This window comes from Dyadobacter endophyticus (assembly GCF_014641595.1).
GTDB lineage: Bacteria > Bacteroidota > Bacteroidia > Cytophagales > Spirosomataceae > Dyadobacter > Dyadobacter endophyticus.
In genome coordinates this window covers 115,344-173,014 of record NZ_BMIA01000004.1, presented here as the reverse complement: position 1 = coordinate 173,014, position 57,671 = coordinate 115,344, and the positions used below count along the sequence as shown (strand labels likewise).

35 protein-coding genes (2 of these 35 cut by a window edge) are annotated in these 57,671 nt (G+C 51.9%); 14 read left to right on the top strand and 21 right to left on the bottom strand.

Translation table 11 applies throughout. From position 1 onward, the window contains the following. The 9 genes from IEY24_RS25330 to IEY24_RS25290 form a co-directional block, all read right to left on the bottom strand. Positions 1–313: the 5' end (the start) of a sulfatase family protein gene (locus IEY24_RS25330; protein WP_188937651.1), read on the bottom strand. The gene continues 1,109 nt to the left of window position 1, outside the view; 313 of the gene's 1,422 nt are visible here — the first part of the coding sequence; it begins with the start codon at positions 311–313; its stop codon lies beyond the left edge, outside the window. A 4-nt stretch (positions 314–317) separates the two neighbouring features. After that, complete coding sequence (locus IEY24_RS25325) at positions 318–2,090, bottom strand: arylsulfatase (protein WP_188937648.1); 1,773 nt, start codon at positions 2,088–2,090, stop codon at positions 318–320. After that, on the bottom strand, positions 2,087–3,487 hold the full coding sequence (locus tag IEY24_RS25320) for a sulfatase family protein (RefSeq protein WP_229223127.1): 1,401 nt from the start codon (positions 3,485–3,487) through the stop codon (positions 2,087–2,089). Before IEY24_RS25320 ends, IEY24_RS25325 begins: the two co-directional genes overlap by 4 nt. Before the next feature lie 31 nt (positions 3,488–3,518). Next, positions 3,519–5,051 carry a RagB/SusD family nutrient uptake outer membrane protein gene (locus IEY24_RS25315; RefSeq protein WP_188937645.1) on the bottom strand — a complete coding sequence of 511 codons (1,533 nt, stop codon included), beginning with the start codon at positions 5,049–5,051 and terminating at the stop codon, positions 3,519–3,521. Positions 5,052–5,075: 24 nt separating this feature from the next. Then, positions 5,076–8,123, bottom strand: a complete 3,048-nt coding sequence (locus IEY24_RS25310; protein WP_188937644.1) for a SusC/RagA family TonB-linked outer membrane protein — start codon at positions 8,121–8,123, stop codon at positions 5,076–5,078. 131 nt (positions 8,124–8,254) lie between these two features. Continuing rightward, positions 8,255–8,497, bottom strand: a complete 243-nt coding sequence (locus IEY24_RS25305) for a hypothetical protein (protein ID WP_019940967.1) — start codon at positions 8,495–8,497, stop codon at positions 8,255–8,257. 187 nt (positions 8,498–8,684) lie between these two features. After that, positions 8,685–10,142, bottom strand: a complete 1,458-nt coding sequence (locus IEY24_RS25300) for a RagB/SusD family nutrient uptake outer membrane protein (RefSeq protein WP_188937642.1) — start codon at positions 10,140–10,142, stop codon at positions 8,685–8,687. Between the two features lie 19 nt (positions 10,143–10,161). Beyond that, positions 10,162–13,407 carry a SusC/RagA family TonB-linked outer membrane protein gene (locus IEY24_RS25295; protein WP_188937641.1) on the bottom strand — a complete coding sequence of 1,082 codons (3,246 nt, stop codon included), beginning with the start codon at positions 13,405–13,407 and terminating at the stop codon, positions 10,162–10,164. A 155-nt stretch (positions 13,408–13,562) separates the two neighbouring features. Next, positions 13,563–14,441: a DUF1684 domain-containing protein gene (locus tag IEY24_RS25290; protein WP_188937640.1), complete on the bottom strand. Its 879-nt coding sequence runs from the start codon at positions 14,439–14,441 to the stop codon at positions 13,563–13,565. A gap of 253 nt (positions 14,442–14,694) precedes the next feature. Here IEY24_RS25290 and IEY24_RS25285 point away from each other — a divergent pair, with 253 nt between their 5' ends. From IEY24_RS25285 to IEY24_RS25275, 3 genes are all read left to right on the top strand, one after another. Next, the gene (locus tag IEY24_RS25285; RefSeq protein WP_188937638.1) at positions 14,695–15,543 is read left to right on the top strand and encodes an AraC family transcriptional regulator; all 849 of its coding nucleotides are present in this window, start codon (positions 14,695–14,697) and stop codon (positions 15,541–15,543) included. Positions 15,544–15,625: 82 nt separating this feature from the next. Further along, positions 15,626–16,954: an amidohydrolase family protein gene (locus IEY24_RS25280; RefSeq protein ID WP_188937635.1), complete on the top strand. Its 1,329-nt coding sequence runs from the start codon at positions 15,626–15,628 to the stop codon at positions 16,952–16,954. Between the two features lie 152 nt (positions 16,955–17,106). Then, positions 17,107–18,435, top strand: coding sequence for a DUF6055 domain-containing protein (locus IEY24_RS25275; protein WP_188937632.1), 1,329 nt, complete (start codon positions 17,107–17,109; stop codon positions 18,433–18,435). Between the two features lie 109 nt (positions 18,436–18,544). Here the strand turns inward: IEY24_RS25275 and IEY24_RS25270 are convergent, their stop codons facing one another. From IEY24_RS25270 to IEY24_RS25250, 5 genes are all read right to left on the bottom strand, one after another. After that, positions 18,545–20,008 carry a DUF1501 domain-containing protein gene (locus IEY24_RS25270; protein ID WP_188937630.1) on the bottom strand — a complete coding sequence of 488 codons (1,464 nt, stop codon included), beginning with the start codon at positions 20,006–20,008 and terminating at the stop codon, positions 18,545–18,547. A 7-nt stretch (positions 20,009–20,015) separates the two neighbouring features. Beyond that, positions 20,016–23,297: a DUF1553 domain-containing protein gene (locus IEY24_RS25265; RefSeq protein WP_188937628.1), complete on the bottom strand. Its 3,282-nt coding sequence runs from the start codon at positions 23,295–23,297 to the stop codon at positions 20,016–20,018. 148 nt (positions 23,298–23,445) lie between these two features. Continuing rightward, positions 23,446–24,450 carry a DUF6242 domain-containing protein gene (locus IEY24_RS25260; protein ID WP_188937627.1) on the bottom strand — a complete coding sequence of 335 codons (1,005 nt, stop codon included), beginning with the start codon at positions 24,448–24,450 and terminating at the stop codon, positions 23,446–23,448. A gap of 109 nt (positions 24,451–24,559) precedes the next feature. After that, the gene (locus tag IEY24_RS25255; RefSeq protein ID WP_188937626.1) at positions 24,560–25,150 is read right to left on the bottom strand and encodes an HD domain-containing protein; all 591 of its coding nucleotides are present in this window, start codon (positions 25,148–25,150) and stop codon (positions 24,560–24,562) included. A gap of 115 nt (positions 25,151–25,265) precedes the next feature. Then, complete coding sequence (locus IEY24_RS25250; protein WP_188937624.1) at positions 25,266–25,694, bottom strand: hypothetical protein; 429 nt, start codon at positions 25,692–25,694, stop codon at positions 25,266–25,268. Positions 25,695–25,794: 100 nt separating this feature from the next. On the opposite strand from IEY24_RS25250, the gene IEY24_RS25245 reads away from it, so the two are divergent. The 9 genes from IEY24_RS25245 (at position 25,795) to IEY24_RS25205 (ending at position 43,559) form a co-directional block, all read left to right on the top strand. Next, positions 25,795–27,450 carry a TonB-dependent receptor gene (locus tag IEY24_RS25245; RefSeq protein ID WP_188937622.1) on the top strand — a complete coding sequence of 552 codons (1,656 nt, stop codon included), beginning with the start codon at positions 25,795–25,797 and terminating at the stop codon, positions 27,448–27,450. A 120-nt stretch (positions 27,451–27,570) separates the two neighbouring features. After that, a complete protein-coding gene (locus IEY24_RS25240) occupies positions 27,571–29,517 on the top strand; it encodes an LTA synthase family protein (RefSeq protein WP_188937621.1) in 1,947 nt (648 codons plus the stop codon). Between the two features lie 89 nt (positions 29,518–29,606). After that, positions 29,607–30,185 (top strand): RNA polymerase sigma factor, encoded by a 579-nt coding sequence (locus tag IEY24_RS25235; protein WP_188937620.1) that lies wholly within the window; start codon positions 29,607–29,609, stop codon positions 30,183–30,185. Positions 30,186–30,329: 144 nt separating this feature from the next. Further along, complete coding sequence (locus IEY24_RS25230) at positions 30,330–31,439, top strand: FecR family protein (RefSeq protein ID WP_229223125.1); 1,110 nt, start codon at positions 30,330–30,332, stop codon at positions 31,437–31,439. 164 nt (positions 31,440–31,603) lie between these two features. Then, a complete protein-coding gene (locus IEY24_RS25225; protein WP_188937618.1) occupies positions 31,604–35,089 on the top strand; it encodes a SusC/RagA family TonB-linked outer membrane protein in 3,486 nt (1,161 codons plus the stop codon). 30 nt (positions 35,090–35,119) lie between these two features. Then, positions 35,120–36,715 carry a RagB/SusD family nutrient uptake outer membrane protein gene (locus IEY24_RS25220; RefSeq protein WP_188937617.1) on the top strand — a complete coding sequence of 532 codons (1,596 nt, stop codon included), beginning with the start codon at positions 35,120–35,122 and terminating at the stop codon, positions 36,713–36,715. A gap of 328 nt (positions 36,716–37,043) precedes the next feature. Beyond that, entirely contained in the window at positions 37,044–37,658 is a 615-nt protein-coding gene (locus tag IEY24_RS25215; RefSeq protein WP_188937616.1) for a RhiA family protein, read from the top strand. 61 nt (positions 37,659–37,719) lie between these two features. Further along, positions 37,720–41,256 carry an NHL repeat-containing protein gene (locus IEY24_RS25210; RefSeq protein WP_188937615.1) on the top strand — a complete coding sequence of 1,179 codons (3,537 nt, stop codon included), beginning with the start codon at positions 37,720–37,722 and terminating at the stop codon, positions 41,254–41,256. Between the two features lie 35 nt (positions 41,257–41,291). After that, positions 41,292–43,559 (top strand): pentapeptide repeat-containing protein, encoded by a 2,268-nt coding sequence (locus IEY24_RS25205; protein WP_188937613.1) that lies wholly within the window; start codon positions 41,292–41,294, stop codon positions 43,557–43,559. An 86-nt stretch (positions 43,560–43,645) separates the two neighbouring features. On the opposite strand, the gene IEY24_RS25200 is transcribed toward IEY24_RS25205, so the two are convergent. The 7 genes from IEY24_RS25200 to IEY24_RS25170 form a co-directional block, all read right to left on the bottom strand. Further along, positions 43,646–44,344 carry a DUF4998 domain-containing protein gene (locus IEY24_RS25200; RefSeq protein ID WP_188937611.1) on the bottom strand — a complete coding sequence of 233 codons (699 nt, stop codon included), beginning with the start codon at positions 44,342–44,344 and terminating at the stop codon, positions 43,646–43,648. 14 nt (positions 44,345–44,358) lie between these two features. Continuing rightward, on the bottom strand, positions 44,359–45,549 hold the full coding sequence (locus IEY24_RS25195; protein WP_188937609.1) for a DUF5000 domain-containing lipoprotein: 1,191 nt from the start codon (positions 45,547–45,549) through the stop codon (positions 44,359–44,361). Between the two features lie 12 nt (positions 45,550–45,561). After that, positions 45,562–47,478, bottom strand: coding sequence for a RagB/SusD family nutrient uptake outer membrane protein (locus IEY24_RS25190; protein WP_188937607.1), 1,917 nt, complete (start codon positions 47,476–47,478; stop codon positions 45,562–45,564). A gap of 10 nt (positions 47,479–47,488) precedes the next feature. Beyond that, positions 47,489–51,043 carry a SusC/RagA family TonB-linked outer membrane protein gene (locus IEY24_RS25185; RefSeq protein ID WP_229223123.1) on the bottom strand — a complete coding sequence of 1,185 codons (3,555 nt, stop codon included), beginning with the start codon at positions 51,041–51,043 and terminating at the stop codon, positions 47,489–47,491. 337 nt (positions 51,044–51,380) lie between these two features. Beyond that, complete coding sequence (locus IEY24_RS25180; RefSeq protein ID WP_188937605.1) at positions 51,381–52,469, bottom strand: FecR family protein; 1,089 nt, start codon at positions 52,467–52,469, stop codon at positions 51,381–51,383. Between the two features lie 87 nt (positions 52,470–52,556). Then, on the bottom strand, positions 52,557–53,153 hold the full coding sequence (locus tag IEY24_RS25175; RefSeq protein WP_229223121.1) for an RNA polymerase sigma factor: 597 nt from the start codon (positions 53,151–53,153) through the stop codon (positions 52,557–52,559). A gap of 230 nt (positions 53,154–53,383) precedes the next feature. Beyond that, a complete protein-coding gene (locus IEY24_RS25170; protein ID WP_188937600.1) occupies positions 53,384–55,156 on the bottom strand; it encodes a BspA family leucine-rich repeat surface protein in 1,773 nt (590 codons plus the stop codon). Positions 55,157–55,368: 212 nt separating this feature from the next. Between IEY24_RS25170 and IEY24_RS25165 the strand changes: the two genes are divergently transcribed. Beyond that, positions 55,369–56,832, top strand: coding sequence for a serine hydrolase domain-containing protein (locus IEY24_RS25165; protein WP_188937598.1), 1,464 nt, complete (start codon positions 55,369–55,371; stop codon positions 56,830–56,832). 30 nt (positions 56,833–56,862) lie between these two features. Beyond that, on the top strand, positions 56,863–57,671 hold the beginning of the coding sequence (locus IEY24_RS25160; protein WP_188937594.1) for an ABC transporter permease. The gene runs 1,600 nt beyond the window's last position; only the first 809 of its 2,409 coding nucleotides appear in the window; the start codon lies at positions 56,863–56,865; its stop codon lies beyond the right edge, outside the window.

The window sequence follows — 57,671 nt, the reverse complement described above, 5'->3', positions numbered from 1 at the left end:
CGTCCAGCGGGGCCGAGAAGCGGGTCATCTGCACATCGAGCGTGTTACGCCCGGTCATGATCGCCGCCCTCGAGAGCACGCATTGTGGCGCGGGCGTGTAAGCGCGCGTAAAGCGTATACCCTCCTGCGCGAGCCGGTCGATATTCGGCGTCTTGATCTGCGGGTAGCCATAGCTGCTCAGAAACGGCGCGCTATGGTCGTCGGAAACGATGAGGACAATATTGGGGGGCTGGGGCGCTTTCTTCTTCTGAGCGTGGGTAGGCCCGAATATCATGGTAAGAAGCAAAGAGGCAACGATTACTTTTTTGATCATATTTCTATTTATTTATCGAAACTTCTACATAATACGGCCCCGTCACCCCTCCCTGCCCTTCAAACCACGACTCCACGAGGTAATCCCCTTTTTTTAACCACACTTTATTGATCGGAACAGCATTGCTATGTCCTTTCGCAACGGCGCTCCGCTGCACATGGCCTACCCGCACGAGGCTTCTTGTGCCTTTGGCGATGGGCGCGGTGTGAATGGAGCGAAGGTTGTAATAACCGTCCTGCGCAATGGTGATATTCCAGTAGCCCGTCGCTTTGTCGGAGAGCCAGGCGCCCATATTGGTTCCGTTGGCGTCCTGACGCGTGAGGATGGACACCGGTTCGTGAGGCGAGCCTACGATCACGTGTCTGGGTGTCAGATTGGGACTGTTTGAAATATCGGTAAAGACGCTGTCCAATCCTTTTTTCAATTGCCTGGCCAACGCGGGTTGCGACTGCACGAGGTTGTTTTGCTCAAAAGGATCTTTTTCCAGGTCAAACAATCCGAACGTGTCCAGGTCGTCGCCGTCCGCATTGGATGCTACGAGTTTGTAATTGTTTTGGTAAAAAGCCGCATTGCGGTAGGGTTCCGGCCAACCGCGGTTCCAGGAGTTGTAAAAAGTGCGCGAAGCCGCCGGCTTGCCCTGAATGGTCTTTAACGCAGAGCGACCGTCCGTTTTAATGCTGGCCGGCAAAGGTATTTTCGCGGCTTCCAGCAAAGTGGGTACCACGTCGATATGTGCCAGTAATGCATTTACATCCTTATTCTGCTCAAAAAGTCCTGCACCCGAAATCAGGAACGGCACCCGCGTACCGCCTTCCCAGGTGCTGCCTTTCAATCCGCGGAAGCCGGTATTGAAGCGCAGTTGCTGATTTCCATTGTCAGTCAGGAAGATGACGATCGTGTTTTCTTCGAGACCTTGTTTTTTAAGTTCTGCGAGAATGCGGCCCACATTGTCGTCGATATTGGTCGCCATGCCGTACACTTTGCGGGCTGCTGCCTTGTCGTTGTCGGTCATTTTCGCCCACGCCTTGCCTTCCTGCCGGTCGGTTTCGGTGTCGAATGCCAGGTCCTTGTACATATTCTCATACTTTTTCGGCAATTGGAGCGGGGTATGCGGGGCATTGTAGGAGACGTAGAGAAAGAACGGCGCAGCCTTCTTTTCTTTCAGGAATTCCAAGGCCTGATCGGTGAAAACATCCGTGCAATAACCCTGTCGCTGTACTTTCCGGTTATTTTCCGAAAGGGCCGTATTAAAGTAGCTGCTGTCGGTGCGGATGAAGTTCTCGTAGAAATCGCCGGGCTGCCCCACGCCGCCACCGCCGTGAACGAGGCTGTACTGAAAGCCCTGGTCGGATGGGCGGAACGGATAGTTATCGCCCAAATGCCACTTACCGACAATGCCTGTTTGGTAACCGTTTCTGGAAAGAATTTCGGGCAAAGTGGTCTCCCCGGCAGCCATTATAGCCCCGCCATTGTAGGTATCGTGCACGCCCGTGCGCTGGTGATAGCGCCCCGTAAGCAGGCTCGCACGCGTTGGAGCGCATACGGGTGAGTTGTGGTAATTGGTCAATCGCGTTGAGCGCGCCGCCAGCTGATCGATATTCGGCGTTTTTACGTGCGGATTTCCCGTGAAGCCGAAATCGCCATAACCCTGGTCGTCCGTCATAATGAGGAGGATGTTGGGTGCCTGACGGCCGACGGCACGTTTCTGAGCATAGACGGCCGACCATCGACCGCCGATCGCCATTATTACCAGGATTAGGATCGTGAGCCGCTTCATTTCGCTTCCTGCTTTTTGGGATAAACCCTATCAATGGCAGCGCCTTCGTCACCCTGCTCTTTCATCCAGCCTTCGAGCTTCGTCCTGAGCCCGGCAATGCGTTGCGCATATTGCGGGTCGGCGGCCAGGTTTTTTAGCTCAAACGGATCTTTTTCAGTATCATAAAATTCCACGGCAGGCCGGTTTTGAAAGCGATCGGTAATCTTTTTGGCATTCGGGTCGGTGATATCGTCCACCCACGAAAACCACACGGTATTGCGGTCTTTGCGGTTACGGTCCATCATGAAGCGGTTGTAATACTGCTTGTCTGGTGTGAGGTTGAGGATCAGCTTGTAACGATGATCGCGGATGCTGCGGATCGGGTACGGATCGCCTTCCGGGATATTGTTATGGATGCCAAATGCATAATTACGCGCCTCTTTGCTTTTACCGGTAATCACCGGCAAAAAGCTCCGGCCGTCGAGACCCGCAACAGGCTTTCCGCCCGCAATGTCGATCAAAGTAGGGGTGATGTCTTCATATTGTACCAATGCCCGGGTTTCCGACGACGGTTTCACTTTTCCCGGCCATTTCACAACCATCGAGCTGCGCTGGCCGGTGTCGTACAGGTTCCATTTTGCCCCGGGGAATTGCGCACCCTGCTCGCCGAGGAAGATCAGGATCGTATTCTTGTCCTGCCCGGTTTGTTTCAGCAATGCATTGATCTCCCCTACCTGATCATCCAGCCTCCGCACTTCGGCGAGGTATTTTACAAATTGCCTGCGTGTAACGGGCGTGTCCACCCAGTTGGCTGGCAATTTCAGCTTCGCGGCATCGAATTCGGTCGTGTCGCCTACCGTCCATGGTGCGTGCGGATTAATGCTCATAACGAACAGGCAATAGGGCTTGTCGCTGGCGGTAATATACTTCTTCACGTCGTCGAGGCGGTAATCGTCGGTGGGCGCCACGCAGTTGGGTTCGAAACCTTCGACAATATCGAACGGAAAAATGCTTTTGGGCTTCGTCACATGATCCTTGCCCGTGAGCCCTACCCGGTAACCAAGGCCTGCCAGGTAATGCCCTACGCTTTTCAGGTTGTCGTACACCGGCTTATGGTTCTGAAACGAGCCGTGCCGCACCGGATACAGCCCCGTGAAAAGCGACGCGCGCGTGGGCACGCACATCGCTTCCGAGGCAATCAGGTTCTGAAATTTCAACCCGTCCTTCGCCAGAGCATCGATATGCGTTGTTTTCAGGTTTTGCCCACCATAGCAGCTCAGTTGCCGGCTATCGAGGTCGTCGGCCATGATAATGACGATGTTTGGTTTTGCGTCGGCCGGCTTTCGACGGCCGACCGCCGCTGTCGACAGCAATATGAAAACGTTGAGAATAATGCAGATTTTGAATGATTCAAGCATATGTTTTGGTGATTGTCCTTCTGATAATACCCTACCACCCCGGATTCTGCTTCCCTTGCAACTTCGGATTGTTATCGATCTCCTGCTGGGGGATCGGGTACAGGTAGTGCTTGGGTTGCGCGTTCGTTTTACCGGCGGCGTGCAAGGATTTAATAAGGTAAGAATCAGGCCCTTCTAATGGTTTATAGCGGATCAGGTCGAACCAGCGCGAGTATTCGAATACAAATTCCAGACGGCGGTCTACGCGCAGCGAATCGCGGAAACGTGCCTGCGACAACCCTGAGGTAAGATCGGCCAGGCCCGCCCGCCGGCGTACTTTGTTGTAGGAAGCATATGCCGCGGCAGTAGGTCCATTCTGCTCGTTTTCGGCCTCGGCGTGGATCAGGAGTACATCCGAGAAACGCAATATGGACACGTTCGCCGCCGATTGCGAAAGGTTACCGGCCTGTGCAGGGTCCCACCATTTGTTGAAATGCGGGTTGGGCTTCGTACCACCTGTTGCAGGATCTTTCACAGTCAGTTTATAGGTCTGCCCATTGGCCGGACTTACAATGGAAGTGATAAAACTTACGTCCCGGCGCTTGTCGTTCGCTGAATAAAGTTCGTAAATGCCGGGCAACGGCTGCTCGGCGAAGTTGCCGTTCAGACCCGGGATGCCCGTGGGCGCTTCCCGCATGGCCTGGTTGTTGCCGTGCGAATCTGCATTGGATTCGAACTGGGCCGAGAAAATATGCTCTATACCGTTTTTATGAGCGGGCAAAAAAGCATGCGCATAGTCAGCGAACAACCCGTAGCCGAACGGCCCGTCGATTACTTCTTTCGATTTCTGGATCGCATTGGGATAATCGTAGCGCGTCAGGTACACCTTCGCCAGTAACGACCGCGCCGCGCCGCCGGTAGCACGCCCGGCATCTCCCGCACTGTATTTCGCACCCGATTTGGCGAATGGCTCATTGGGCAGCCCTTCGGCATCCTTCAAATCCTGGATAATCTGCTGATAAACCTGCTCCACAGGTGTGCGCTCCACGTACAGGTCGGCCGGGCTGAGTGAAGTGGTTTCATGCAAAATCAGCGGCACATCGCCATACAGGCGCACAAGGTTGAAGTAAAACAATGCACGCAAGAACTTCGCTTCCAGCACAAGGCGGCTACGCAACGTTTCGTCCATCGCAATTTGGGGGATTTTGTCAATGGCGATGTTCGCACGGTTGACCGCGTCGTAATGCTGCTGCCAGATCTCGCGCACGCGTTGGCCCGTGGACGAATGCGAGAGCACCGATTGTGAGCGCACATCCGCATTGGTCGCGCCCGGGCCCGGCTGCACATCGTCGCTCATCATGTCCATACCTGTCGAAAAAAGGATGTGGTAGGGCGTTTGCCCACTAGAATTGAGGCGGAAATATATCGCGCTGACGCCGGCGAGGGCATCGGCCTGGGTTTTGAAAAACTGGTCGGAAGAAACGAACGATTTCGGTGATTCTTCCAGGTCCACGCAGCCGCCCAGCAATGCAGATAATGCTGCGGCCAGCAGGCTTTTTTGTATTTGATAACTGAATTTTCTCATGGTTGTTTTCCTAAAATCTTCTGATCAGAATGTGAGCGTCAAACCGCCCAGAAAGGTTTTGCTGGCAGGGTAAACCCCGTTGTCGACGCCTTGTGTGAGCGTGGCCTGCTCGTTGCGACTCACTTCGGGATCGTAGCCCGTGTATTTCGTCCAGGTTACCCAGTTTTGCGCGGTGACGTAAAAGCGCAATTGACTGATCCCTAACTTGCCCGTAATCGAAGCCGGCAGCGAATAACCCAGGCTCAGGTTTTTCAGCCGCAAGTACGACCCGTTTTCAATATAGCGGTCGGAGACGGTCACGGCCGGGTTTTCGATGGCCCGGTGGATCACATTGCTCGGGTTAGTGGGCGTCCAGCGGTCGAGCATGGTGGTGGAGCCATTAATGTAGCCTGTACCGAGTTCGAGGTTGGCCTGATTGGCATTGTATACCTTGTTGCCCGACTGCCCTTGCAGCAGCACATTCAGGTCGAAATTTTTGTAGGAGAAATTATTGGTTAATCCAAAAATAAACCTCGGCTGTGCATTGCCTACTATCACACGGTCGTAAGCCTGGGTGATGGTACCGTCGGGCGTCCCGTTCGCGCCGCTCACATCCACATACCGCTGGCTACCGGCCTTGTCGTTCGCATTAAACTTAGGCAGGTTCGCGATATCGTCGCCGGACTGGAATATGCCGTTGGTTTTCAATACTAAAAAAGAACCTAGCGGATAGCCCACCTGCGCGATAGACACGCCGGAAATCACCGAGCTCACACCGGGGCCAAGGCTTAGCACTTTGTTACGGTTGGTAGAAAAAACAAAATCTGTCGTCCAGCCAAGTGCGCCTTCGGAATTCACGGTATTGATCGACAGCTCGATCCCCTTGTTCTCCACGCTTCCGTAATTCTGGAATGCATTGGGATAACCGCTTGTGTAAGGCAGCGGCACGTCGAGCAGCAGGTCGGTCGTTTTCTTGTAATAGGCATCCAGCGTTACATTCACGCGGTTTTTGAATAAACCCAAATCGATACCGGCATCATATTGTGCGGTCTGCTCCCAGCCGAGGTTGGGGTTGGCAATGCCGTTCGGCGCATAACCCGCCACGAGTTTCCGGCCGAACAAATAGCTGTAATACGCTTCCTGTGCGAGCGACGTGTAGGGTGCAATCTCCTGGTTGCCCGTCACACCTCCGCTCACACGAAATTTCAGGTTACTGATTTCCTGCACATTACGCATAAAATCCTCCCGACCCAGGTTCCACGAGAATGCAGCCGAAGGAAAGAAGCCCCATTTTTTGTCCTTACCAAGCCTCGAAGAGCCATCCGCCCGGGCGGTGAGCGTGAGGTTGTATTTGCTACGGAAAGTATAGTTCACCCGGCCCAGGTACGAAAGCAACGTCCATTTGAAATAATTGGACGAGGCATTCTGGAAAGTGGTACCGCCGCCGAGGTTGTGGTAGCTGAAATCGTCGCTCACGAAAGTAGCACCGCGGGCTATGGTGTTTTCGGTGGTGGATGCCTGCTGGGTGATGCCCACCACGGCATCGAGGGCGTGGTCTTCGCTGAAAGCTTTATTGTAGCTCAATGTGTTCTCGTTCAGCCAGCCGATGGTGTTCTTATTCCCTACAATGCCCTGGCCGTTAAGCCCGCTGCCCTCCTGCAAGGTAGATGGCAGGTAGCGGTTTTGTTTATTGAGCAGAATGTCTGTACCGAGCGAAACCTTGGCTTTGAGGCCGTCGGCGATCTGGTACTCGCCATAAGCGTTGCCGAAGCCGCGGAAAATGTGGGTTTCGTTCACTTGCAGGAATAGCGTCGCAATAGGGTTGGCCAGCGGGGTGTCGTAAATGCTTCTTAATGTAAAGCCGTTAGCACTGGTAGGGTCATAAACAGGCATGGTCGGCGGCATTTGCAGCAGGTTGGGCACCACGTTTTCCGGTGCTACCTGGGCCGACGACTTGCTGCCCGTAAAATTGAAACCGATCTTAAAACGCTTCGTCATATCGCGGTCGATATTGATCCGGAAAGAGTAGCGCTCGAAGTCTGTATTGTGCAATATCCCATTCTGTTTAAAATAGTTACCCGACAATGCGAAGCGGGTCTTCTCATCCCCTCCCGAAAACGAAAGGCTGTGGTTCTGGATGGACGCCTGGCGGAATGCCTCGTCCTGCCAGTCGGTACCGACGCCCGGCCTCCCCAGGCTATCGATTTCCGTCTGACTGAACGCGGGTGCCTTTTTGGAGTCGGCCATCGCGTCGTTTTTTAGTAGCGCCCATTGCTGCGCATTCAGCAACGAAAGCCTGTTCAATACTTTCTGAACGCCATAGTAGCCGTCGTAGGTGATCACATTCTTGCCCTGCTTCCCTTTTTTGGTGGTAATAATCACCACGCCGTTCGCACCGCGCGAGCCGTAAATGGCTGTGGCGGAAGCGTCTTTGAGAATGTCGATGGATTCGATATCGCTGGGGTTCAGGGTAGATAATGCGTTGATAGTGGGGCCGTTGGTAACGCCCGCATCGGCATAGCTATTGTTGTTGTAAACCGGGAATCCATCGATGACATACAGCGGTTCGTTCGCGCCGTTGATGGAGTTGCCGCCGCGGATCTTGATGCTCACTGAGCTTCCCGGCTGCCCCGACGATTGCGTGACCTGCACACCCGCCGCACGCCCCTGCAAGGCGCGGTCGAGCGAACTGATGGGTACACCTTTGAGATCGCCCGTAGAAATGGATGATACAGAGCCGGTTAAATCACCCTTTTTCTGCGTTCCGTACCCGATTACAACCACCTGATCGAGCACATTGGCTGTTTTCAGCACCACATCAATGGGCGCGGTCGAGAGTTCATAGACTTCGACGTCCTGTTGCTCGTAGCCGGTAAGGTTAATTTGCAACGTAAAGGGAAACTCTTTGCCAGCTGCGATTTCAAATGTCCCGTCCGGGTCCGTTACGGCATATTTGGAAGTGCCTTTCTGGACGACCGTAGCTCCCGGCAGCGACTGGCCGATATGGTCTTTCACAAGACCCTTCACGGTTTCTTGTGCGGAGGCCAGCGTGGCGGCCAGCATCAGCATTGTAAACAATAAAATTCGCTTCATGTATGACGATCAGGTGAGTAAGAAATGGGTAACGCTTATAGGTAAACGCAAGCTGCTATAACACTCCCCACAGACAGAAGCATTATAGCAGCAGGTCGAAATTAAAATACTATTGGGTGAGAATGCGGCAGTTAAAGCGGAGCGATTTCGGGTTCGTCGAGCAGCACTTCCTGGCGGGAGCGAATGCGTTCAACGAGTGAGTCATAATGCAGCAGGCCCGAAGCTTCCACTACGAGGACCCCCACAAACTCGCGCCCTCGCCCGATGATGTTCAATCGCTGGATTCTGACCCCTTTGACCGATTCTACCAATGAAGTGATATGGTGTACACTGAGCGTCTCCGGATATGTGAGTTTGAGTTGATAGGTTTTCATGCGCCTCGTATTTAGTCGTTTCTGAATTTTATTAATCTATTAATTTTATAGATTTAATATACAAATATAATAAATCAAAAATCATAGCCTGCTTATTTCCCCAAAGATCTGATATGATACCACTAGAACCCCGGACTTAAGTCCGGGGCAATGATCTCCCGGGCAACGGATTAGGGGGCAGAGGATGCTAGTCTAGCAGCAGCTTGTTGGTCACGATCTCCGTGTTGGGTAATGGAAACACATAATTCGCCTGTGCAGATACCACTTCGGGAGCCACTAGTCCGTTGCCGGATTTGGCGGGGAATGGTGCCAGGTTACGCAGGATATCGATCGAGCGGAGCCCTTCGCCCAGCAACTCAATCCGCCGTTCGTTGAGGATCGTCGCGACCAATGCCTGCTGCGTGCCGGTTGCCTCTTTCGGGAACTCGTAGCTCGCGTCGGAACGGTTGCGGACGGCTTTGAGCAATGCAGTGGCCGTAGCGAGGTCGCCGGTGCGGGCTGCGGCTTCGGCGTAGTTCAGCAATATTTCCGAATAGCGCAGAATGGGCAGGTAATCCAGGAATGGTGATGGCTTGGCATATTTCGTGAGAAACTGCACGCCCGAGGCCGTCCGCGCGAAGGTGCGCCGAAGGTCAGTCGTCCGCCACCCGGTATCGCCCCAGATGCCGGCCGGATTGAGGTTGTACTCCGAATTGGCATTGATCACGTAAGGGAAAGACGTCTGTCCGGTCACGTTGTCGAGCTCGGTCATCGGCACGGAAAGGATCGATTCGGTGCTGGTGTAATTGGTCGTAAAAATTTCGACGATACTGCCCAGTTGATGCTTCACGCCCGTTGCTGCCGCGAATGGCGGGGTAATGGAAACAATCTTTTTTGCTTCCTCCACCACTTTCGCATACTTTCCGCTGTTGAGATATACCCTGGTTTTGAGCGCAATGGCCGTATTGCGGTGTGCGCGGGTGGTATTGAGCAATGCGGTGCTGTAATTCAAAGGCAGGTCGGCCTCGGCATGGTCCAGGTCTTTGATGATCTGCGCGTAAACCTCGGCGACGGTACTTCTTTTGAGATCGTTGTTAGCCGTGGTGGTTTCCGCCTGCAACCGGAGCGGCAAGCCTTTCGAAGCGCCCTGATCTTCATTATAAGGTCGCGCATAGGCGGTCACGAGCGCGAAGTAGCTCAGTGCCCGCACGAATTTCGCCTCGGCTACATATTGCTTCGCCACCGCTTCGCTCACCACGCCCGGATGCTCGCCAATGCCCTTGATGAGGATATTGGCGTTGTTAATCGTCTCATAGCCGCTCGCCCAGAAACCCGCAATGAAGTTGGAGCTCGCATTCAGCGTATGGTTCCAGGCCTCAAATGCAGTAAAAGTGTTGCTGGTGCGGTTGATAAACTCTTCGCCCCTTACTTCGGAATAGGTATAATAGTTGCCCCCGTAAAAATTACCGCCTTTGGCCGATTTGTAAACCCCATTGACTAGCCCCAGAACGCGTTCCGGCGTTTCAAACGCATTGGCCCCGGTGATAGAAGTTTCGGGAACCGGATTGAGCAACTTGTCGGAATCGCACGAGGGCAATAGCAATGCAAATGCGACAGAAAAGCCCCAACCTATTGATCTATGGCCTATTTGAGTGAATATTTTCATATTGATAATACCTGATAAGTTAGAAACTAAGATTAACCCCGAGTGTAAAAGTCCGCGCCTGCCCTACCGAGTTTTTCTCGATACCGGGCGTGGTGTTGGAATTGCCGTTCACCGACGATTCGGGATCGGTGCCGTTGTACTTCGTAAGCAGGAACAGGTTCGATCCCTGCGCGTAAATGCGCACCGGCCCTATGCCCGAGTTGCCGAACGCCGAAGCAGGCAGCCGGTAACCCAGCGAGAGGTTCTGCAGACGGAGGAAATCGGCCTTTTCCGCATTGGTAGAAACCGGAAACGAAGACCCACTCGACAGCTGGTCGTTGTAAACGAGCCTTGGAATGTCGGTCACGTCGCCGGGTTTTTGCCAGCGTTTCAGGATTTCGGTGGAGTTATTGTAAGCGCGCTGGTCGAGCAAAGTGGCACGGGTGCCGTTCATGACGTAGTTACCCCCCGCGAATGTCAGGTTCACCGAAGCATCGAATGCACCATATTTGAATGTGTTGGAAAAACCGCCGTACCATTTCGGCAGCGCGTCGCCGATCAGGTAGTAGTCGGCACCGGTAATGGCGGCTGCTTTGGAACCGTCCAGGTACGTCCAGTTACTTTCGCCCGGGCCTACAATCTGGCTGTATTGCACCTTCTCGCCTTTGGCATTGATGAAAATCCGCCGGCCATTCTCCGGGTTCACACCCGCCGTTCGGGCACCGTACAGGCTACCTACGGAATGCCCTACGCGGGTCACGTTTGTCGTTTCGTAAGCGACATGCGTGGTACCCACAATGTCGGTATTACCATCCGAGAGCGCCGTCACCTTGTTTTTCAACTTCGTGAAGTTGACCGACGCATTCCACGAAAATTCGCCCGAGCGAACGATATTGGCCGAAATACCGAGTTCCACGCCCCTATTGAACATCGTGCCTACGTTGCGAAGGATCGAATTGCCGGGAATGCCTTTCGATACAGCCTGTGGTGCGCTCAGGATCAGGCCGTCGACATTGTTGTCAAAATAGGTAAGGTCGATCTGGATGCGATCGTCGAACAGGCCCAGGTCGGTACCGATGTTGGTTTGCCGGCTGGTTTCCCACCCCAGGTCGGAGTTACCCGCCTGCGAGATCGCCCAGGTGGGCGAGCTTCCGTACAGACCGCCGTTGTACAATTCCAGCGAACCGAATGCATTGCTGATATTGCCATTTCCGACCCGGCCCCAACTTGCCCGCAACTTCACCGAACTCAGTACCGAAGCCAGGCCCAGGTTTTTGTAAAATGCCTCCTCCGACAATGCCCAGCCCCCCGAAATGCCGCCGAAGTTTCCGTACTTTTTGTCCAAACCCAAGGCGGAATTACCATCGCGACGGAAGTTGACCGTTACAAAATACTTCTTGCCCAGGTCATAACTCACGCGTGAAAAATACGAAAGGTACGCCCGCTGGTCGAGCTCGTTGCCGGAACTGGTAATGGATCCCCAGTTGCCCTGGTAGTTTTCAAAAAACGGATCGGCCCCTTGCGAACGTGATGCGCCCCAGGCTGAATTATTGAATTTCTGCACATCATATCCCGCCAGTACCGACACCGAATGCTTGCCGAATGTGGGCGTGAACGTCAATGTATTCGTCCAGTTCCAGTTGTCGCGCAGGGCCGATACGTTCACGGCATTGCCTTTGGTGGAATAACCGTTGCCCTGCAAAGCGCTATCGAAGGTTTTGGTCTCCGTACGGAGGCGATCGATTGCGTAGCTCGTGCGGAATTGCAGGTTTTTCAGGATTTGCGCCGTCGCGGCGAAGCTGCCGATGATGCGATCGTTGGACGACGTGTAATGGTTTTTGTCCAGCTGCGCCACCGGGTTACCCCAGTTGCTCACCACCAGGTTATTGCCCATTCCGATCGTGTTCGGGCTGGCGGTGCTGATGTTATAGGAACCATCCGGGTTGTAGGCCGGCACGTTTGGCGGCAATGCGGTAGCGAGCCGCGCCAGGCCGACCAGGAAAAAGTTCGAACCCGGCAAAGAACCGGCGTAGGGCGATGCATTGTTGGTAGTATTGTAGGAAACGCTTCCGTTCAGTTTCAGCCATCGGTTCACCTCCTGATCAATATTGAAACGGGCCGATTTGCGGTCGAACTCATTGGCACGGAGGAAGCCGTTCTGCTTGCTGTAATTGGCTGAAAAGTAATAGCTGGTGCTTTGCGTACCGCCCGAAACGCTCAGGTTGTGGTTCTGGGAAACGCCGGTGCGGTAAATGTAATCATACCAGCGCGTGTCGACCGGCGTGCCATCGGGATTATTATTGGGAAAAAACAATGCGGAAGGTACTTTATCATTGTTTTCATTTCCTCCTAAAATCTTGGCATTCAGCACCGCCTCGTTCTTGATAGCAATGTATTGACCGGCATTCAGGAGCTCGGGAAGCCGCGTTACTTCCGATACGCCCGCCCAGGATTCGACGTTGATCCTCGGCTTACCCGTTTTGCCTCTTTTGGTAGTAATTAAAAGTACGCCCGCAGCCGCCCGTGAACCGTAAATGGATGTCGAAGCGGCGTCTTTCAGCACGTCAATCGACTCGATATCTGCCGGGTTAATATCCCCCAGCGGGTTGTTTGGCACCGCAGTGCTCGTCGAGACATTACCGGTGTTGATCGGAATACCATCCACTACCACCAGCGGGTAAGAGCTCAGTGAAATAGAGTTAACACCCCGGATACGGATCACCGGCGGGTTATTGAGCACACCGTTTGGCTGAGAAATGCTTACCCCCGCCGCGCGTCCCGCAAGTGCCTGATCGAAGCTCTGGATCGGCTGTTCCTTAATGGCTTCGCCCTTCAAGCGGACGGCCGAACCGGTGAATTCCGCCTTGCTTTGCGTGCCATACCCCACCACCACGAGCTCGCTGAGCTGGCGTGTATCGGGGCTCAGTTCCACGGCGATCTGCGTTTGTCCGCCAACAGGCTTTTCCACGGACGCATAACCGATAAAAGAGATGACCAGCGTCGCGTTTTCCGGCGCAATAAGCTGGTATTTACCGTCCTGATCAGTTATCGTGCCATTGGAAGAACCCTTGACAATCACCGATACGCCCGGCAGCGGCTGGCCGGAGTCCTTGTCGCGTATCACACCGGTGACGGGCTTGTCTGCCTTCACAACTGCCGGCGCCAATGGCCGCGAAGCATAAGTCTGCTGTGGCGTGGACAACCCGAGCAACAGTGCCGCCAGCGCGACCCTGCCTGTATTACCGTACTGCTCTATACGCAAATTTATAAAGTAAGGTTTTGTCATGTTAAAATGGGTTTTAATATGTTCTGGGAGTGAAAAAGCAATGGAAAGGACAACGAGCCCCATGCGGGCGCCCAGCCAAATGTTGGACGCCCGGTTAAAGGTCAATGCGAGGAATGTGAATAGTAAATCGGAGAAATCCGGAATGCTAACGCGGATCAGTGATCTCCGTAACGTCTCTCGCCCGCCGAAACGGCCAGCGCCAGCTTGTTCTGCTTCGGTGGCAGCGGACAAGTCGCATAAGGAGAGAACGCACAGGGTGGGTTGATGGCTTTGTTGAAATCCAGCCAGGCCGTACCGTCTGCCTCGACGGACGAGTACAGGAACCGGCCCGAGCCGTAAGTCTCGTGTTTGTTGGTCTGGTCTGCGAAGATGATGAACAGGCTCTCGGGCTTACCCACGGCGTCGAGGTTGTACTCCTTGCCGTCGACAGTGAAAACGAGTTTGCCAGGCGACACCTGGTCGTCGGTGCGGCCTGTGATGTCGGTAATCGACACCGTGCGGCCCTGGGTTGGTACAAAGCGCGCCTTCACCCTCCATTTTTCCTGTACGGGGTATCTTTCGATGCCCGTAAACCCTTTCAGGTACTCGCCTTCCAGGTCACGCAGGCGGATCGCGTACTTATCGCCGCGCTTAATCACAAACCAACGCAGCGGACCGTGTTTCAGCGTCACCGGCTTTCCGCCGGGGAAAATATCCAGCTCGGTCACAGGCTGATCGCCGTTAAGGATCTCCGCGTCGGGCTTTGCTTTGAGCGTGACTTTGTCATTTTGCAGCACAAACTCGCCCAGAAAGGGACGGCTTTTGCCCTCCGGAAACAAAATATCGTTCTCTTCCGCACTGCCGAACGTGTTTTTGCCTTCCTTCAACCAAAACAGCCCGGCCAAATTCAGCCAGCCCGATTCCGCTTTCAGGCTCTCGACTCGCTTTTGGTGCCAGTCACGGATCTGCTCTTCGTAAGTATTGTCGGTTACAGCAAATGCGGACAGCACCCACGCCGCCGCCAGCCCCAGTAGATGATAAACAGGCCTTTTCATATTCAGGTGTTAGTTAAAGTGATACATAAGCCCTGCTCCGCAGACGGCTCGTCGACGGATAGGAAATCGTAAAATGGTGGTGGCTGGTGCACAAAATTAATTAAACTATTTAGTCTACCAATTTAATAGTTTAATATTTTAAGGAATTTTATTTTTAGTCAGCTGGCTGGTATTCCATACCTGCAAAAACCACCCCTTGACCTTACAATAAGAACCGGGAACCCCCTAGCGGCATTTTTCGTAATTTCAGCTTATGAATACTAAAACGGCGTTTCCAACACTTGGCATCGATGCTTTCGACTCTTCTGCGGAGTCGGGTTACAAGCTTTTACGCCATGAGGTGGACGGTAAAAGCCGGATCGAGAAGCCGCATAAGCACGATTTCTTCATGCTTTTTGTGGTGCGGAAAGGCGGAGGCACACATTCCATTGACTTCGTCGATTATGCCGTCGCGGAGGGCCAGGTGCATCTGCTGTTCCCCGGTCAGGTACACCGCTGGGAGCTTGACGAAGATACGTCGGGTTTCCAACTGATGGTTGGGCGACGGGCTTTTGAGACTTCTTCCAACTTCCTGCGGCTGTCGTTTATAGCTTACCGGAGCCACCAGGTGATTGATTTGCCGCACGCTGTCTTCGGCGCATTGTGCTACGAGCTCGAAGCGCTTGAAGGAGAACTGGGTACGGCTGCGGTGGACTGGGACATGGTACAACTTCGCAGCCGGGTGGCGTTACAGTTGGTGAGCCGTGAGGCCGAGCGCATTTACGAGGATATCGGCACTTACCGCGCCAACCCGATCCTTTTCAAATACCACGCATTGGTGGATACACATTTCAAAGCACACAAAACCGTGGCATTCTATGCCGATCAGCTAAATATCTCACCCAACTATCTTAACATACTCTGTAAAAGGCACTTGCACGTACCGGCCACTTTCCTGATCCACAACCGCGTGGGCCTGGAAGCGAAACGTCTGCTGCTGGTTTCAGGGCAGTCGGCGAAAGAGATCGCATTTGATTTAGGTTTTAGCGACCTTCCTCATTTTTCCAACTTTTTCAAGGCCCAGACAGGTCTCTCGCCCCGGGCATTTCGGAATGCGTTATAAATTCTACAAGTTATAGCATAAATAGCGCATCGTTTCGAAGCGTTATCGGGGTTAATTTTGCAAAAACCTTAATCCCAGCCACATGGAATCCATTTCCCGCAAAACGTTCATTCAAAGTTCCGGTTTATTGCTGGCAAGCGAAATACTGGTCAAAAAGCCCGATGCGTTCGCTTCCGGCGCGGTGCTGCGAGCGAATAAATCCGCTAAGAAATGGACGCTGAAAAATGTGCGGCTGGAAACGGGTTTCATGTATGAAGACGGTGAGGTGATTGCCACTGAAACCGGCCTCTTCCGCGTCGAGATCGAGGACGGTAAAATCAAGGCGGTGCTACCCAATGACCCGAAAGCAGACGCTACTGATGCAAAAGGCCAACTAATGCTGCCGGCGTTCAGGGATATGCATATCCATTTAGACAAAACTTTTTACGGAGGTCCATGGAAGGCGCGGTTGGCGAAAAACCGGTCGGTAAAGGACATGATCGTGTTCGAGCAGAAAACTTTGCCCGAACTCCTGAAAACTTCCACTTACCGCGCGGAAAAAATCATCGAACTCCTGCAATCGAAAGGGACCAACTTTGCCAGAAGCCACGTAAACATCGAACCGACCTCAAAGCTGGATTCGCTAAAAAATCTGCAAAAAGCGATTGAAAATAAGAAAGATACATTCGGAACGGAGCTCGTCGCATTTCCGCAGCACGGGGTTTTCTATTCGCATTCCGAACAATTGATGAAAGAGGCTGCCGCAATGGATATCGATTTCATCGGTGGACTCGACCCTAATGCGATCGACGGAAGCGTGGAGAAACAAATCGATTTTATAGTCCAACTCGCGCTCGATCACAGCAAGGGTATAGACATTCACCTGCATGAAGGCGGGGAGCCGGGCTTGCGGACGGTCGAATACCTGACCCAAAAAGTATTGGAAAATCCGGCCCTGGCAGGCAAAACGTTCCTCAGCCACTGCTTCGTGCTGGCGCGCCTTGAAAAACCAAAACTGGAAGAAACCGCTGAAAAGCTCGCACATGCACGCGTAGGCGTGATTTCGACCGTGCCTTTTGGTAACACCATCATGCCAATCCCGACCCTTTACCGCTATGGCGTGAACGTGATGACTGGTAATGACAGCATTGTAGACCATTGGAATACATTCGGCACGGGCAGTGTGTTGCAGAAGGCCAACATGATGGCGCAGCTTTACGGGCAGTCGACCGAGCTGGACCTCTCGCGCTGCCTGAAACTCGCCACCTGCAACATCCTGCCGCTCGACGAGAAAGGAAAACAGCAATGGCCGAAGGCGGGTGACGAAGCGAGCGTGGTGCTGGTGGATGCGAGCTGCTCGGCCGAGGCTGTTGCGCGTGTTTCGCCCGTTAAGGCGCTCGTGCACCACGGGAACCTGGTTTACCGGAATTGAAAAACGGTCAGGGGCAAGTGATTATCAGCCCTTAACTTGGTGGATATTAACCACTTCATTACCTATTTTAGCACACCGGGTGCAAGATCGGGCAAGTGTATTTGAAACGATATACTTTGCAACTTCAATCCTGAATCCCAAGCTAACCGGTCATGAAACGCCACCACCTCCTGACATTTGTCCTTATTGGAATACTCCAATTCCTTACCCATGCGCGCAGCTCTGCGCAAACCAAAGAACTGTACATTCCTGCCAAAGCCATGCGGGTGCCCGACGGCAACGATTACAACAGCGAAGAAAGTGAGTTTAGTTACAAACGTATGGTGCAATCGGACAATATCGCGATCTTTTGGCATAAGGAGTTCGGGAAAGATCCGATGGCGAACCCGGACTCCACCCGGCGGTTCGATGTACAAAATGCATTACGCGAATGTGAGCGGTTTTATGATTATTACGTTAATGATCTAAAAATTGTTCAAAAAGGAAAGTCACTTACCGATCAATATAAAATGATCCTGTACGTGATCGGCGGCACCGAACAAACGGCTTTCGGCGGTGGGGTGGAGAACAAGATCGGCATACTCTGGACACCGGCGGTGCGCATGTCGAAAGCCCCATATGGCGCCCTCGCGCACGAGCTCGGGCACGCGTTCCAGTACATGTCGCGCTCGGACGCGAAAGCGGGCCCGCGCGGACCTGTGATGGAAATGTCGGCACAATACATGCTCTGGCAGGTCTATCCCGAATGGATGACTTTCGAAAACTACCACTATGTCAGCTATCTTAAAAAGACGCATTTCGCGTTCCTGCATCCGCAGAACATGTACCACTCGCCTTACGTGCTGGAATACTGGTCGGAGAAGCACGGCAAGGAGTTTTTCGGCACATTATGTCGCTCCACGCAGGAGGGCGAAGACCCCGTAATGACCTACAAAAGGCTTAATAATCTCAGCCAGGAGATATTTAATGACGAGATGTTCGAAGCAGCGAGCAAGTTCATAACCTGGGATTTGAAAAGGGTTGAAAAAGTAGCGGCGCCTTATGCCAACAAACATGCTACCAAACTCACGGCAACCGAAAACGGCTGGTACCAGGTTGATTCCCTGAATGCTCCGCAAAATTATGGCTATAATGGCATCCCTCTCTCGATTCCTGCTGCCGGCAAGTCGGTAACCGTCGACTTCGAGGGCATTGCAGGCGCAAAAGGTTACAGCGACGTGAAGACCGACAAGGCCGGCTGGCGCTATGGTTTTGTGGCACATACCAAAGACGGTAAGCGCGTTTACGGAAAAGTCGCACGGGAAGCGAAGGGCAAAGCTACATTCAAACTCCCCAAAGACACGCAGCATCTCTGGCTCGTCGTAAGCGGAGCGCCTGCCGAGCATTGGCCCGTCGCTTTTGGCAGGCAAGCTGCGCAGCAGAAAGAAGAGCAATGGCCCTACCGCATTAAACTGACCGGAGCGTCTCTGGCTGAAAAGTAGCTCCGTGCAACGTTGCAGGCTGTTCGATGCCGCCACTGCCGGTCATTGAGCCGGGTCGCGCTCGAATCCGCGGCGCGGATGTGCAGGACATGCAGAAGGCACCTGCCTGCTAGGCGATCAACCCCTTAATAACCTTACCATGCACGTCGGTAAGCCGGTAACGCCGGCCCTGATGCTTGAATATCAGCTTCTCATGATCGAGCCCGAAAAGGTGCAGCAATGTCGCCTGGAAATCGTGCACATGTACGCCGTCTTTCACAACATTATAGCTAAACTCGTCGGTTTCGCCATAAACCTGCCCCGTTTTAATGCCACCTCCCGTCATCCACATCGAAAAGCAGCCGGGGTGATGATCGCGGCCGTAATTGTCTGCCGTAAGCTTGCCCTGCGAAAAGCTCGTGCGGCCAAATTCCCCACCCCAAACCACGAGCGTGTCTTCCAGCAGGCCCCGCTGTTTCAGGTCCTTCACCAATGCAGCCGACGCCTGATCGACATCCCTGGCTTGTTTGGCAATGTTTTTGGGCAGATCACCGTGCTGGTCCCAACCCATATGATAAAGCTGGATAAACTTCACGTCGCGCTCAGCCATACGCCGGGCGAGGAGGCAATTTGCAGCGAAAGTTCCTGGCTTGCGTGCGTCTTCTCCATACATTTTGTAGATATAATCGGGTTCCCCGGAGGTATCCACCGCGTCGGGCACCGAAGTCTGCATTTTGTACGCCATTTCATATTGGCTGATCTTCGACTGAATTTCCGGATCGCCCCAAAGCGTATATTGGTGTTCATTCAGCTCTTTAATGCGGTCCAATGCACGGCGGCGGTCTTCCTTATGCACGCCGTACGGATTTTGCAGGTAAAGCACCGGATCCTTGCCGGCCCTGAGCTGCACCCCCTGATGGTGCGACGCCAGGAAACCGTTCGCCCAGGCTGCCGTGCTCAACGGCTGATCACCAGTTACACCTTTGGAAATCAACACCATAAAGTGCGGCAGGTTCTGATTATCTGACCCAAGCCCGTAACTAAGCCAGGAACCCATCGATGGCCGGCCGCTTTGCTGTGAGCCGGTTTGTACAAACATCACCGCCGGCTCGTGATTGATCGCCTCCGTAAATACCGATTTCACAATGCATAACTCATCCACAATGCCGGCCGTGTAAGGTAAAAGCTCGCTCACCCACGCGCCCGACTGCCCGTACTGTTTGAAATCATAGATCGATTTGACCAGCGGAAAAGTCGACTGGCCGGCCACCATGCCGGAATTCCGCTGCGTCGACTTGATAGACGCCGGAATTTCCTGGCCATGCCATTTGGCCAATGCAGGCTTATAATCAAATGTTTCCAGCTGCGACGGACCGCCGCTTTGGAACAAGTAAATGATCCGCTTGGCTTTCGGGGAAAAATGCGGGCCCATTACGAACGGCGACTCTGCCCCCTTGTCCTCCTGCCTGCGTGCGCCGGGCGAGGTACCCGCCTGCAAAATGCTCGAAAGCGCGATGGAGCCGAAACCAAGGCCTGCCTTCGTGAGGAAATCCCGACGGTTGAGTTGCGTTAATACCTTTCTCAGATCTTCCATAACAATATCATTTGCGGGTATGCCCCTCGTCGGTGTTCATGATCGAATTGGAGACTGTCGCCAGGGCGGCGATTTCCTCCGGTTGCAACGTCGTGTCCCACTGGCGCTCGCCCGTGCGCAGATATTCGAGCGCCTGCGCGGGCTGGGCGCGAAAGCGTTTGAGTTCGTCCGCGTAGAAATCGGCGAGTATCTTTTGCTCGGTACGGTCGGGTTTTCGCCCTGTTATCATTCTGAACGCAAGACTGGTTGCCTCCAATCCGCTGGTTTTGCATGCGTGTAGAACCTTCTCCGCCAATGCTCTCGCCGCTTCCACATATTGGGGGTCGTTGAGCAGCACCAACGCCTGCAAAGGCGTGCTCGTGGAGCGGCGCTTCGCGACACATTCACCACGTTCGGGCGCGTCGAAGATCAACATCGACGGTGGTGGTGAAGTACGTTTCCAGATCGTGTACAGGCTTCTACGGTAAAGGCCATCGCCGGGTTCCTGCTGGTATTTGTAACGCCACACCTTATCGCTCAGCTCGTCCCAGAGGCCCACCGGCTGATAAGGGTAAACGCTCTTTCCTCCAATTTTATCCACCAACAAGCCACTGATAAACAATGAGTTGTCCCGTATCATCTCCGCAGTAAACCTGAACCGCGCACCTCTTGCCAGCAATGCATTACCCGGGTCTTTTTCAAGAAGCTGCGGCGTTGCTTTGGATGTTTGCCGGTAAGTTGCCGAGAGCATGATCAGCTTGTGCAGCCTTTTAATATTCCAGCCGGATTCCATAAAATCGACGGCCAGCCAGTCGAGGAGTGCGGGATGCGACGGCAGGTTACCCTGGTTGCCAAAATCGGCCGAAGAACGCACGATGCCATTCCCAAAATGCATTTGCCAGATCCGGTTGACAAACACCCGCGCCGTAAGCGGATTGTTCCGGTCGAAAAGCCAGCGCGCGAGGCCCAGCCGGTTCTGCGGAAATTTTCCTTCGAAAGGCATTACCGCATCCAGCGCACCTGGCGTCACCCGCTTGCCGGGCGCATTATAGGCACCGCGTGTGAGCAGGTAGGTTGGGCGGGGTTTGGGGAGATCGCCCATCACCATCAGTTCAGGAATACTGTTGATCAGCTTGTTCTGCTCGTCCATTCGGGCTTTCAGGCTGTCGCGCAGCATTTGTGCTTTTGCATTGAAACGGGCATTATAAAACTCCTTTACCATCAACTGTTGGTCTGCGGAAACCTGCGTTTTAAGCATTCCTGCCGCCTTTTTTGGGTTATGGTTAAATAAAACTTCAAGGGCAGTGAGCGCCGTGTCGTAAATCCTTAGCTCATCGATCCCGCCGTCCTTAAATGGAATGAGCAAGTTTCGCTGCCCAACCATAAATCCCTGAAAACCATAGGTATGAATATCTTTTTCGTATAAAATACCCTTGTAGAGGTTGTCAAAGTCGATCGCCGTTTTCGCCGCCTCCCCATTGACGTAAATTTTGGCCCCGGCCGCTTTGCTCGAACCATCGTAAGTGACGGTAACCTTCGTCCATTGCTTTACGGGCACAGGAGCGAGTGTACTTATTTGGATAGCGTTCTGCGGGTAGGAATGAGCGATAATAAACTGTAACTTATTGTCGGCCAGTCGCAATGAGTACCCTTTATAGCCGAGGCGCAGGTCTTCGCAATGGTAGAATATGCCCGCGTCGGGATAGACGGTGTTGGGGTTAATCCACAATTCAACCGAAAAAGGCTCTGTCCTTTCGTGCCAGCCGATATTGTTGCCAAGCTTGATGGAGTTGTAATCCGACACAAAATAAGCATTACCCCTTACCCCGGGTTTCAGAATGATTTCGTTGCATTGCGCCAACTGTTTTGGGTCAAGTGCATTGGGCATAACCGCCTTGCCATCGGCTGTTTTTGTAGCTTTTTCGAAAGGATACCACGCGACCAATCCCTCCCGGATCTTTTGATTGAGCAGCTTTTCGGATAATGCCCCTGTATTCAGCCACTTTTTCAGGTCGTCTTGCGAATTGTCGTTGCCAGCCGCGAGTTGGTTGGTCAGCCCCGTGATCTTTCGGTCGAAAAAGCGGAGCAATGCTTCGTTTTCCCTGCCGGTAAGCAGCAATGCAGGGCCGGGTGTCTGGTCGGGGCCGTACACCGGACTGCCGGTTTCGTTCGTGCTGTTGAAAAGCCCGAACATTTTGTAATATGCTTCCTGGCTGATCGGGTCATATTTGTGGTCGTGGCAGCGGGCGCATTGTACCGAGAGGCCCATAATCCCTTGTCCCAATGTCTGCACGCGGTCGGCATTGTATTCCACCCGGTATTCTTCAAAAACGATCCCTGCCTCGGAGCTCTTCTTGTGCAGGCGGTTGAATGCAGTAGCGAGAATGGTTTCTTTGGTTTTATCAGGTAAAAGGTCACCCGCAAGCTGCATGGTAACGAACCGGTTGTAAGGAAGGTTGCGGTTGAATGCGCTGATCACCCAGTCGCGCCAGGGCGAAAAGTCGCGGTGCTTGTCGTCGAGGTAACCATCACTATCGGCGTAGCGCGAAACGTCCATCCATTCGCTGGCCATCCGCTCCCCGTAAGCGGGCGATTGCAGAAGGCGATCGATCACCCGGGAATAGGCTTCGGGCGATTTATCGGCCACGAATGCGTCTATTTCGGCCAATGTCGGCGGTAAGCCAGTAAGGTCGAAGCTCGCCCGGCGGATCAGGTCTTCGCGGTTTGCTTCCGGAGAAGGAGCCAGTTTCTCCTTTTCCAGCTTTTCGAGAATAAAATGATCGATCGGCGTCCGCGCCCACCCAGCCAGTTCCGGTTCCGGTAGCTCAGGCTTCTCGGGTTTGATGAACGACCAATGCGGTTTGTATTTCGCCCCTAGCTCGATCCACCGTGTGAGTACCGCTATTTCTTTGACAGACAATGCAAGATTAGATTCCGGCGGCGGCATTTTCATGTCCGGGTCCTGCGAAATGAGCCGCGTATAAACTTCGCTGGCTGCCAGGTCACCGGGGACGATCGCGTGGCGCTTTGGGGCTTTTTTCAGTGCTCTATAAGCGCCCTCCTCGGTATCGAGCCGGAGCCCGCCCTTCTGCTTTTTGGCATCCGGGCCATGGCAGGCGAAGCATTTGTCAGAAAGGATCGGCTTTACGTCGTAGTTGAAATCCGGTTCCGCGGGTATTTCTCTCAATGCCTGTTCCACTTCTTCCGGCTTTTCCACGCCGCAACCGGCCATGAACAGCATGCACATTCCTACCGCTGCCACAAGGTTCCCGCACTTCCAAAATGCAAATTTCTTTACCCTCGACTTCATGGATTTTTTGTCTTAAATCAATCCTCGGAAGTTAAAAGCGGGAACGCCTTATTTTTTAGTCACTTATTGCAATTAAAGTTTTTAATTTAATTTTTCCAATATCACCACAAGTCGACAATTACACATTCCAGACGCCTAATCCACTCATTTACCGTCTTTGCAGCGCCCACACATCTCCTTTCCAAACCGGATTGGCGCCGGTGTGTTTGCCGCTGAAAATCCACATCTGATCGTGGAATACGACGCTGTTGCCGCCGCTGCGGACGCTCCAAGGAGCGTGTTCGGCGTAGCGGTACCAGTCGGTACCATTAGCGGAAAACCATATGTCGTTCAGGGCGCCTTTGTGATGGTCGGTATTGAGGTCGCGCCCCCCGAATAGCCACAGCCTGCTGTCGTACACGTGCACGCCCGCGTCGTAGCGCTTTTTCCAACCGGCTTCGGCGGTGAGTTGTGTCCAGTTTTTGCCGTCGGCGGAGCGCCAGACGTCCGCCATCCCCTGCGCACCGACCATATAAAGCGTATCGCGCATTACCACCATTTGCGGCGAGTCTCGGGGCGACCAGGGCGCCTTAGCTACTTCCCGGGTCCATTTCAGGCCGTCGGGTGACGACCATACGTCGTTTTTCATTTCGAGCGATTCGAAATCCCGCGCTATTCTGGTGGTACCTCCGAATAGCCACATTTTATTTTTGAATACGACCAGTGCCTGGCCTTTCCGGGGTTCCCATTCCGCATTCACAGCCTTTTTCCATTCGGAACCGTCCTTGGAGTTCCATATTTCGTTCGTCAGTTCCCTTTCCTGGTAGCGCATACCGCCGGTGAGCCAGAGTTTACCGGCGAAATAAACGCCGGTCAGGTAGATGCGTTCACCCCAGTCGTTCTTCGCGTGGCGCGTCCAGGAAATGCCGTCTGCCGACGACCACGATGCTTTTTGTCCTATCATCCAGAGGTTACCTCCGAATGCAACATGCGGCACGAGGCCCATGGGGAAAGTGCCTTGTTTCCACTCGTACTGGTGCGAACCGCTTCCAGCCGGGAGCATTTCCTTCCACGTGTAAACGGGTTTAAGCGGCGCGGGTCCCCGATCGCGGGTAAAGCAGGCCAGTATCGAAACCAGAAAGGTGATAATGAGCCAATTTCTAAGCGTTTTCATAGCGAGGCATTTGATGATATGTAAAGGAAGTAAAATGCCTGCGCCGTGAAAAATAATGTAGACGAACCGCTGAAAATGTAGACCAGCGAAGCTGCTCCGGACCGGTGGACTACTTTTCCAGTATCCCCTTTTCGACGCTTTCGTTAATCAGCCCTTCGGCATATGCCCACAATGCCTCCGATCCTTCTTTGATGACTTTCTTTTTCTCGTACACCTTCTCATATTTCACCCCAAACTCTTTCCAGGTCCCGCCGCTATTGGAGCTGTTTTGAAGGAGCGGTTCCAGGCGGTCCATCGACCGGGCAAATTTGGCTTCGCCGGTCTGCCCTGCTTCGAATTCCTCCCAGATGGCGATCAGTTCGCTGGCCTGCTCAGCGGGTAGCATCCCGAAAATCCGGTTCGCTGCAAGCCGCTCATCATCGGTATTGGTGTGGTTCTTTTGGGTGTCGTAAATAAAGGTATCACCCGCGTCGATCTCGACAATATCATGTATCAGCACCATTTTGACGACTTTGAGAACATCGACCGGCACATTGGAATGCCCGGCCAGGACAATGGCCATCACCGCCAGGTGCCAGCTGTGTTCGGCGTCGTTTTCATTCCTTTCGCTGTTGAAAAGCCTGGTTTTCCTTTGAATATATTTGAGTTTGTCAATCTCTTTGATAAACTCGATCTGCTGTAAAATGCTGCCTATGTCCATGACCTTGCTGATTGGTTATTTCAAAAAGTGAAATTACAAGGCATTTCCGGCTATGACAAAAAGCGCTCGGTAAGTTCGAGTGCCTCTGTGAAATGAAACAGTTGATTTTACCAGGTTATTTTTCCCGGACAAGAATGCTCAAACTACCTTCGCATGTTTCCATGACCAGGCTATCCGGGGCAGTTTGCGTCAGTTTCATTTCAGGACAGCCCCGGCACAATGCATACGAACAGATCGGGTCCAGTTCAACCGGCTTAGCAGGCTTCGGGACAAAAGCCGTTCCGTTCAGGGAATAGCTCGATGGAATGCAGCAGGGCACATATCCGTTCCCATTCAAAAGTACCCCATCATACCGGATTTCATACACGTGCGAACTGGCTTGCGCTACCGGCTGCGTAACGGTCGAATCGCCGTATATTTGCTTATATTCAACCACGCGCCATTTGCCAACGATCGAGATCACTTCAGGTGCCGGATCGCGGTTTTCCTTCTTGCATTGGGCAAATACGAACAGGGCTAAGATAAAAAGTGAAAGTGTTTTCATAACGATGTGTTTTATCAGGTAGACTCTCCCGGCCCATTATCAGTTGTAACCTAAGTTTATTATTTACAACGGAATATTACTATGCTTGAAACAGTGAACTATGTTTTATAGCCGACTTCGTCAATCTTTCTGTGCGTCGGCAGGCGGCGCCTGCGGCAGGCTATTGCACTGTTTTTGCGTGCTTTTGCTCTTTCTGGCCAGCCCATGCCGTTCGCAGGACCAGAACTGGCAGATAGCGGGCACCGTTTATGACGAGGCCGGGAAGGCGCTGCCATCGGTCACCGTTTATCTTAACAATACTTCCTTAGGCACCTCGACCGACAAAGCCGGCAACTTCCGCATTAACGTTCCTGCGCGCTATAAAAAAGCGGAATTGGTCGCCTCTTTCGTTGGATATAAGCCGGAAGTAAAACTATTGCAGGCAACGCCCGACCGCACGGCGAATGTGGTCTTCAAGCTTGATCTGAACAATACCATACGCGAAGTCATCATTAAGGGAAAGCGCGACAAGCATTGGCGCCGCAAATGGAGAATCTTCAATAACGGCCTGCTGGGGGATTCCCCATTTGCCAGGCAATGCACCATTTTAAACCCCGAATCCATCACCCTCGGCCTCGATGAAGCGACCGGGCGTGTGACGGCAACGAGTACTGAGCCTGTACTCATCGAGAATTTGGCACTCGGCTATCGGATCCGTTTCCATATGAACAAATTTGAGTCAGATGGGAAGAAGACGTTCCTTTCCGGGTATAAATTCTTTGAGTCTTTACTTGCAGACAATCCTGAAAAACAGCAAAAACAACTCCGTAATAGGGATATTGCTTTTAAGGACTCCTTCCGCAATTTTTTGGTCGCACTCTCCAAAAACAATCTGGAAGCCAACGGCATTGAAATGTTTACCATGAAAACAACAAGGGAATTCTATCTGACGAAAATCCCTTTGGAACGCGAGGTGATCAACGGCAATTTCACTCCCGTCACTGCCGACTCGGTCTGTGTGTTCGATAAAACCAGAGGCAACTTTATTTTGCATTCCAGATATCCGCTGCTTGTGTTCCAACGAAGGCTCTACAATAGCGCTTCGGTTTTCTCTGACTACCCGTTCAAATATTCCCAGATCGTCCTGCCGAATGCGTACTGCTTATTTACAGACAATGGATGGCTGGTAACGCCCAACGGCATCACTATTCACGACGCCTGGGCCCGGGAAGGCTTTGCCGAAATGCTCCCGATCGACCATCCACTCCCCGGAGACGATACGCCTCAGACACCGGTTGCCTCCATTCAAAATACAAGGCAGGTCAAAGAAACCGCAGATTTAAAACTACCCACCATTGAAAGCCAGCAAACCCTTTTGGATAAAGAGGGACTGCTACAACCTGCGGCGAAACAGGATGATGGCCTGGTCAAGCCGGATTACGTCCTGTCGGTCAGTGAAAGTGACAATTCCGGCTCCGTTTTTGACCTGCTGAAAAGGATACCAGGCCTACGCGTAACCTTCGACGGAGCATCCAATACCTACAAGGTCCATTTTACAGAGAATAATACGAACATTAACGCGAGCGGCAGCTTTGACAATACGGTGGCGCTAATGCTCGACAAAGTCTTTTACAGCGGCGCAGAAACCGTTGTCCCCATACTCAATTCCCTGACCGTCCGCGACATCAAATCCATCTCCGCCGTCAGGTATGGAAATTCCGCAGCATTTGGAGCCCGGGGCAGCAATGGGATATTGGTTATCACCACGAATAAATAGCAAGGCATCTCCTCAATGCATACTCGCTTCAAAAATTCAAAAAGAATTCAGAATTCAAAGGTATGTTTAGCGGCAAAAGAAGTATTTAAGCCCGACTGACACCACCAAATACCGGAAGAAATGATTACTGCCACTCAGGGAGTTGGAGCAAAGAGCATACCCTATTCAAAATCAGATTTTTTAACGCGTGCTATAATTTTAGCCGCATTACTTACCGGGATCTCGACGCTGACCAGGATTACCCTGATGCTGAAAGCCGGCAACGGCGTAGATTACAGCGTCACCAATGTCCTCGGCATTTTCGGCATCGGCCTTTTCTACGATCTGATCAATTCCCTGTATTTCGTTCTCCCTGTGATGCTGCTCGGCTGGGTGACGCCCAGCAGGTTCGCGGGCAAAAGGGGATTCAAAATCATCGCCTTCATTTTGCAGTTTATCCTGGTGTTCCTGCTTTTGCTGAACGCCGTTTCCGAATGGGTCTTCTGGGACGAATTTAGCTCCCGATTCAATTTCATCGCCGTCGATTATCTGGTCTACACGCAGGAAGTGGTAGGCAACATCCGCCAGTCATACCCGGTAGAGGCAATTATAGGCGTGCTGCTGGTGCTTACGGTGTTATTGACCGTGCTCGTATCCCGCATGGCCACGCGATGGACCTTTCGTCCAATGCGCTTCGGTAGGCGATCACTGGTTCTGGGTGTGTATTTACTCGTTGTTGCAGCGGCTTTTGCGATGGTCGACAATAAGTTAAGGCAATTTAGCGGCAACGTCTACGTCAATGAGCTTGCCGGTAACGGAATGTACGAGCTATTTGCGGCCTACCGCAACAATGAATTGGATTATAACCAGTTCTACGCAAAGCTGGATGAGCAGCAAGCATCGTCGCTGATACGCTCGATGGTCCAGACACCGGAAAGCCATTTCACTGACGGCAAGCGCTTCTCAATCGAAAGGGACATTGTCAATACGGGCACCGAACTACACAAAAATATTGTATTGATCAGTGTAGAAAGCCTGAGTGCCGACTTCCTGGGAAGCTTCGGGAATACGCAGGGGATCACGCCTTTCCTCGATTCCCTCGCCGGCCAGAGCCTTCTTTTCACCAATCTTTACGCGACGGGCACCCGTACGGTCCGCGGCTTGGAAGCATTGTCGATATGCGCCCCGCCCACGCCCGGCCAATCCATCGTACGGCGGCCGCATAATGAAGATCTTTTCTCCATGGGTAGCGTGTTAGGCAGCAAAGGGTATCAGGCCCGTTTCATTTATGGCGGTTACGGCTATTTCGATAATATGGGTTATTTCTTCGGCCACAACAGCTACGGGGTGATAGACCGGACGGCACTTTCGAAAAAAGAGATCGACTACGAAAACATCTGGGGGGTAGCCGATGAAAATCTTTTTGAGCTGGCCAGCCGGGAGATCAGCGCGGCGACGCAGACGGGCAAACCCGTCTTCGCGCACATCATGACGACTTCCAATCACCGTCCTTACACCTACCCGGAAGGGAGGATCGATATCCCTTCGCACACCGGGCGGGATGGCGCTGTCAAATACACCGATTACGCGATCGGTCAATTCATTCGCCTCGCGCGAAACAAGCCATGGTTCAACAACACATTATTTGTCATCGTTGCCGACCATTGTGCATCCAGTGCGGGTAAAACCGACCTTCCGGTCAACCGGTACAAGATCCCGCTGCTAATCTACTCGCCAGGGTTTGTCAAGGCAGGGACCATGCCAAGGCTTATGAGCCAGATTGACATCGGGCCTACTATTTTGGGACTTCTCAATTTTTCTTATCGCAGCAAGTTCTTTGGATATGATATTTTTAAGCTCGAACCGGGCCGGGAACGGGCATTTGTAAGCACATATCAAAGCCTTGGGTATGTCAAGAATGATTCGCTGGTAATATTGAAACCCCAAAAAGTAACCGAAACATTCACCCCGGACTTTAAAGATGGCTCTGCGCGCCAGACTTCCCCGAACAGGCATTTAGTGGACGAGGCCGTGGCGTGGTACCAGGCTGCAAGCTTTCAGTTTAAACACGGGCTCATGAAAAGATAGTCGCCACTAATGTATGGCACATGAATGTAAATATTAATCTAAAAAATATAACTTTGGCAAAAATGTAAACTTGACACCTATTCACTGCAATGCCGGATAGCCAGCCAGTTTCGGACCAGCAATTGCTGGAAGCTTTGTGCTCCGGGCACGAATGGGCCTTTACGGCTATTTATGACCAGTATTGGTATCCGCTGTACCGGGCAGCATTTCACAAACTCGGGCAAAAGCACATTGCCGAAGAGATCGTACAGGACATTTTCACCCGCCTTTGGAACGAGCGCCGCAACCTGCGGACTACTGCATTGAATTACTATCTTTTTTCGGCCGTGCGGTTCGAGGTCATCGATTATATCCGGAAAGCCGGGCCAAGAAGCCGGTATCTTGCCTATTATCAGGCTTTTGCACGCCAGCACGAGCATTATACCGAAGATGAGGTTGCTTATAACGAGCTGCTCCACAACATTGACGAAGGTCTCAAACCCTTTCCTGAAAAGACCCGTGAGATATTCAAACTCAGCCGGATAGAGAGCTGGACGGTGGCGCAGATCGCCGAACTCATGAACTTGTCGGACAAAACGGTTGAATACCATCTGGGCAAAGCCTCCAAGGCTGTCCGTGAATATCTGAACGAAACCTTTCTCCTGTTACTCCTCAGCATCTTCTCCTGACCTTCATTTCAAATCAAGTAGCACCCAGGTTGCCCGCATTGCATTTTTAGAAGAAGTTTATCCCTAAACTTCGCATTTCTTATAAACTTTTCAAGTTATTTTAAAAACATTCAGGGACAATACCCGACTAATACGGTTTAGAGGTTGAATCAGACAAAAGGTAGTCTGAGCCAGCCAACCCCTGAACCTGTGAATTACGACGAAATTGAAAACCTGCTTTTGAAATACCGGGCAGGAAAATGCACTCCCGCGGAAAAGGACCGCATCCATCAATGGTATGAACAGGTACAAAGCGATGTACCGCAAACCGAGCTTTCGGACACTGAAAAATCTGTGCTGAAAGCCCGGATGTGGACGGCCATTCAGCACGACAGGAACGCGCCAAAAAAGCCGATTAGATTTTTACCGCGCTTATCCGGCACAGCAGTACGCCTGTTTTCGTCGGTGGCTGCGGTACTCATTGTGTCGCTGTCGCTGTTTTATTTTTATTCGGGCAAGTCCTCTTCTGCGAGGTCCGCGAACGTTGCATTGCTACTGGAAGCCAGTCGTGAAAGCCTGGTTTCCAGGGCTAACAAAACCACCCAGCCTATGCGCATCAAACTGAGCGATAGCAGCGAAGTGACCCTTGCTCCCGGTGCCGGGCTTACCTATCCGCGCCAGTTTTCGGCCGGTAAACGGGAGGTCCAGCTTAAAGGCGACGCGTTTTTTAACATTACCAAAGACAGCCGCCGACCCTTTTTTGTGTATAGCGGAAAGCTTGTAACGCGTGTCCTCGGGACCAGTTTCTGGGTGAAAGAAGGCGGTGAAGAGCATCAGATGCAGGTTGAAGTCGTTTGCGGAAAAGTTTCTGTATTCGAAAATGAAAGCATCGGAGCAGAAGAACCAACGTCCCAAAACAAGCACCAGTTCAACAAGGGCGTGATCCTGACCCCAAACCAACGTGTGACCTATTTTGAAGAAAGCGGACACCTGATGACCAGCCTCGTCGACCAGCCTGTGTTACTTACCGCCCCCGCCGAACTACCGGCAGCGATTTACAAGAACATTGCATTGCCCGACATTTTTCAACGCATGGAAGATGCTTACGGGGTAGATATTGTGGTATCGGGGGAAGCGGTGAATGAATGTACGTTTACCGGCGATCTTACAAATATGTCGCTTTTCGACCAGCTCGACCTGATTTGCCAGTCCAACGACGGCTCTTACCAGGTTCAGGGAACGCGCATCCTGGTTTCGGCCACGGGCTGCAAGTAATTTTTGTTTAACCTAAATAGAACACTATGCGATAAACCCGTCCAAAAAGCCCAAAAAAGAAACCGGCAGAAAGCTATCCTGCCGGTCAGTACTTTCCTACTGCCGGAAATCCGCCAAGATGCGGCAGCGGGACATTCATTAGTTATAAAAAACCTTTCTAAACTATGAAAAAAAACCGATACCGAAAAAACCGGGCATCGCTTTGCTTGCTCATGAGAATTTCTTTGGCCCAGCTTATCTTTTCAATCGTCTTTTCCAGCCTCACCTACGCGGCGCACGTCAGCAAGGCGCAGGAGGTATTGGAACGGAACGTGACGCTCCACGCCGACAGGGTGGAACTGGCGAATGTGCTTGACCAGTTGGAGCAGAAAGCGAATGTAAAATTTGTGTACAGCAATAAGGCAATCCGCGCCGAGCGTCCGGTTGCGCTCCATGTCGTCAATCAGAAACTGTCGGCGGCATTACAAACACTGCTCGCACCGCTCCAAATTTCCTACCAGGTTACACCATCGGGACGCATTCTGTTGAAAGCCAACAAGGAACTGCAAACCAAAACCGCGGGGCAACTTCCCATTCAGATGAGGGATATGCTCGCGCAGTTACTGAAAGGCAGGGTAAGCGACGAGAACGGCGAAGGCCTCCCGGGCGTGAGCGTGCGTCTGAAAGGCACCCAGCTGGGTACATTGACGGACGCCTCCGGCAATTTCGAGCTCGAAGTGAGTAATGTGGAAGCCGTGCTGGTATTCAGCTTCGTAGGCTACAAAACGCAGGAAATCGCTGCGGGTGACCGGGCGGTAATTAATGTATCGATGGCTCCCGACTTCAAATCACTCAACGAAGTGGTGGTGATCGGGTACGGTAGTTCGCGGAAGCAGGACGTAGTCGGCTCGGTGGATATTGTATCTTCGAAAGACGCCGGCGCTACCACCGCCACTAATCCTTCGCAGTTGTTGATCGGGAAATCGGCCGGTGTGCAGGTATTGCAATCGAACGGCACGCCGGGTTCCGACGCCCAGATCCTCATCCGCGGTACCGGCTCTTTTACCGGCGTCGATCCGCTTTACGTAATCGACGGTATCCAGGGCAGCAAAACGATGTTCAACACGCTGGCGACCCAGGATATCGAAAACATCACGATCCTTAAAGACGCTTCATCCACGGCGATTTACGGTTCGGCAGCGGCCAACGGCGTCGTGATCATCACTACCAAAAAAGGAAAATCGGGCGCGCCCCGCATCAATTTCAATACCCAATGGGGCGTCGCCAAGGCATGGAAAACGCTGGATTTGCTCAATGCGTCGCAATATGTGGACTTGCTGCAAGATTTTGCCGCTACGACCAATTCCGCATTGCCTGAAAAGTTCAAAACGGCTGATGTTCGCACAGATCGGACCGACTGGCAGAAAGAAATATTCCGCTCGGGCCTGGTTTCGCAGAATGACCTGAACATCAGTGGTGGAAGCGAGAAAGTGGCTTATAACTTTTCATTGGGTTACATCAAACAGCAGGCCATTGTTAAGAATTTCACCAACAGCAGGCTGAATGCCCGGTTTGCCCTGGACGAAACCCTGGGGCGCTTTCATTTGGGACAAAGCCTGAATGTCCGCTATACCAAGGACGACGGACAGCTAGCGAGCATTTCCGACGCGGTGTATTATGCACCCTACAAGCCCATTTTTGACGCTACGGTTCCGGGCGGCTACTCCAATACCACCAATGTCGATGATTTCAGCAACGGTAACAACCCGCTTGCGGCTATTAACCTGAACCACCCTGTCAATACCGGCTTCGTGTTCTTCCCGCAGGTATTTGCCGAAGTGGATATCATCGGCGGATTGCGGTTCCGTACGCAGCTTTCGGCTGAGATCGGCGGCGGCAAGACCCGGAGCTACCAGTATGGCTACACGGGGGGTAACAACCTGACCAACCCGCAACAGGCTACCCTGGGGTTCAACAACTACTCGTTTTACACGCTTGAAAACTACTTTTCCTATAATAAGGTTTTTGGCAAACACAGTGTTTCTGCAACGCTCGGTAACAGCTATCTCGACCCGGGAAATTCGTCGGGCCTCAATGCGACCGGTACGAAAATCCCGAATGATGCCATTCAGAATATCAGCGTAGCGCAATCACAGGCGGTCACCGGTTCCAATTATGGCTATGCACGCTCATCGGTTATCTCCTATTTCGCACGTTTGGGCTATACTTTCGACGACAAATACATCCTTACGGGAAGTTTCCGCCGCGACGGCGCTTCGAACTTCGGTGCCAACAACCGGTTTGGGAATTTCTACGGATTGGGCGTTGCATGGCGCTTTATCGACGAAGAGTTTATCAAGAACAACCTGAACTTCCTCAGCGATGGCAAGTTACGGCTCGGACTTGGCAGAACGGGTAACAACACGATCCCGACCACAGGCGTGACGTCGGTACTTACTTACAGCGGTAGCCCTAATGGTAACCTGGTCTATTCACTGGGCACCAATGAAGGATTTAATCCAGGCACAACCATCAACACGTTATCCAACCCGAACATCCGCTGGGAGTCGACCGACCAGACCGACATTGGCCTCGACCTCGGGTTCCTCAGCAACCGCGTGAGCGTTACCGTTGACTGGTATAACCGCAAAAGCTCCGGCTTGCTGGTGAGTGTGCCGGTTTCCGGAAGCACGGGAGCATCGGGCAGCGGCGGGCAACCGAGCAAGTATGCCAATGCGGCCAGCGCGCAAAACAAAGGGGTGGAGTTCTCGGTAGGCTACCGCGACCAGGCACAGGGAGGTTTCCAATATAATGTAAGCGCCAATCTTGCCTACAACAAAAACATCGTCAATTCCCTGGGAAGCGAATTTGCCGCTCCTATTCAGGCAGGCGCATTCAGTAACCTTCCTACGTTCACCTACACGGCTGCCGGTTCGGCCATCGGGTCGTTCTTTGGTTATGAGGTAGCGCATGTGGCCAAAGACCAGGCGGAAATCGATGCATTGAATGCAAAAGCAGCAGAGCAGGCAGGCGATGCCACTACCAAATACCAGGCTGGCCTTTTACCCGGAGATTTTATTTTTAAAGACCTCGACGGCGATGGCAAGGTTACTTCCACCGACCAGAAAATCCTGGGTAATCCTATCCCTAAGATTGTGTACGGTTTCAACGCCGGTGCGAGCTACAAAGGCTTCGATCTGAATGTGGTCATCTCGGGTGTTTCCGGTTTGAAGATTCTGAATGCGTTCAAGTTCGTGACCGATAATGAATCGACGGGGCACAATGCTTCTACCGAGATCCTGAAAAGATGGCGCCAACCCGGCGATGTGGCCGAGCTCCCGCGCGCAGGGCAGAGCGCAACGGGTGATGGTAACCTCCGCCCTTCCGACTGGTGGCTTGAAAACGGCTCCTATCTGCGCCTTCGTAACGTCACTTTGGGCTATACCCTGCCCCAGAGCCTGATCAGCGGCATCAACGGCGGCAAGGTCTTCAAAAGCATCCGGGTGTATGTGGCGGCACAAAACCTTCTGACCGTCACCAAATACAAAGGTTACGATCCTGAGGTAAGCACCCAGAACGGCGGCAGCTACATCTTCTCTCGCGGTATCGACGACCGCCAGCAGTTGCCGCAGCCGAGAACTTTGCTTTGCGGCTTGCAGCTTGGGTTTTAATGGTTAGAAGAAAACTTACTTGAAGTGAACATGAAAAAGATCATATATTTTCTGACAGGACTAATAGCTGTCTTCCAGCTTGCCGGATGTGATGAATCCAAACTGGAACTGGAAAGCCAGAGTGCCTACGATTACAAAACCTATTTTACATCATCCGAAGGGCTAAATCAGGCAGTAATTGCGACTTACGCCACTTTGCTGCACAACGGGCTGTGGTCACGCGAGTATTACTTTATTTTCGACCTGCTCGGTTATGAAGCCAAGAAAACGACCAACCTGCAGGGCGACATGGCGCAGCTGGCCGACTACTCATTCGGTACCAGTCAGGCGCAGATCGGGCAGCTTTGGAACAGCCTGTACCGGCTTATCCTTCGGTCCAATGTTGTTATCGACCGGGCGGGCGTCTGGAATCCCACAGCAGCGGCCGATCAGCAGGCCGCGAAGCAGTACATTGCCGAAGCACGTTTTTTGCGGTCGTATGCCTATTTCAACATTGTAAACCTATGGGGGAAAGCGCCGCTGATTACTGCTTACGACAGCACCGTGGCGAATAATTATCCTTCGCGTGCATCGGCGGAAGCGATCTGGGCGACGATCGAAAGCGACCTAAAACTGGCGGCAGCCGACCTGCCTGTATCCTACGACGCCGCAACCGGACTCGGCAGGGCAACCAGAGGCGCAGCAGTGGCATTGCTCGGAAAATCCTATTTGTACCAGAAAAAGTGGGCCCAGGCAGAAACAACGCTCGCTCAACTGACGACAGCGCCTTTCACCTATGCGCTCGACCCGTCGTACGAGAACCTGTTCAGCTCGACAAACCAGAGCAGTCCTGAAAACATTTTCCAGATCATGAATGCCAAATGGACCGACTGGGGGATTGGTAACCAGTACTACGTTTTCGGTGGGCAGGAAACATGGGGCGGCAAAGCAACCCATTCCGACCGTGCGCAGGAATATGGTTTTAAAGACTGGTTTAATGTTTACGTGCCGACTACTACCGTCAAATCGTTTCAATATCCCAATCCTGCCACCAGCGCCAATTACGTAGACCCGCGCGCGAAGTTTACTTTTTATGGCAGCAAGGAAAGCGGCGGCGACACCCAGTATTGCCAGAAATGCGCAGGCGGCCCGATCGACTTCCCATTCAAAGCCGATGATCCTCAGGGATATTATGTCTGGAAAAAATATCAGTATTACACTGAAGTCGCCTCATACGGAGGACCGCAAAGCTCGATCAACGGGCAGGTAATCCGCTATGCCGACGTGCTGCTGATGCTTGCCGAAGCGCAAATCCAGCAGGGCAAAACCGGCGCCGACCCATTGGCATTGATCAACCAGGTACGGAAACGCTCAGGCGCGGTTGCCTACACCACGCTGGGCGCACAGGCCGACGCGCTTAAAATCCTCATGCGCGAGCGTCAGGTAGAACTTTGCGGCGAACAAAGCCGGTATTTCGACCTGATCCGTTGGGGGATTGCGAAACAGACGATCAACGCGCAGCGTGCAGCCGAGCCAGGAGACGGGAAGCAACCTTTCCAGGATAAAAACGTCTTGCTCCCGATCCCCGACGTGGAAAAGAATTACAATCCGAATGTTGCCAAAGACGTAGCGAACGCCTGGAATTAATCAGCGGACGCTTTGAATTGAATTGAAAACGGGCTGTCCCCAGGGTTTGAAACCTGGGCCAGCCCGTTTCGTCATTTTGCCCCTTTCCCCAATGCATTCCCCGCGCTAACCCGATGAAATTTTTTCGTCAAATTACTATCAATAAGTAATAGAAGTAGATTGACAAGCGAATCGCTTTATAAACATTGGGTCACAACTTTTAGGTAATAGATAACACATTTTTTTTCAACTGTCCGGCAGAGCAACGCGCTTGCTTTGAAGCGACTACTATGTGCATTCTTATTTTTTTAACCATAAATCAATTTCGTAAATCTAAAACCTATCAGTTATGGCAACCTTCACAATCAATTTTGTTAACAATTCGAATTCGTCGGGTGATTTTTGCGTATTCCAGCAAATTCACAACAGTCCAAACCCCGACGTTTTTCCTTTGGCATGGCGTGTAGAATTTGCGCAGCCGGGAACGCGGTTAGCCATATCATGGAATACCGATCTCTATTTTTTCTGGGCTAAAACCGGCGAATTATTGCCTGGGGTAGTTTTTAATCCCGGAGCAAATGCGCCCACCGATCTGACCCGGGGAAACCAAATAACACTCACGAAGAGGGACCGTGATTACCAATTCATCGATCAGCAGGATTCTTATCAGCAAGGGTCATTACGCATCATGTCCGATGCCAGCACGGCCATCCGTAACGCCAGCATAGGCTATGGTATGTCTGGTGTACCGCAGTTCGCCGTGCAGGCACAGCCCAATATGACTTTTCAATTTACGCCCCGTTTCGAATTCTGGGTGACGTTCGGAAATCTCACGCAAGGACAGGTATTGGATCCCGACCAGATCAATAATCCGGTAAAGATTGATTTTCCGCATGGTATTTTTTCGATGAATGCTACGCTTAATGCGAACAACACCTGGACGATCACACAGGGCCTGGATTAAGAATGACCGATTCTTAAAAATGACCATACCTTTAAATTCCTCTATCTAAAGATTTATTCCTTTGAGAACACTTCACTTTAATCTCTCCCACCTGGAAGCCCAGGAAGGGTTGATGCTCCATGCCAATTTCCAGGATTATCCGTTGCAGGCGCATACCTCGCTTACCCGGCAGCATGCAGCACAAAACAATCCGCTTTTTCAGCACCTGCATGCCGGGCAGTTAACGCATTTTGTAACGGGTGTCGATACTCCCCCATCGCGGCCGTCGCTGATACAGATTTCGGTTCCCATGGTAATTAACGGGCAAACTATACAGCATATCATAGGCATGCAAATAGCTTTGCCGGCAGAGGGTGTGGCACGGGCCCTGAAAATGATCAGCCAAAATCCCGAACCGGAAGACCAGCTGCCTCATCCCAAACTGGCGATGATTGCCGCCAAATCGTCGGGCCTGTTGCAAGCATTGCCTTCGTTGACGAGCGCTAATGGATTGGGCCAATACGTTGACCATTTCGACACTGCCGTAGCATTGCTGTTCCAGCATCCCTCGCTCATTAACCTCAATGAATCGGAACACGGCAAGATCCCTTCGTATATTATCGAACGTGCCATTACAAGGGCCATCGGGCGGGACAACGGACTTCCCAACATCCTCGAAGAACTGGGCACAAACTGGTCGACGGAAGTACCCGTTTACGAAGAAAATGCCGACGGCTCCAAAACGCACATGCAGGACCCCGACAGCCCGGGCACTTTCCTCTATACCCCGCAAATGCACCCACGGGTGATAGCGGAGATTGAAGGTGCATTGAAGTATGCTTTAACACGCGTACAGCAGGATAACGAACTCCGGGGCCAGCAATGGAATGTCCAATACGGGATTGGCGCCGATGCCAAATCCGCGCTGGCTGTCGCACCCGGCCAGCAATTGAAGGCCAACCTGAGCAAATGGATACTTTCGAACAAAACGCCGGGCAACGGGCTTACCGTTTCTCCTAATGTGCGGATTGAACCCAGCAACCCGGAAAAAGGAAGTTATGAGGGCATGGGTTTGTGGTCCGACGATCCGAAACATGAAAAAAGGGACCCGCTCAATACAGAAATGGTGGCACTGTTGCTCGCCGAAAAGGTTTATCTTAAAATCAATACACCCGATATACCGGCACTGGCATTTGTCCCCATCAAGCTCAACCAGATGGGTAACGGTGGTCCCTATATCGGCTCGATAGACCAGGGTTTGGGGACGGGGAACGTCAAGGCAAATTTTACGCTCAACTCTTCCAAATCGGGATTAGATTATACCTTAAAGTGCACCAAACTCGACCCGAATGCCAGCGCCGAATTCGCTGTGCTGGACGGAGACACGAAAAGGGTAGTGAAGCAACTCGAATGGGTCAATACCGAGGGGTCGTCCTGGCGAAATTACATTACGGTAGATTGTACCAACCACTGGCTCCGGCATTTGGGCGCCTATGTACAGTTTATCGACATGGCCGGAAATCCGATCGCGGTAGATTCGTCGTGGCCCGAGCAGCTTCCCGGATTTTTACGCCCGGGTTTTCAAAAGGATTCGACCAAGAAATACCTCGAGATGCTCGGACCGATCAGCACGGCATTTGGCATTCCCGTATCCGACGAATCCGCTACGATGCGTTTTCCCGTTCACAAAGATGCCCATACGGTGAGGTTGCTTTTAGGAGGCCTCGGGACCGGCGAATTCGACTCGGGTGTTTGTATGCCGGGGCTGACCATGACCGTGGCGCTTGAATTGGCCCTGCCCGTTTTTATGCTTACCGCCGGCGCGGCCATCACCAATTCCAAATGGGTAACCGATTTGATGAAAGACAAACGAGTACTTTTTGGTGTAATCGCATTAGGCCTCACGCTCACCGGCCTGGATACCCTCCGCACGGGCGATTCGAGCAAACCGCTGCTCCGATTGGCTAATGCGGCCGGCCCGCTGCTGCTGAAAACGGGCCTCAAAACAGTCATCACTTCGGTTGTCGCTTCGGCCACCGCAACTAAAATGCTCCCTATCGTGGGTACTGCATTTCAGGTAATGAGCGCATGTGTGTCGCTTGCCCAGCTGGGCCAGACCATCGCGGCTGTCACGCAGGCCCCTTTTGTATATCAATGCGATATTGTGGCTTCCATGGACGTGGAGGTAACACTCGTTCCCGACACTACTTTTAAATACTTCCCGCACCTGGCCGTAAGCTATAAAGTACAACTCGTGTACGATAAGAGCGCGACGACATTGGTTTATAATGGCGCCCTCAGCGGCACTGTATTGAGCGATCCAATCAATGTACGCTTCAACGACGCGCCATCAGGGGGGAATGTGAAGGTATATGTATTCTTCTACGCCCGGAACGGATGGCAGGCAGGACAGGGAGAATCGGCCTGGTATGCCGCCGAGGGAAATGATGGCACCACACTTCGCATCCGGAACGTCGAAGTAGTGAACAATATCGTGCCATTAACTAAAAAATCCATTTACAGCCATAAGGTAAAAATTGCCATTGAAAATGATGTACACGTCTGGAAGGAAAGTCCTGCTCCAACTACCACCAGAAAAACGGCAGCGCCGGACCTGAATCACGAACTGCGTAGTTTAAGCAGCATTTCCCTGGCCCAGCGCCCGACCTCATTAGGTTACAGCTGGCAGGCAACCGGGCTGAATATCGCCCGTGACACCAACCCCGACGGGCCGCCGGTTAACGATTCGCTGTACATTACCCAGAATATCTCGATCCTTCAACATCCCGAGGCCGGGTATGCGGCTACCAGGGTGGGGTTTGACTATGACCCGGGCGTTGCCTACGATATTGCCACCAAAGACGATGGTACGGGACATAATTTTATCATCACCCGTGGTACGGATGACAATTACCATTTGCGAAAGGTGAAACTGGCCTTCGATACCGGGAAGCGCCAGCCTATCCCTCCTGAATTCAATCCCCGGGATAAAGAAAGCTGGGGCAGGTTCTCCGCCACATTGCTTCGCTATGTCGTTCACCCACAAGGCTATGTATTTGGAATCAGTGCGAACAATTCGAAGATCTACAAACTAAAACTCCCGGCCAAATCTACGACCGATGATCAGGCTATTTTCGCGAGTATGGCTTCCGGATTAGGTAAACGCGACGGATTGATCGACGGGCCCGTGGCTATTGCCGTCGGAATAGACGGAGTGCTGCTGGTATTGGAAAAGAACAATAACCGCATCCAGGCATTCGACATCAACTGCAACCCCGTGGCAACCTATTTCACCAACAACGGGACCAAATCATGTTTCCTTAATCTTCCCGCCAAACCCGGCGTGGAATACCTCGATCTGTCGGTCGAGGGCAAGGGCTATTTGTATGTGCTTACGGAGGAAAACGGCGGGCGAGATCCGAATGACTATGTTTTAACCATTTATACCCCCGATGGCCAGCAACTGGTTACCACAAGTGGCGTAGCCGCAGCAAAACTGGCACTGGGCCTCGACCGTAGCCTGTATACGCTCAATTATGAATGGATTTTCGGCAAAGGCCGACGCACCGAACCATCCATAAGTCTTTGGGTCCCGCCGGCACCGGAAGCCCAGTTTTAACACCAGTATTCCCTCACAAAAACCAACCATTCAAGATGAACAATCTGAACGAACCCAACGAAAGCAGTGAATCAAATGACATGGAGAATCCCGGCCAGTTCGTGGCGGCATTTTTCATGTGTGTGAAGGCCGGAGACCCGTCGAGCCGGCACCGCGACGATAAGTACATAAGGGAAACACGCATGTCTCCGGCAGGCAGGCATCTTGGATTCATCAACTGGCAATACCTTGGCCCTGATGTTCCCTCGTTCATTACCGTACTTTACCAGAGTCCGGGATCGAGCGATTTTAATGTTCAGCTAATGGCCATGCCCATGTCGGGATACCATGACTATACCGGCGCATTGGCAGAGCAAATCTGGGAAGAGGTGGACGGTATGCGCAGAAAAACCACCCGGCATTTGTGGGGCATGTTTCCCGGCCGCAGCAGGTCAGGGCTGTCTTTTAATGTCGATATGAATGGCAACAGGGTCGATATTGGGTTACGGGGCCGCAACGGCGAACGCGCGGTAGCCAGCTCAAACGGGCCGGGAGAGCACCAGTCCGCTTTGTGGAAATTCAACGGCGATGAACGTAAGCTGGATATCACGATGACCAAACTCGGTCCATTCGATTATACCCTGAACATCCCCAACAAAGAAGAAATCCTTTCCGGTGACGAGCATGCCGACGCGGATTTTTTGAATATCAAGTTCTACGACATGAACCTGAGGGGCAGTAACCTGCCACGGGCCAATTTTTCAAAAGCTTCGCTGGTAAATACCAAATTCGACCTGGGCGTGCTAACGGGTTGTAATTTTTCCTGGGAACATGATTCGTACCCAATGGAGGCCCTCATGAAGAAGGTTTCATTTACGAGGGCCGATTTAACCGATGCACGGTTTGACAAGCGCCCATTGGAGGATTGTAACTTCGACAAAGCTATTCTGGTCAATACGAGTTTTAAAAGGACCTATTTTAGAAACGTCAGCATTAAAGGCGCAGATTTGGCCAAAACCGATTTTTCGGAGGTAGATTTTAATGGCATTGTCATGGATGGGACCGAGAAACTGGGCCGCACCGCCGCCACTGGGACGATCTTCCGAAAAGCGACCATACCCTATTCTATGATTGGAAAAGACTGGCAGTACCTGGATTTAAGCGAAACCCGGTTCACCGGAACGATAGGCGCCGCAAAACTTCAGGCCACCGGCGTAAAACTGGTGGGCACGCAACTACCCGGGGTTAACTTCGCAGAGGCTGTTTTTATTAATGCCGATCTTTCCGGGGCAAATCTGACAGGGGCCGATCTGACAGGGGCCGATTTTACAGGAGCCAATCTCACAGGTACGATCCTAACCGATGCCAAGCTCAATAATGCCATTTTTACAAGAACGACGCTGGCCTCGACGGTGTTGAACAATGCTGATTTGACAGGTGCCAGGTTTACCGAACCACCCTTGTTTGGCCGCACGGTAGATAACCGTACGCGTTTACAGCGGGCTACTGTCCCCCTATCGTTTCTGGGCGCAAATTGGAGCTTTCTTGACCTTACAAAGGCTAATTTGCTCAACAAAGAACAGCTTCCGAAAGATTTGAATGCAGCTTATGTGATCCTGGACGAAGTGAACCTGAACGGGGCCGATTTGACCGGCGCCAATCTGGATCACGCACAGCTGAAAGGGACGCAATTGCCCAACAGTATCCTGACCGGGGCCAAAATGAATAACGGCATATTGATCGGAACGATCTTTACCAATTCCTACATGTGGCAGGCCGAAATGCAGAATGCCGATATTACCAATGCCGAATTTTCGGGCGCCGAACTTTGGGGGTCGAAGGCAAACCTGACGGGCGCTACGGCGGTAAATGTATCCTTTAATCACGCCTATCTGGCCAATATGGATTTTTCCAATATCAAGGATAAGGCGTTCCAGGGTTGCAATTTTGCGGATGCCTGCCTGGTCAACGCCAAGTTTATGAATACGGTACTGGGTACTTTTAATGGTAAACAGACCTCCCTGGCCAATACGTGCCTGCAAGGTGCCCAGTTCGAAGGCGCTAACCTGACGGAAGTAAACCTCACCAACGCAGCCATTGCCACGGCGGAAGGCACTTTCGAGGCTACCATCAAGAGCAAGACCAGCGTCCAGCGCCTAACTTTTGATCCGACTGGCATTCCTAGTGCTACCACCTCCCCAAGGACAGTTTGCCCGAGCGGGGAAAGCGGCCCCTGCAATGCACAAAAATGGACGCCCAAAAGTCCAAGCCCAAGGCCAAATTCCTGGAGTTACAAGGGATTTCAGAAAAAAATCGAAGAGTAGTTTTTTGGAGGGATAGCCAATGAGGGGGATGCGTATCAGCGTCCCCCTTTTTCGTTACTACCCGATCATCCGTTGCTTGTTCCCTATTATTCCGGCTTCCGCACCGACATGGTGTCGTAGCGCGTGACCGTAAAGACATCGATGGCTTTGCGGTCCGGTTTGAAAGAAGACCGATAGTTCAGGATAGTACCGGGTTTCCAATCGGTTATTTTACTTTCCTGGACGTCGGGACCCACGAGTACCGATTTGGATTTCGAATCGGTTGCTATGTATTTCAGCTCGGTATGGATGTTCACGGTGTCGGGCGTATTCCAGCTCACCTGCAATACCTTCCGGGTCGAATCGTAGGAGGCGTTACTAATGGTACGGTTGAGCAGGCCGTTTTCATAATTTGCTCCGAATGTCCTGCCATTGAACCGCAGCGGCACCGACCGGTTACCCTTGGCATCCAGTGAATACATTTCAAAATTGTACGATCCTTCCTGCAACGGATTGATCATGATCCTGACCGTATCGCCGATAAGGTCCGAGGGAACGGCGGCTTCCAGGGAATCGGCCCTATTGTTCCAGTAAAGCTTATAACCGGTCACGCGCGGATCGGCGCTGAGGACCCACAGTAGCTCCGTTCTGTTTCTACCCGATGCCACCAGCACAGTATCGCCACGCCCGGGGTAAACAATCTCCCCGCCTGCCTGGTATTTTTTGAAATCGTCCCAATCCGTACAGGATACCGACGCGAAAAGAAGCACCAGCAATCCTGTAATTTTATGTTTGATAGCCATCATAGCTCAGTTTTAAATTATTTGGTATCTCCCCAGAAGGTGAGTTCGGTAAAATGGACAAACTTGGTATCGGACCAGTTCTGGTGGATCTGCATCCGGATATAGCGCACTTTGGGTGCCGAAAGCGGGAACACAAACTCTTCCCCGGCCGACATATAAGCAATATCGTCACCGGTATTCACGCCGTAAGGGCTCCCCGACGGCTTGATCGACTCACAATCCATGAGCTTAGTCCAGCCATTGAAACTTCCGTCTGGGTTGGGTGCTTTTTCACTGCCCCACATCGTCCATTTTCGGGGGTTACCGTGTTTATAAAACCAGTCGCCCTGCCGTTGCCACAACCGGAACCGGCTCAGCTTGGCCGCCGTCCCGAGGTCGAATGTGAAATGGATCGGCATGTCGCGGTCCGAAAGCGGGATGGTGTGGAAGCCAGGTTCCGTCATCTTCTCATCCCACAGATAGGGTATCTGCCACCCGTAACCGCTCTCTTCGTCGGTTGGCAGCACATATTCCCGGAAGCGGGTTTTATCCAGTTTCTTTTCAAAGAATGGTTTCACCTCCTTGAAAACCGTATCGGAGTAATTGTTCCAGCGGTCGCGCACATACACCCCGAACTTCCTGCTGAGAGTATCAAATCCCCGGGCAGCAAAGGAGCCGCCTTTCATTTGCGTGTACAGGGTTTCCACCGGAACATAATCGCCATTATTATCTGCTGTAATCACCACGATCGCCAGCTTGGCCTCGGAAGCATTACTAAAAGCAACATTCACCCCGCCGAAGTCTACACCCAGTTGCAGGGAGTTGAATACAGTTTGGACGGGCGGGGCCTCCGGGGCGATTTTCACCGTGACGGGCTCCGATTTATTGTCGCTTTTATCGACGGAATACAAGGTTACCTCGTAATCACCGCCAGCGGAAAACCCTTCTACCGTCACTTTGTTGGTGTAATGCGATGCCTTCGCCTCACTCACTACACCGGTGCTTTTATTGATCGCATATTCGGCCACTACATATTGCAGGTCTTCATCTTTCGGCAGCGAATAGGTGATGGTAGCCCCGCCGGCGAAGTTGACGACCGAGGTATTCGTCACCACGCCGGGCTTCACAGCATCTGCACCCAGGGGTTTACGGATGTCATCGGTGTCCGCACAGGAGCATAGCAATGCGAGCACCCACACGATTGAAACTAATATCGATATCTTTTTCATAGAGCGCGGTGTTTACCAGCCAGGGTTTTGAACAAGGTTCGGGTTGACAATCAGTGAGTTTTCTGAAATAGGCCAGAAATAGTCTTTGAGGCTGAAACTACTCGTATAAATCGGCTTGACCCGGTAATAGTTAACCGCCTCGCGTTGGGCGATATCCCAGCCATTCACGGACCTTTGCAGGTAATTTTCCGCTACTTTCCATCTGCGCAGGTCCCAGAACCTTTTCCCTTCGAAAACCAGCTCGATCAGCCGCTCCCGCTGGATAATTTCGCGCAAGCCTTCCTTACTACTGAATTTCGAGGATTTGTTAGAGAATTTCGTCCACGACTCCACTACCCCTTTCAATCCGGCCCGGGCCCGGACCTTGTCTATCCAGCCATATACTTCGGCGGATGGTCCCTGCGATTCGTTCAATGCTTCGGCATATAGCAGGTACAGGTCTGCAAGGCGCATAATCGGGAAGGGGTAGCCCTCCACGTTGTATTGCTGTGCCGGGTCATTAATCGTGTTGTTATAATTGGCCAGTTTTTTGGGCCAGTAGCCTGTCACCGAATACAGGGAAGCCCCCTGCCTGCCACCGGTTTGGCCGAGTTTTCCTTCCAGCACCCAGGTATTGTCGTCGTCGTTTTTCCCCTGCCCGAACCAGATTCCCCCGTCAAAACCGAGATCAGCGTAGAAACGGGGCTCCCGATCGAAGTTGAGCTGTACCGTAGTATAGCCCTCCCGGATGTAATAGCGTTCGCTTTTCAATGCCTTTCGCAATGCGGTGAAACGGGTACCATATTTGTAGCTCTTGTCCTCCTCTATCGGCACTCCGTTGTTGCTGTAAAACATTTCGGCGATATGGAGCGGGGGCGCGAGCATGGAACCGATGTTTTCATTGGGAATAGTGCCGGTAAACGGGCTCAGCCGGGCTTGTGACAACGACTGAAAGCCCCGGCTGCCACCACCCGTTGAATTGGAAGCACCCCATATGAGCTCGACGTTCCACTTGTCGGTGACGGCCGCTCGGATCGACATCAACCGTTGGGTAGAATCCGAAACCTTGGTGGTTACCGAACGGGGAACAAATTCGTAAAGCCTGTTACCATTTGCCTCGCAGGCGGTGATCGCCTCGCGGCAGGCTTGTGCGGCCCGCTGCCATTTTTCGGGGCTGGCGGTGTTGCTGAACAGCGGCTCATTATCCTTGTTCCTGAAATTGGCATAATTCTGGTTACCATTGTAAAGCGGGCTGGCGGCCGTGGTGAGTATCTCTGCCTTGATAGCCAGCGCAATAGGCTTGGTAATCCGGCCGAGTTCCGAAAACTCATTGGGTAAAATTACCGGAAGATCCACTGCGGCTTCGTCGATCAGGCTCACGGTGTAGTTGAAAACCGAATCGACATGCTGCCGCTTTACCTTCACCTCCTCCACCGACGCCGAAATAGGAAGATTCTTTTTGATGATCGGGATCGGGCCGTACATCCGTACCAGGTAATAATGGTAATAGGCTTTCAGGAATTTCACTTCTGCCACCCATCGTTTCTTCTCAAAATCGGTGAGGTCGCGGACTTTGTCGACGTTTTCCAGAAATATATTGCATTCGCGTAGCGCCTGGAAATATTTGCTGTCCCAATAGTTGGCAATAGGTGAAACGATGTTCTGCTCACCTCTTGCAATCCGGTAAAGGTTACCATTGATATTCCCCAGCACCGGGTACACGGTCGCAAATTCGTCGCCCGTCATAAAACCGGGATCGGCCCCTTCGTTACCGAATTGCGGAAGATTATTATAGCAGGTGTAGAGGTACTTTTCCGCATCCGCACGCATTTTGAATGCATTATCGATCGTCGCGACGTTATCCGGGACAATATCGAGGTATTTCCGGCAGCCCGCGGTGGTCAGCACGAGCAAGGCGGCAAGGCAAAGACTGTTGTACAGTAATTTCATAGTAGGTTGCTTAGAAATTCATATTCAAACCGATATTGAAAACCTTCTGGACCGGGTAACCCAAGCCATTTCCTCCCATTTCGGGATCCCACAGCTTGAACTTACTGAATGTCAGCAAATTCGTCCCGTTGAAATAGACCCGAAAATTGGTCAGTTTCAGCTTTTCCAGAAAACGCCCCTTGACGGTATATCCTGCTTCCAGCGTTTTCAGGCGGATGAATGACCCGTCGCGCATGAACCAGGTGCTCCGCTGCGAATTGTTTTGGTTTTCTACGGTCGACATTCTGGGCCAAATCGCATAAATGTTACGGTTCTCTTCCGACCAGTGGCTGTCCGCAAATGCTTTCAGCAAAGCATTTTCACCGATGAGGTTGGCCGGAAAAAGCGCGTTTCCATTGTTGTCGCTGCTGTAATTGATAAAGGGAGCGGAAGCGACGGGATTGATAAAAAACGATTCCCGTCCCAGGCCTTGAAAAAAGAGCGAAAGATCAAATTGTCCGCGCCCGGCCGAAAGGCCAAACCCATAGGTAATTTCAGGTGTTTCGGGGTGGCCTATTGCCACAAAATCCGCATTGGTAATCTGCCCGTCCCGGTTAATATCCCGGTATTTGATATCCCCGGCCCCATACACCCCGAAGTTCTGGCGGGGCGAGTTCTTTACATCGTTTTCATCGATAAAGAGCCGCTCGGCAATCAATCCTCTGGGCTGATTGATCGATTGCCCTATCCTTGACAGATAACGGTCTTTATAGTCCGGCTCTTCAAAAATAGAGAACACTGTCCGGGCCATTGTCAGGTTTCCCCTTGCTACCAGCCAGGCCCCGTTTTTGAAATTCTGGTTAAAATCCACCGCAAGGTCAAATCCTTTTGATTTCGCCTCTCCCACATTCGCCGACGGAATAACCGATAGCCCCATTGTGCTGGGGATCGAAGCCCTTTCCATGAGGATATTGGAACGCCGCTGTTTGTAGATCTCGGCAATGACATTCAGTTTCTGAAGAATGGAGAATTCCAATCCGAGGTTGGTCTGATGGGAGGTTTCCCAGGTAATATCCTTGTTTTCATACCGGCTGATCGACACGCCATTACGGGTAATTCCTGAATTGTACCCGAAAGACGCCCCCCTGTTCTGATTGTTCAGGTCAACCTCCGAAAGGAAAAAGAAACGCTGATCGGGCCTTCCGATGGCATCGTTACCCACTAGGCCGTAAGAACTGCGTATTTTCAATTTGTTGATGAAGTGTTCCATTGGTTTCCAGAAACCCTCGTTCGATATCACCCAGGCCCCGCCGATAGTCGGGAAAAAGCCGAACTGCTTGCTCCTGTGAAAGCGCTCCGAGCCGTTATAACCGAAGTTGAATTCCGCAAAATACCGGTTATCGAACGAATAGGACAAACGCCCTGAAACACCCGTGTTCCTGCTCGGTAGCGATTGTTGCAGGGATTGCACTTGCCCCGCGCTCGAATTGTCTTTCAGGCTCTGCTGCAAGGTCGTCACCACTGTGGCATTCAGTGAATGTACCTCGCGGAAAACCCTTGAATAATCCAGTGTACCTTGCAGGTAAAGAAAGCTTTCCAGGTTTTTCGCACCGGGTTTGTAGTTCAGGTATTCCGTGGCGGGCTCATTGAAGAACTCATTGCTAGTCTGCTGGTTAAGCCAGTTGAGCGTGTAGGTGTCCGTTTGCTTGTCGTACGAGCCGGCGTTGTAAAAATAGGGGTTGTAGGCCCTGGTAACATCGAAATACGACGACCGATTGATATTCGCCAAACCTCTGACGCTAAGCCCTTTGGTAACGAAATCGAGCTTTTGGGTCAGTTCCAGCTGCGTCAGCATTTTGGACCTTGAATATTGCTTATACCCTTTCACCATATCCGCGTAAGGATTCAGGTATTGTCCGAGGTCAAAGTTCCCGAAGAGAATATGGTCGGTGGCCTCGTTGGCTTTGTCGGGTGCATAGTAGGCCGGATAGGATGTGGGACTGGTTTTCAACGCTTTCTGGTAAATGCCCGAGCCTCCGTCGATCGGGCCGTTGTAATCATCGAAATTCCCGTACAATCGCACGATCAGCTGTGTTTGCGGGCTTAGGTTGATATTGACGTTGGAGCGGACCGAGTAGCTGTTGAGCTTGACGTTATTGTTGAAATTATTCATCTTGTCCACTTTCAGCATACCATTGTCGTTGCTGAATGAGGTCGCCACGTAATACTGGGCCACTTCTCCCCCACCCGATACGCTAAGGTTCGCGCGGCGGTTCTGGGTGTACTTTTTAAAAAGCACATCGCGCCAGTCGGTCGAAGGATATACGTATGGATTCTTGCCCTTGCCGGTATTTTCGATCTGGTTTTGCGGATATTTGATCGCCGCGAGCGGGTCGCGCGTGAGCTGGGCCTCATTATACAATTTCATGTAAGTGATCGGATCGGCCAGTTCCACATTCTGGGTCGGCATGGAAACCGAATTTTCGATACGGAAGTTGATCTTCGCCTTCCCCGCTTTCCCCTGCTTGGTGGTCACATACACGACCCCGTTCGCACCCCGTGCCCCGTACAAGGCTGTGGCACTGGCGTCTTTCAGGATAGAAAAGCTTTCAATATCGTCGGGTTGCAGCCTGGCCAGGTCCGTTACGGTCAGCTCCACGTTGTCGACCAGTATCAGCGGTGAATTGTTGTATCCGAATGTAGTAATCCCGCGGATAAAAAACGTCGCATTGTCAACACCCGGTTCGCCGCTCCGCTGGTAGCCGATCACTCCGGAGAGACGGCCCGCGATGGCTGTCGTGAGGTTACTCGCAGGGATTTTCAGTTCGCCCGGACGGATCGTCGTCACCGCGCCCACCACCGCTTCCTTGCGCTGTTTCTGTCCGTAAGCCGTCACCACCACTTCTTCCAGCGCCTTGTTATCGACTTTAAGTACCACATTCATAATCGATTGTGCCCCTACCTGCCGCTCGTCGGAAATGTAACCCACGAAAGAGAAGATCAGGACCGCATCGTTGTCCGGAATGGCGAGGCGGTAAGTGCCGTCGGCCTCCGAGGTCGTTCCTTTTTGCGTCCCTTTCAATACGACGCTTACCCCGGGCAGTCCTTCCCCTTTTTCATCGGTAATCTTTCCGGCTATTTGCTTTTCCATGAGCGGCTCGCCCACATTAACAGGCAGCATCCCGGTTGGCCCTTTTCCTTCATCCGGCGTCCTGGAAAGGATGATCTGATTGCTCTTCACAACCTGGTAAATGATGTTTCTCGGTGAAAGCACCCGTTTCAGAAGATCTTCCAGCAATTCGTTCTTCGCTTCCAGGCTGATCTTCTCCTCGGTGGCGATCACCTGCTTTTGATAGGAGAAGGAAAGATCGCCCTGTTGTTCGATATTTTTCAGGACGGTTTTCAGTGAAGCATTCTTAACGCTTATAGATATACGTTGTTTGAGCAGCTCCTGCGAATACGTTGGAGACGCATAGCTTAGCCCGGCTGCGAACATGGCAATGAAGAGTTGTTTCATCATCATGCAAAGGAATTGAAAAACTTTTTTTTCACTCGTAAAAATGCCCATACCTGTTTTGGTTTTCATTTTTGAATAAACATCCGGGTCCGCCGGGTACGGCAAACCGTCGTCAATGGCGCATTTCTCCTCAGGTAGACAATCTGTTTTCCATAGTTGGATTAGGTTAGGTGACGTTCGCAATGAGGCCATTGCGAAAAAAAGACATAGCTATCCGGTGCCGGATGACCGGTATGGGCAACGAAAACATGTTTTGCAATGGGTAGCGCCGGAAACGTCCGGCCGCTCTATTTATACAGGTACAGACCCTGGAAAAAACTAACCCTTGTGACGAAATTATTTTTTGTTTTTTTATCAATTATCGAAGAAAGCCCCTACCTGAGCGGAAACCGGGACCTTTCCGCCATCAGAAACAACCTTTTGCATCGATCACAATCTGCGCGTCGATTTCCTTGTAGGTACCGCCTATCGTGCGGCAGATCACATCCAGGTTATCGTACAGCGATTCGTTGCGGATAGAGGTCGAGATAATGCATTTGGATAATAGCTCATGGTCGCAGAGGATCTGCACCCCATATACCTTCTCCATTTCAGCAAAAACTTCGGTTGCCGGCACCTCATCGAACCGGATCTTTTTCGTCTCAGCAATCGGAGTGATCGGCAATGGTTCTTCCACCAGGTTTTTGACCAGCATTTCACTGTCGCGGTTAAACGTCCCTTTCTGATTAGGCAACAATACCAACCCGGTTGTTTCCGGATCGCCCGTCTGAATCCGGCTCTGCTTGTACACCGAAACCCGCCCGGTCCTGACATGCACGGTCACATCCTTGCTGTTCTCAAATGCCCTGATCTCGAAGCTCGTTCCCAGCACCTTCGTCACCGTCTCGTTGGCGTAAACCAGGAATGGACGGAAAGGATCTTTGGTCACATTAAAAAATGCCTCTCCGCTAAGGAAAACCTCGCGCTTCTGTTTTTGGAAATGTGTGGGATAGCTCAGTTTACTATTTTTACCTAACGTAATGACGGTTCCGTCTTCCAGGCGTACTTCCATTGCCTCATTGCCCTGGTTTTGCTTTTCAACAAGCTGGTTTTCCACTTTTGCGTGGGTAAGCAGTTCTTTGTAGGTAACCCGTTTCCGGTCTGTCCGCATGGTTTGAAAAACACCAAATGCAGCGATGAGCAACACGCAAGCCGCGATCAGGAACGTTTTGAACAGTTTCTTCCCCGGAGTTGCCGGCACGAACGGCTCCTCCCGGCTCTCTGCCGTGGATTCAATCCTTGCCCAAAGTTTCTGCTCATCTATAGAAGGTACCGCTTCCCGCTCGGCCCGGTGCAGGTCCAGCACGATTTTCGAAGCCTTCTCCAACAGTTCTTTTTTGTCGGGATTAGCGCGGACAAATTCTTCCCACAACAATGCATCATCATCTTGCAGCACCCAGGTTATGAAAGAATCATTACTTAACAGATCCTCAATATTTAAACTTTCATCATTCATGGTCAGGGATAAATGGTACGCGCACAATTAACAGGTGCAACAATGGTTGAAAACTAACCTATCTTCCAGCATTTTTCTCAAAATCATTTACACGATCCATGCTTGCATTTCGCCCATGGGCACCAGCAGCGAGAGGATGGTCAATTCGCCGAGCCTTGTGCGCAGCACAGCATAGGCTTTATAGAGCAGGTTGCTTACGCCTTGTTTGGACAAACCCATCAGCTCCGATATTTCGTCGAGGCTCATTCCGTGATAAAAACGCAGGTTAATGACCTCTTTTTGCCGGTCGGAAAGGCTCCCGACCGCGTGGCGCACGCGTTGCGTACGAACATCCGCGCCCTCAGAATCGATGTGCTGTTGCTCACTGGAAAGCGCCACCAGATAATCCAGGAACCCGTCGATATCTTCGGCTTGCTCAAAAATATTGTTTCTCCCATTGCGTGAAAGCCGGTTACGCAATGCGCGGAAGAGGTAAAACCGGATGTTGTCCGCATCGTTGAGATGCTCTTTTCTACGCCAAAGGTCGATGAAAAGGTCGTGTATTGCATCTTCGAGCAACTGCCTGTCGGGCGTAAGCCGGTGGCCGTAGCTGGTCAGACTCTTAACATGGCGTTGGTACAGCGACTGAAAAGCCTGCATATCCCCTTGCCTGAAACGATGCCAGATATGCAGTTCAGCACTCAAATCTGATTCAGCTCTCGTAAAAGTAGACATCCCGGTCGATCTCCGTTGGATAAATGATGTGAAGTTTTTTGACAAAGAAAAGGATTTCAATCAAACACGCTTTATTTAATTGCAAAAAATATTGAAAATATACAAAGAAAATCCATCAGGTTGTGCGCAATGGCTTTCGCCTCCACGCAACCCGATGGACATGCAAGGGGGATAGCGTACACATTGGATCCGGGGACCCGCTATTTCGTGATGATCACCTTGCTCGTTTTTGTTGAACCGTCCGCGAAAACCAGCTTGATAGTGTGGAGCCCGGGTTCTGCCGTACCGATGTCAATCCCTTGCGCAGTCATCTTTTTGCTTTCCAGCAATTTAAACCCCGCCACATTGTACAAAACAACAGATTCGACGGCCGCGTAGTTGTCAAGAAATAGCCTGCCGCTGGCTGGGTTAGGATAGATGCGCACTTGAAAAGTATCGCCAAAATCGACGCGCTGGATACGGCTGTATGCAAACGAGCCGTCCCTGCCCTCCACCGCGCGGTCGACCATTTTCAACCGGTAATAGTTCAGGCCCCTCCCCGGTGCCCTATCTTCAAAAATATAAGTTCTAAGCACTGTGCTTTCTCCGCTTGAAGCCTGCACTCCGATCTGGCGCCAGCCCTGACCGTCGCCGCTACGCTGAATTTCAAAGCGGTCGCTGTTGGTTTCTTCGGTCGTTGCCCACGTGAGCACCGACGACGATTCCCGCCTGCTTGCATCGAAAGAAACCAGTGTGACAGGCAAACTGACGCAGGTTACGTCGAAATTGTCGCCGGAGATAGTCCAGTTCTTACTGGTAACGAGGAACTCCCTTGCCGCTGATGCATCTGACCCATAGGTTAAACCAGTTGCCGTTAACGTCAGGCCGGCAGGGGTTGCCGCATTGGTTCCCCAGCCGATAAGGGTACTGCTGTAATGCGCGCAATCGATACCGCTGCCGGTAAACATATGGTCGATGTTTACTGCGCTGTTCAATGCCCATTTACCTAAATTTTGGTTAAATGCGGCCGCGCCATTGAACATATAATGGGCTGCGGTCACCTTGCTCATATCCCAGGCATCAAGGGATTGATTAAAGGCCGGCGCGCCGTAGAACATATATTGGGTTGCGGTTACGTTACTTACATCCCAGCCGTTAAGGGGTTGGTTGAACGCCAATGCGAATGTAAACATGCTGTTCATATCAGTAGCCGTGCTCACACTCCAGCTGTCGAGCGGTTGATCAAACGAACTGGCATAATAAAACATCCCGCCGAAATTGGTCACATTACTTACATCCCAGCTATTGAGTGGCTGATTGAAAACTGTTGCGGCAAAAAAAAGGGAGAACATATCAGTTACATTACTGACGTCCCAATTACCGAGCGGCTCGTTAAACGCCCGGGCATTATAGAACATTTCCCTCATGTTGGTTACATGGCTTACATCCCAGTTATTGATATTGGGTGCGCTGACAAGACCGGTACAGCCTGCAAACATGGCAGACATATTCGTAACGTTGGTCAACACGGGCGCGTCTGTCGCGGAAATGGCGGATAACGTCGTGTAGTTGATGAACGCTCTTTCAAAAGTTGACCATACTGCTGTGCCCCATTGTTCTATGGCTAACACGTCTTGAAAAGAACTATTAGAAAGAATCCTATGGAAGGGTGTAGCGCCAACGGGCCTGATAGCAAAACGATAAGTACCCGGAGCTGGCATCTGCAGTCCGGTATAGTCTGTATGAACGCCAGGAATTGATCCGGAAATGCCGGCAGGAATGCTCTCATAGTAAATAGTATAGTCACCTTGTGCATCGATTATTATCCCCTTTTCAAACCCGAGTAGATCACTCGTCTTGCAAACGAAAACGAAATCGGATGGGGCAATCTGGGCACGTAAGGGTGTGTTATCAAACAATGCGAGGAAAATCAAGACAAACCGAAAGAGGCGACCGGGGAGGGCATATTTGGTTTTAGGAAAGATCTGTATCATATAACGTCTGGTTAGCTTTTCTGTTGGCTGTTTAACGCATCGAAGATATTCGATGCCCCATATTATGACGTACTCATTAAAACTATACGACTGTCGAATAATCGCGACGGACACATATACGGCGACCGGGAGGGGGTATTGAAGACAAACATTATTTTATTTCTTTGTATTAATTGGTTACATTTTGCACGTTATCCGACCGTTTCAGCCACTTGAAATCAATCCGCCAATACGCCAAATTCATTTGGGTTCTGTTGCTTACCACCGCATGTTTGCCCGGTGGGCACGAGCTCGTTGGCATGTGGCACACCGAATTGGAGACAATCCCCGGATTTCGAAGCGCGCTGGACATCCAGCTGAGTCAGGATATCACGGGCAAATGGAGCGGGCGGTTCGAGATACCGGAACTGATGGCGGCCAGCGAGCTGCAAGCTGTCATCGTGCGGGATTCGAAGGTCGAGCTGAACCTCGGCGGCGGGGCGGCATTTAAAGGTGCGCTTTCCGGTGACAAAAAGACGATCAAAGGTGTGCTGAGCGTCCCTGGACAAAAGCCTGAAAATTTGACATTTACCAAATTTTCGCATTGGTCGGCCCAGGTACCTGCCCGGACCGGCAAAGACGGCCAGCCCGTGAAAAACTGGAAATACCAGCCTCCAATGGCAACCGGCGATGGCTGGCGGGTAAGGCCTTTGCCTAAAACAGTGGTGGGTTCAGAATCATTGAATGAGCTGTTCGACCAAATTCTGCAAGGAAAATTCCATGGCCTCGACGCCTTTCTGGTAGCCCAGCATGGTGAGCTGGTCCTCGAAGAATACTTCTACCTGGGCGGCCGGGAGCGGCTGCACAGCATCCAGTCGGCTACCAAAAGTGTAACGTCACTCCTGTTCGGCATCGCGCACGACCAGGGCCTGATCAAAAATCTGGACAAGCCATTGAAAAGCTATTTCCCACAATACGCCGACTCTACCGAAAAAAGCGCCTCGTCGCCGACTTTGCGGCATGCGCTGACAATGTCCGCAGCCCTGGACTGGACGGAGGACATTCCGTATTCCGACCCCAAAAATGACGCCGTGCGGATGAACCAGAGCAGCGATCTGTACAAATATGTTTTATCCAAAAAACCCGACCCGGTGGACAAGCCGGGCAGCAGGTTCGAATACAATAGCGGCCTATCGATCCTTTTGGGCGGTGTTTTATTGAATGCCACGGGAAAGCCGGCCGATACCTACGCCAGGGAAACACTTTTCAAGTCCCTGGGCATAGATCATTTCGCCTGGACTATCCTGGGCGGTAAAGTGCACACCGGCGGCGGGCTGTTCGTCCGGCCAAGGGATCTGTTGAAAATCGGACAGATGGTGCTCGACAGCGGAAAATGGAATGGCCAACAGGTTGTTTCCAAAGACTGGATCAAAGAAAGCACGGCGTTTGTCCTGCCAATTACCAAAGAGAACAAGGACTTTGGCTACGGCTACCAATGGTGGCGCGGAACGGCCAGGACCGGTGTCAACGCGTTCCCGGTCATATATGCGGCCGGTTATGGAGGGCAAATGCTGTACATAGTTCCGGATCTCGACCTGGTGGTGCTCACATTCCACCACAATCCCACCGACAACGACGGCTCTCATAGCATTACCTGGAAGAACATGGAAAGTGTTGTTATTCCTTCATTCAGGTGATCATTTGTAAACAATTCAACTCGAACCATCATGTTTCGCAATTACTTCAAGATAGCCTGGCGTAACCTTGCCGGGAACAAGACTTACTCGGCAGTTAATATCGGAGGGCTTGCTGTGGGGATGACGGTTGCCATGCTGATCGGCCTGTGGATCTATGATGAGTTTTCCTACAACAAATACCATCAAAACTACGAACGGATTGCGCGGGTAATGCAGCAACAAACCCTCGACGGTGAAATTAACACGGGCGGTAATGTCCCCGCGCCGTTGTTCAAGGAGCTCAAAACCAACTTCGGAGCAGATTTCGAACGGGTAGTGTTTACTTCCTGGGTGCAAAGGCACGCCCTGGCCTATGACGGGACCAGTTTTACAAAGCCGGGCAATTTCATGTCGGCAGGCGCGGCAGAAATGCTATCTCTGAAAATAATCGAAGGAAGCGCGGCGGGGCTAAGCGATCCTGCAACAATACTGCTCTCCGAATCGACTGCCAAAGCAATTTTCAAACATTCCAACCCGGTGGACAAGATGTTGAAGATCGATCAGAACCTGGATGTGAAGGTGGTAGGAGTTTACGAGGATATTCCTTACAGTTCCGAATTTCATGACCTGGCTTTCATAGCGCCATTCGACTTGTTTGCTTCCTCTACCGAATGGGTGAAAGAGGCATTGCAAAACAATGAATGGGAAAACAGTTCTTTTCAGATCCTGGTGCAGCTATCAGAAAACAGTGATGTAAATGCAGTTTCCGAGAAAATCCGGGACATCAAGCTCCGAAAAGTCAGCGGAGACGAGTTGAAATTCAAGCCCCAAATCCTGCTGCATCCCATGCATCGCTGGCA

Bases quoted from the DNA above. Each gene is read 5' to 3' on its own strand.
- IEY24_RS25180 (WP_188937605.1), bottom strand. From the start codon at position 52,469: ATGAATGATGAAAGTTTAAATATTGAGGATCTGTTAAGTAATGATTCT.
- IEY24_RS25300 (WP_188937642.1), bottom strand. From the start codon at position 10,142: ATGAAAATATTCACTCAAATAGGCCATAGATCAATAGGTTGGGGCTTT.
- IEY24_RS25265 (WP_188937628.1), bottom strand. From the start codon at position 23,297: ATGAAGTCGAGGGTAAAGAAATTTGCATTTTGGAAGTGCGGGAACCTT.
- IEY24_RS25200 (WP_188937611.1), bottom strand. From the start codon at position 44,344: ATGATGGCTATCAAACATAAAATTACAGGATTGCTGGTGCTTCTTTTC.
- IEY24_RS25220 (WP_188937617.1), top strand. From the start codon at position 35,120: ATGAAAAAGATCATATATTTTCTGACAGGACTAATAGCTGTCTTCCAG.
- IEY24_RS25325 (WP_188937648.1), bottom strand. From the start codon at position 2,090: ATGAAGCGGCTCACGATCCTAATCCTGGTAATAATGGCGATCGGCGGT.
- IEY24_RS25315 (WP_188937645.1), bottom strand. From the start codon at position 5,051: ATGAGAAAATTCAGTTATCAAATACAAAAAAGCCTGCTGGCCGCAGCA.
- IEY24_RS25280 (WP_188937635.1), top strand. From the start codon at position 15,626: ATGGAATCCATTTCCCGCAAAACGTTCATTCAAAGTTCCGGTTTATTG.
- IEY24_RS25310 (WP_188937644.1), bottom strand. From the start codon at position 8,123: ATGAAGCGAATTTTATTGTTTACAATGCTGATGCTGGCCGCCACGCTG.
- IEY24_RS25215 (WP_188937616.1), top strand. From the start codon at position 37,044: ATGGCAACCTTCACAATCAATTTTGTTAACAATTCGAATTCGTCGGGT.
- IEY24_RS25245 (WP_188937622.1), top strand. From the start codon at position 25,795: ATGTTTTATAGCCGACTTCGTCAATCTTTCTGTGCGTCGGCAGGCGGC.
- IEY24_RS25240 (WP_188937621.1), top strand. From the start codon at position 27,571: ATGATTACTGCCACTCAGGGAGTTGGAGCAAAGAGCATACCCTATTCA.
- IEY24_RS25290 (WP_188937640.1), bottom strand. From the start codon at position 14,441: ATGAAAAGGCCTGTTTATCATCTACTGGGGCTGGCGGCGGCGTGGGTG.
- IEY24_RS25235 (WP_188937620.1), top strand. From the start codon at position 29,607: ATGCCGGATAGCCAGCCAGTTTCGGACCAGCAATTGCTGGAAGCTTTG.
- IEY24_RS25190 (WP_188937607.1), bottom strand. From the start codon at position 47,478: ATGAAATTACTGTACAACAGTCTTTGCCTTGCCGCCTTGCTCGTGCTG.
- IEY24_RS25260 (WP_188937627.1), bottom strand. From the start codon at position 24,450: ATGAAAACGCTTAGAAATTGGCTCATTATCACCTTTCTGGTTTCGATA.
- IEY24_RS25205 (WP_188937613.1), top strand. From the start codon at position 41,292: ATGAACAATCTGAACGAACCCAACGAAAGCAGTGAATCAAATGACATG.
- IEY24_RS25255 (WP_188937626.1), bottom strand. From the start codon at position 25,150: ATGGACATAGGCAGCATTTTACAGCAGATCGAGTTTATCAAAGAGATT.
- IEY24_RS25275 (WP_188937632.1), top strand. From the start codon at position 17,107: ATGAAACGCCACCACCTCCTGACATTTGTCCTTATTGGAATACTCCAA.
- IEY24_RS25320 (WP_229223127.1), bottom strand. From the start codon at position 3,487: ATGCTTGAATCATTCAAAATCTGCATTATTCTCAACGTTTTCATATTG.
- IEY24_RS25225 (WP_188937618.1), top strand. From the start codon at position 31,604: ATGAAAAAAAACCGATACCGAAAAAACCGGGCATCGCTTTGCTTGCTC.
- IEY24_RS25295 (WP_188937641.1), bottom strand. From the start codon at position 13,407: ATGACAAAACCTTACTTTATAAATTTGCGTATAGAGCAGTACGGTAAT.
- IEY24_RS25285 (WP_188937638.1), top strand. From the start codon at position 14,695: ATGAATACTAAAACGGCGTTTCCAACACTTGGCATCGATGCTTTCGAC.
- IEY24_RS25195 (WP_188937609.1), bottom strand. From the start codon at position 45,549: ATGAAAAAGATATCGATATTAGTTTCAATCGTGTGGGTGCTCGCATTG.
- IEY24_RS25270 (WP_188937630.1), bottom strand. From the start codon at position 20,008: ATGGAAGATCTGAGAAAGGTATTAACGCAACTCAACCGTCGGGATTTC.
- IEY24_RS25250 (WP_188937624.1), bottom strand. From the start codon at position 25,694: ATGAAAACACTTTCACTTTTTATCTTAGCCCTGTTCGTATTTGCCCAA.
- IEY24_RS25305 (WP_019940967.1), bottom strand. From the start codon at position 8,497: ATGAAAACCTATCAACTCAAACTCACATATCCGGAGACGCTCAGTGTA.
- IEY24_RS25170 (WP_188937600.1), bottom strand. From the start codon at position 55,156: ATGATACAGATCTTTCCTAAAACCAAATATGCCCTCCCCGGTCGCCTC.
- IEY24_RS25185 (WP_229223123.1), bottom strand. From the start codon at position 51,043: ATGAAAACCAAAACAGGTATGGGCATTTTTACGAGTGAAAAAAAAGTT.